The sequence below is a fragment of the Neorhizobium sp. T7_12 genome, from assembly GCF_002968535.1.
Taxonomy (GTDB): domain Bacteria; phylum Pseudomonadota; class Alphaproteobacteria; order Rhizobiales; family Rhizobiaceae; genus Neorhizobium; species Neorhizobium tomejilense.
On record NZ_PVBK01000006.1, the window covers coordinates 284,352 to 341,316 of the forward strand.

The following is a 56,965-nucleotide window of genomic DNA, read 5'->3' on the forward strand; positions in this document are numbered from 1 at the left end:
CAAAAGGAAATAAGGAAGCGGCCGAAGATCAGGCGATGACGCCCATGACGTCTGCTTCCTTCATGATCAACAGGTCTTCGCCATTGAACTTGATCTCGGTGCCGGACCACTTGCCGAACAGGATGCGATCGCCTGCCTTGACATCGAGGGGAACGATCTTGCCGCTCTCGTCGCGGGTGCCGGTGCCGACGGCGACGATCTCGCCTTCCTGCGGTTTTTCCTTGGCGGTGTCGGGAATGATGATGCCGCCCTTGGTCTTGGCTTCAGCCTCGATACGGCGCACGACGACACGGTCGTGCAACGGCCGAAAATTGGTATTGTTCATTTTGGGTTCCTTAGCGAGAGCGCAGCCCAATGGCGGGTTCCCGATCGGATATCCTTAGCACTCTTATGCCAGGAGTGCTAGCGCCATTCGTGCCTTGGTGGTGATCCGGCATCGGCGGCGACGCTGGCTCTCTTCGCCAGGGGACGGGCGGCCGACATCGAGACCGCCAGCGGGTCGCCGCCGCGTATTTAGCAAAAGCCGTTGAGCTTGAGGATCTTATGGGCGTCGATCGACGCCTGAAGCTGATCCTCCGAGTTGCGCTCTCCATGGTTCGCGTCCGGATGATGCATCTTGAGCCTTTGCTTGTAGCGGCTTCTGATCTCCTCCGGCGTTGCATCCGGTGAAAGGCCAAGCGTCTCGAAAGCCTTGGCTTCCAGTACCTTGAGCTTGCGTCGCTGAAGATCCACGTTTGCGGCCTGGCGTTGTGCAGCGCTTTTGCGTGCGTTCGTCGCCTTTGCGGAACCGGAGCGGGCCATGGAGGGGAGCGGCATCTCCGAGGCTTTTTTGATACCGGTGCCCCAGGTCGGGCGGCTGCCGCTTGCCGCTTCCCTCTGATAGCGCGCGATCAACGGGTCGGAGAGGTTTGGCGCAAAGTTATAACCTTTGCCATATTCCTTTACATGCTCAGGACAGAACAGCAGATAAAGCCCTTCGGCATCCCGCCCGACAGGAGCGCGATGAGTGCCACCCTTTTCGCATCCGTCCCACTGGCATTTCGGATGGTTGGGTTCGTGGTGCGGAGCCGGTTTTTTGCGGATCGACCGTAGGCCGACAAATATCTTTGAATCAGACGTCATCGCGCCTTATATGGCGGTCCTGCGCCAGCAGGCAAGGAGTATGGACAGGCCAACCACAGAGCAGTCCGTTGCTGCGGCAGTTCTGCGCCCAGCCGAGCGGGCTGAGGTCCACCTGTGAGAGCCCTTTTGCTGTGCCGGGACGCAAATTCACCGAGACGTCCAAACTAAAAGTTGACTCACGGGCAGATAGCCTCTATTTACGGTTTATCGATCTTTTGCTTGCTGAACTTTGGTTTCCGCGCGATTGGCACCGCGCCTGACGAACTTCCCTTTCAAAATCAATCGCTATCACTATCCGCAGGGCTTTGGCTCTGGGGTCACTCAATCTTGCTTTGAAAGGGTTCATCATCATGACCACAGGCACAGTTAAATGGTTCAATTCCACCAAGGGCTTCGGCTTCATTCAGCCTGACAACGGCGGCGCTGATGCGTTCGTACACATTTCTGCCGTCGAGCGCGCCGGAATGCGGGAAATCGTCGAGGGCCAGAAGATCGGCTACGAACTCGAACGCGACGCAAAGTCCGGCAAGATGTCGGCTTGCAACCTGCAGGCTGCCTAACCAAAAGCGGCTTCCGCTTTGACCACGGATGTACTGGCACCGCTGGAAGCTGATTTTTTAAGGGCCGGGCATCATGTCCGGCCTTTTTGTTTTCGATCCTGCATAGTTTGCAAACAGGAGCCGTCATGACGCACAGCAAGACCCGGCAGCAGGCCGAAATGGCCTTTGACCAGGTTCAATCGCAGTTCTTCGCGCGCGACCACGCGGTCGAAGAGCTGGATTATGTCGCGCAGGTACGGGAGGCGAAGACCCTGCGTCTTCGCGAAGCCCGCCTTGCCAGGGAGGAGCGCGATCGAAATGCAGCGCTCGCCATCGCGCTCGCGAAGCGCGCGAAACAGAGACAGGTGTGAGCAACGCCGTGACCGAGAGTCGCCCCGCCGAACATCCCGAATGGGGATTGGAGCAATTGCGCAGCGCAATCCATGCGGCGGGCGTGGCCCTATGGTCCTGGAACGTGGATACTGACCGCTTCGTTATGGACGGTCACGGCTTTACTCTCTGGAACGTCACGCACGATGTTGCCCTGACCTTCGAGCACCTGTCCGAGAAAATACATCCGGCCGACAGGGACCGGGTGAGGGCAGCCTTTGTCGCGACACGCGCTGTGATCGGCCCTTACGAGATCGACTTCCGCATCCTCGTGGGATCGGACGTGCGATGGGTATCGGCGCGGGGACAAGGCAGTGATGCGGGCATCAAGAACCGGGCGATGACGGGTATTTTTCTGGACGTCACGGGGCGAAAGCAGGCCGAAGAAAGCCATGAACTCCTTGCGGGCGAAATGAGCCACCGGGTCAAGAACCTGCTTGCCATCGCGTCGGGCCTCACTCTGATTACCTCACGATCCTCTGCATCCATCGAAGACATGACGAAGCAGCTGACCAACCGGCTGACCGCACTCGGCCGGGCGCACGATCTTGTTCGGCCGTTACCGAGCGGCCAGGGCGATGCCGCGCTTCTCGGGGACATCTTTACCGTTTTGCTCGCTCCCTATGACGACGATGGAGCTTTTGCCGGAAGAATCAGAGTAGCCGTTCCGCGTCTCGGCGTCGGCCAGGCGGCTGCGACGGGTCTGGCGCTCGTCGTCCACGAACTGGCAACCAACGCCTTGAAGTATGGCGCGCTATCGGTGTCGGAAGGCACGCTCGATGTCTCGGGTACGATGGTTGGGGATGACGTCGAAATTCGCTGGACGGAGAGAGGGGGGCCTGAAGTCAGCGCGCCTGAGGGGCCTGGCGGATATGGGAGTAAGCTTCTCCGCCGCACGCTGGCTGGCCATCTTGGCGGCGCCCTCGAGCACGTATGGTCTATGGAAGGGTTGCTCGTGACCCTGCGCATCGATGGCGTTCGACTGTCGCTCTAGCCTTCAATGAACGGAAACGCCTGCACTGCAGCGTCGGTGCCTTCTCATATTTGACCCTTTCATTGATGAACTGCGGAAACGCGGCGATTTGGCCGGCTGTCCAGAATATCCAACCAGCTGATAATCCTTGGGCCGTTTCTTTCGGGCCGCTTGAATACTATGCGGATAGATGCTGGCCATCATTGCCGAGGCGATATAGAAGCCAGGTTCAGCAACAGGCAGATCGCGATGGATGACTCGATCAAGATAGACAATCGCGGCGACTTCGGGCTCTGGGCCATCGAAGTGGCCAAGCAGATCGTCAGCGAACAGGGTTTCGACCTGGCCAACGCTTCGCGGAGCGGCACGGAGGACGAGCTACGCGTCGCCGGCAACGCGCTGGGGCAGGCCATCACCAATGCACTCATCGAGGTGTATGACGGTCTGCTCGAAGGCGTGCCTGAAGAATAGAGCCGCGCTTATCCCGAGACACACGTGTGTTCTACGGAAACGGGAAAGGCCGCCGGCTGGCCAGCGACCTTTCTTCGGCTGCGATAGAAACAGGCGATTATTCGGCAGGCTGGCCCGACGGTATCAATACCGCGTTTTCGGCGTCGGCGCCGCCTGCCATGGCGGCTGCAAACTGTGTCCGGTCCAGCTCGTTTTCCCAGCGCGCGACAACGACGGTCGCGACCGCATTGCCGATCAGGTTGGTGAGCGCCCGGCATTCCGACATGAAACGATCAATGCCGAGGATCAGCGCCATGCCGGCGACAGGCACGGAGGGAACGACCGAAAGGGTCGCCGCCAGGGTGATGAAGCCGGCGCCGGTAATGCCTGCAGCTCCTTTCGAGCTCAGCATCGCGACCAGCAGCAGCAGGACCTGGTCGCCGAGTGTGATCGGCGTGTCGGTCGCCTGGGCGATGAAGAGCGCGGCAAGCGTCATATAGATGTTGGTGCCGTCGAGATTGAAGGAATAGCCGGTCGGAATAACCAGCCCAACCACCGAGCGCGTGCAGCCGGCGCGTTCCATCTTGGCCATCAGGCCGGGCAATGCCGCTTCTGACGAGGAAGTGCCAAGCACAAGCAGCAGTTCTTCCTTGATGTAGCGGATAAGCGAGATGATCGAGAAGCCGTTGTATCGGGCGACGGCACCAAGGACGACCAGAACGAACAGGAGCGAGGTGAGATAGAAAGTGCCGATCAGCATGGCAAGATTGGCAATCGAACCGATGCCGTATTTGCCGATGGTAAAAGCCATGGCGCCGAAAGCGCCGATCGGGGCCGCCTTCATCAGGATGGTCACGAGACGGAAGATCGGCGCGGTCAATGCCTGCAGGAAATCGAGAACGGGACGGCCGCGGTCGCCGACCATGCCAAGTGCGATGCCGAACAGAACCGAGAAGAACAGCACCTGCAGGATATCGCCCTGTGCGAAGGCGCCGACGATCGTGTCCGGGATGATGTTCATCAGAAAGCCGGTGATCGTGGCGTCATGGGCCTTCGCCGTATAGGTCGCCACTGCCTTGGCGTCGAGCGTGGCCGGATCTATGTGCATGCCGGCGCCGGGCTGGACGACATTCGAGACGAGGAGGCCAACGGCGAGCGCAAGCGTCGAAAAGGCCAAAAAGTAGATCATCGCCTTGCCCGCGACACGCCCGACCTTCTGCAGGTCGGCCATGCCGGCGATACCGGTTGCCACCGTCAGGAAGATCACCGGCGGGATAATCATCTTCACCAGCTTGATGAAGGCATCGCCGAGCGGCTTCAGCGACGCGCCGACATCCGGGTAGAAATGACCGAGCAGGATGCCGGCGGCAATTGCCACGAGAACCTGAAAATAAAGGTGGCGGTAGAAAGGAAGTTTGTCGTGCGTTGGCACATCGGAGATCGTTGCGTTCATCATGTCCTCCATGGCGCCCCAACCAATTGGCCTCCCGGGGCGGCGGCGTTACTGTTGCTGCAGGTGTGCTGCTGGTTTTGCTGGAGCAACATGCGTGCCAGAGAGGTGGCTGACGCCTAACCCATTGATTTTCAATGTTAAGACTGAACGACGGAAGTGGTTCCTGAAGCCTGCCGTGCGGATTTCCGCCATTGGTCTTTGCTTTTTATGCGGATTTATGCACACATCCGGTGATGCTTGAGCAGCGCCGTCGAGAGAAATCGGTCAGGGATCCCGCCTTCGGGTGGACACCATGGCCTGCCTTTGCCTTCGCAGCTGCCGCGATCCTGATATCCGCTCTTTATGCCGCCGGTCTCTACGGCCGCAGTTCCGCAATCGGAGCGCTCCTCGACCAGGGCCGCGCCGATGCCAATCTCAAGGTTGCGCTGCTGCGTGCGGTGCTGGAAAGACCGCGAGCGCTTCCCCTGCTTCTGGCCGAGGATCAACAGGTGGTCGGCGCGCTGGCGTCGAGAAACGTACAGAGCGTCGGCGCCCTGGACCGAAAATTGGAAGGGCTGGTGGCCCGCACCCATGCCTCCGTTCTCTACGTCACCGGCAGGGATGGCATTGCGGTCGCATCCAGCAACTGGCGCGAACCCTTAAGCTTCATCGGCAACGACTATTCCTTCCGGGAATATTTCCAACGGGCGATGGAGAACGGAACGGCAGAGCATTTCGCCCTGGGCAGCGTCAGCAAGCGCCCTGGACTGTACATCTCGCGGCGGGCCGAAAATCAGGCCGGTGCGCTCGGCGTCGTTGTGGTGAAGATGGAATTCGACCAGCTGGAAGGCGATTGGCACGACGCCAACCGTCCCGTCTATGTCACCGACGCCGATGGTGTCGTCTTGATCGCCAGCATTCCGTCCTGGCGCTTCATGACCGCCGCGCCGCTGCCTGTGGAACGGCTTGGCGCCATCCGCCAAAGCCTGCAATTCGGCAACGCGCCATTGGCGCCTCTTCCGATCGTGCGGCAGGAATTGCTTTCGGAGGACGCATCGATCGTTTCGGCGGTTTTGCCCGGAACAAGCGCAGGTGAGTATCTTCGCCTTCTGACGCCGGTTCCGTCGACATCTTGGCGGCTTGAATATCTCGTGCCGACCGAGCCATCCGTCGCCGCTGCGGTCCGCGGGGCGCGGCTGCTTGCACTTGCGGTGCTCGTTCCGATCCTCGCACTGATCGCATTCCTTTTGAGGCGGCGGCAGATGATCACCATTCGCATCGCCGCGGAGAAAACCCTGCGCGTGGAACTGGAGCGCCGTGTCGCGGAACGGACCGTGGATTTAAGCCGTGCGAGGGACCTCCTGCAGGAAGAGATCGCCGACCATCGCAGCACCGAGTCGAAACTGCAGGTCGTACAGCAGGAGCTCGTGCAGGCAAATCGCCTTGCGATCCTTGGTCAGGTTGCGGCCGGGGTTGCCCATGAAATCAACCAGCCGGTCGCGACCATCCGCGCCTATGCCGACAATGCACGTGTCTTCCTGCAACGGAACCGGAAAGCCTCGGCGGAGGAAAATCTCGGCGAGATCGCCGCCCTGACCGAGCGGATCGGCATGATCACCGAGGAACTCAAGGCCTTCGGACGCAAGGGACGAACGCCGCCCGAAGCCGTCGATCTGCGGGGCGCTATCGAAGGCGCGGTGGTGCTTTTGAGAAGCCGCTTTGCCGGGCGGCTGGACATACTCCAGATCGGTCTGCCACCACCCGGCCTTGCCGTCACCGGCAATCGGGTCCGCCTCGAACAGGTGCTGATCAATCTGTTCCAGAATGCCTTGGAAGCGCTGGAGGGCAGAACCGAGGCAAGTGTCAATGTCTCGGTGGAGACACTGGCGGACGAGATCGTGATCCGGGTCTCCGACAATGGCCCCGGTATCGATCCATCGGTTAGAAGTTCGCTCTTTTCGCCCTTCAACACGTCCAAGGAAAAGGGCCTCGGCCTCGGTCTGGTCATCTCGAAGGATATCGTCACTGACTATGGTGGTCGCATCGAGGTGGAAAGCGGCGAAACCGGCACGACTTTCATTGTCTATCTGCGCAAGGCGGTATCATGAGCAATCCAACACCCGTCGTTCTGGTTGACGACGACGCCGACCTTCTCAAGGCGACCGCCCAGACGATCGAGCTTGCGGGCTTTGCGGTCTCCCGATTTTCGAAGGCGTCCGACGCGCTCGTCCGGATCGACGATGGTTTCGCGGGCGTCGTCGTTTCCGACATCCGGATGCCCGAGATCGACGGGCTGCAGCTCTTCGATCGCGTCCGCAAGCTCGATCCGGACCTTCCCGTCATCCTGATGACCGGCCATGGCGATATCCCGATGGCCGTCAAGGCGATGCAGGACGGAGCTTACGACTTCATCACCAAACCTTTCGCCGCGGACCGCCTGGTGCAGGCCATTCGCCGGGCTGCCGAAAAACGGCGGCTGATACTGGAGAACAGGACGCTCCGCGATGTGGCCGAACAGGCACGCGACGACCTGCCGCTCATCGGTCAGTCCGCGGCCATGGAGCGGCTGCGAAGAACGCTTCGCCAGATTGCCGATACGGACGTCGACGTTCTGGTGACCGGAGAGACCGGTAGCGGCAAGGAGGTCGTTGCCAATCTGATCCATCGATGGAGCCGGCGGTCGAAGGGCAGTTTCGTCGCGCTCAATTGCGGCGCGCTTCCCGAAACCATCATCGAAAGCGAATTGTTCGGCCACGAGCCCGGCGCCTTTACCGGCGCGCAGAAAAAGCGCGTCGGCAGGATCGAATATTCGAGTGGCGGCACCCTCTTCCTCGATGAAATCGAAAGCATGCCGCCCGCCACGCAGATCCATATGCTGCGCGTCCTGGAGGCGCGTGAGGTGGCACCTCTCGGCACCAACGAGACGCGGCCGATCGACCTGAGGGTCGTGGCGGCCGCCAAGGTCGATCTTGGCGATCCCTCGCAACGCGGCGCATTTCGCGAAGACCTCTACTACCGCCTCAACGTCGTCACCATCTCCATTCCGCCGCTGCGTGAACGGCGCGACGACATCCTCCTCCTCTTCGGATTCTTTTGCGAACGGGCCGCCAAGCGGTTCAACCGTCAAACGCCCGCTCTGTCATCTTCTGCCCGTCATCACCTCGAAACCCATCATTGGCCGGGAAACGTCCGCGAACTGTCCCACTTTGCAGAACGCTTCGTCCTCGGGCTTGCAGGGGAGGACGACGGGGCGATGGTGCCGCTGGAGGCAGCCACCCTGACGCTGCCCCAGCGTCTCAACCAGCATGAAGCGGAAATCCTCCGTGAGACGCTGGCCAGCAACGCAGGCGATGTCCGCCGTACGATCGAGGCGCTCGGAATTCCGCGAAAGACCTTTTACGACAAGCTCCAACGGCACGGGATAGAGCGTGCCTCTTTCGACCAGGGCGTCAAGCCGGCCAGATAGAGCCTCAAGGCCGCAGGCAGACTTTGTCGGCATGCATGTGATACCGAGGCGGAAAGCCCCAGAAAACGTCGGCCGCCATCGTCAACGCGTGGTTTCGGGATCTGCATGGTGGCAGGCCGTCAGCAACCCCGGGGCAGCCGTTCTTGCCGTCAGGCCAGGCTCCTGTTCGGCGCAGATCGAAGTGGCCTTCCAGCACCTCGTCCGAAATCGGCATCCGCTCGGCGGATTGGCAGGGCTTGGAAGATCGCCTTCCAGCACGATGCGCTTGCGATGTCCGCGAAGCCTTGGGTCCGGCGTCGGAACAGCCGACATCAGGGCCTGCGTATAGGGGTGTGCCGGCGCGCTGAAGATCGATTGCTTCGGCCCGGTCTCGATGATCTTGCCGAGATACATGACCATCACTCGATCCGAGACGTGCCGCACGACGGCAAGGTCGTGCGCGACGAAAAGCATCGCCAGATTGCGCTCGCGCCTCAGCCTGGCGAGCAGATTGACGACCTGGGCCTGAACCGAGACGTCGAGGGCGGAGACCGGTTCGTCGCAGACGAGGAGCGTCGGGTTGAGTGTCAGGGCGCGCGCGATTCCAAGCCGCTGCCGCTGGCCGCCTGAAAATTCCGAAGGATAGCGGTCCGCATGTTCCGCACGCAACCCCACGGATTCAAGCAGCTTGACCGTCTCTTCCCGCCAGCGGGCCTTTGGCACGGCGCCGGGATGCAGCGCCCACGGTTCGGAGATCAGCCGGTCGATCCGCATGCGCGGGTTCAGCGACTGGTAGGGGTCCTGGAAGACGACCTGCATCTTGCGGCGCAACTCATGCAGCTCCCGTCTGCTCGCTTTGGTGATTTCCACGCCATCGAGAACGGCGCTGCCGCTGGTCGCCGGCCCGAGCTTCAGGAGCGCCCTGACCAGGGAAGTCTTGCCGCAACCGCTTTCGCCGACAAGGCCGAGCGTCTCTCCGCGGGCGATCTCGAAGCTGACGTCGTCGACTGCGCGCACGGGCGTCGCGCCGCTGCCAAAGTGCCGGGAAAGGTTTTCGACTTTGAGAAGAGGCTGGTTCATGCTGGTGATACCGGGAAATGGCAGGCGGCCTGGCGGCCCGGCCCCACGGTTTCAAGGGGAGGGATGACCTCGGCGCAGAGCCCTTCGGCGCGCGGACAGCGCGTCCTGAACGCGCAGCCTGAAGGAAGGGCGACGGGATTGGGCGCCGAACCGGGGATCGGCACCAGTTCGTCGTCATCGGTATCCAGGCGCGGCTGCGAGGCAAGCAGGCCGACGCTGTAGGGATGTCGCGCATCTTCGAAAAGTTCGAAGACATTTGCGGTCTCGACGATCCGGCCGGCATACATGACGGCCACGCGGTCCGCGAGTTCGGCTACCACACCCAGATCGTGGGTGATGAAGATCATTCCGGCATCGCTGCGTTTACGGATTGTCGCCAGAAGATCAACCACCTGCGCCTGGATCGTGACGTCGAGCGCCGTCGTCGGCTCGTCGGCGATGATGACATCCGGTTCGAGTGCTACGGCCATGGCGATCATGATGCGCTGGCGCATGCCACCGGAAAATTCGTGCGGATATTGCCGCGCCCGACGTTCAGGATCGGGAATGCCGATTGCGGTCAGGAGGTCGATCACGGCCTTCTCGACGCCGCCTTCGGGGTTGCGGCCGTGGATGCGGTACATCTCCGCGATCTGCCAGCCGACGGGATAGACGGGATTGAGCGCCGCAAGCGCATCCTGGAAGATGAGGGCGATCCGGCTGCCGCACAGATCCCGCCGCTCTTTGCGCGAAAGCTGCAGCAGTTCCGCCCCGTCGAAGCGGATCGATCCCCGGTCGATCGCGCCCGGAGGATTGGGAACGAGGTCCATGATGGCAGATGCAGTCACGGACTTGCCGGAGCCGCTTTCGCCAAGAAGGGCCAGGACTTCACCGCGTTCCAGCGAGAAAGAGACGCCATTGAGTGCGAATATGCGGCCGGACGCCGTATCAAAACTGACTTGCAGATCCTCGACTTCGAGAAGAGCCATCAGCGCCTCCGGCTTACAAGGCGCCAGTGCTGCGACGGGTCGTTGACGATCCGGAACCAGTTGGCGAGAAGGTTGAAGGACATGGTGGTGAGCATGACCGCGAGGCCGGGGAAAAAGCCGAGCCACCAGGCAGACGACAGATAGCCCTGGCCCTGGGCGACCATCAGCCCCCAGCTTACCGAAGGCGGCTGGATGCCGAGGCCGAGATAGCTCAGCCCGGATTCGAACAACATGACCATGGCGAGATTGACCGAGGCGAGCGTCAGCATGGTGGGTGCGACGCTGGGGAGGATGTGGGTGCGCAGGATCCAGGTCGGTCCCCCGCCGAAGACGCGCGCGGCATCGACGAAAAGTCGTTCGCGGACCTCGAGCGTTTCTGCCCTTGCGACGCGGATATAGGCCGGCATGCGGGTGATGGCGAGCACGATCACGAGGTTGCTGACGCTCGGACCGAACAGGTAGAGGCCGAAGAGTGCCACCAGCAGGGTCGGGAAACCGAGGATGATATCGCAGATCCGCATGATGAGGTTTCCGACGATGCCGCCGAAATATCCGGCGATCACGCCCAGCAGCGTTCCGCCGATCAGGCTTGTCAGCACGGTCACCACGGCGATGCCGATCGTCGTCGAAGCCGCCTGGATGAGGCGAACGAGGAGCGGCCGTCCGAGTGCGTCGGCACCCAGCCATAAGGTCCAGGACTGGCCGAAGTCGAACGGCGGCAGGTTGCGTGCCTTCAGCGAAATGCGGTTGTCGCCCAGGAGCGACAGCGAATCGGTGAAGATGGCGAGCACGACGATCAGCAGCCAGATCGCCGCGGCGACGGCCATCGGGTCACCCGCGAGCGCACGCAGGAGCCAGAAGATGCGGGGGCTACGGCGCTCGCGGGCCGGGAGGAATTCGGCGGATGTGTCGGTCATTCGATCCTCACGCGCGGATCGATCGAGGCATAGAGCATGTCGACCAGAATGTTGATGACGAAGATCACGACCGCGACGGCAAAGATCGATGCCTGGACGATCGCGAAGTCGCGTTTCAGAATGCCGTCGATCAGGAGTTTGCCGATGCCGGGAAACCCGAAGACCACCTCGACGACGCCGCCACCGCCGGCGAACTGGGCGGCAAGGTCGCCGGTCACCGTGACTGCGGGAAGGAGAGCATTGCGGAGCGCGTGCACGAAGGTGACCCGTCCGTCACGCGCGCCCTTGGCCCGCGCCGTCCGGACGAAAGTCGCATTCAGCGCCTCAATCATCGAGCCGCGGACGATCTGCACCAGAGTTCCGAAAGGCCGGGCAAACAGGCAGGCGACGGGCAGCACCCAGTAAATCGGGCCGCCGAAGCCTGACGTCGGCAGAATGCGGAAGGTGACCGCAAACAGAAGCACGCCCATCAGGCCGAGCCAGAAATCCGGCACGCTTGCGGCTGCCTGCGACAGGACATTGACGCCCCGGTCGATCCAGCCGCCGGCATTCACGGCAGCAATGGATCCCATGACGATCGCGGCGGTGAAGGCCAGAGCCAAGGCGATGGCGCCAAGTGCCAGCGTGTTCGGCAGCGCCTCCAGCACCACGTCCATGGCCGGGCGATTGTGCCAGAGAGACATTCCGAAATCGAGGCTGAGAATATCCCAGGCCCAATCGAAGAACTGGGCCAGGAGCGAGCGATCGAGCCCAAGACGGATGCGCATGGCGTCGCGCGCCGCCTCCGAAGCGTCGACAGGCAAGTAGAGATTGACGGGATCGCCCGTCAAGCGCACGAGGAAGAAGGCGGATGTCATCAGTGCCGCAAGCGCGAGCGCCGCGAAGGCCGCACGTTTCAGGAAATAGGTGAAGGACATCCGCTCTCCTCAAGCGACATACAAGCCGTCGGCCGGGCAGATCAACGGTAGCTGATCGACTTCAGCTTGATCTCGTTGCCGGCCTGCACATCAGGCGTATAGTTCACATTCTTGGCGACACGGGCGATCGTGACCATGTGAAAGAGCGGTGCGATGTTGACCGCATCGACGGCGATGTACCTGAACGCCTGTTGGAACAGCTTCTTGCGCTCGTCGCCGGTTGCCTTCGAGCCGTCGGTAATCAGCTTGTCGAGGCCGGCGTCGGTGATGGTCGATTGGTTGCCATCGGTGGTAAAGCGGTTCGGCAGCGTGAACACGGCATCGCCCTCGGCATTGTCGATCTGCGTCTGCAGGATCGAGGGCGGGCGATCCTTGTTCCACGGTTTCAGCAGCCGCTTCAGCCACGGGCTTGTCTCGAGCATTTCAAGCCGGGCGTTGAAACCGGCATCCGCCAGCATGGCCTGAATGGCCTCCAGGCTTTCGGAGGAGTTCGGATAGATGCCGATGCGGCCGTAGATGACGATCTCCTTGTCGACCGGCACGCCATCCGCCTTGGCGGCTGCAAGCAGGGACTTCGCCTTTTCCGGATCGTAGGTCCAAACGGGAATGTCCGGATTGAAGCCGAAGACCGATGGTGGCACGACCTGCATCGCCTTTTGAGCGTCCTTGTGGAAGATCGTTCCGATGAGGCCATCCCTGTCGATCGCGAGGTTGAGGGCTTCGCGAACGCGCTTGTCGTTGAGGGGTGCGATCTGCGCATCGATCCTCAACAGCGAGGTTTCGGCGTTTGGGAAGGCGTGATCCTGTCCGGTGGTGCCGTCCTGGGGTGCAATTTCATAGGCGATCTGCGCTTCGCCGGTGTCGACCATCGCCGCCCGCACCGCGGACTCGGCGCGCCAGATGATCGTCGCGTTGGGAATTGCCGGCTTGTCGCCCCAATAGCCTTCATAGGCCACCAGACCGACGGACTGGCCGGGTGTCCACGCGACCAGCTTGTAAGGTCCGGTTCCAGCTGGGTTGCGCGTCTTGGTGTCACCCGGGGTTGCCGGCGAACCGATGTCCAGGGCGGACAGCTTGTTCGGCAGGATTGGCTCGACGACGTCCGTCCTTATGAGGAGGGTCGTCGGGTTCACGGCTTCTGCATTGAGTTTGAGGCCCTTCAGGGTGGCAAGTCCCACTTCGCAGGCGAGCGCCGGATCCTGGGCCCGCTTCAGAGCCGCGATAACCGCATTCGCATCGAACGCCTTGCCGTCGTGGAAGGTCACGCCTTGGCGCAGCTTGAACTCCCAGGTCAGGCTATCGACCTGCCGCCAGCTGGTGGCGAGGCTCGGGACGACAGAACCATCCTTGGGGCTGAGATTGACGAGCGCTTCGGTGATGTTGTTGTGCAGAATGCGTGAATTGCCCGAGAGGTCCGTGTCGCAAGGGTCGAGCGATTTCGGCTCGTCCGTCACCACGACCGTCAGCTTGTCCGGGGCCGCACGAGCGGGAATTGCGACGCCTGCCGCCAACGATATTGCAAGCCCCATGCTCAACGCATGGATACCCGTGATCTTCTTCATGAAAGCCCTCCTCCAAATCCAAACGAGCCGCATACGGCGCCTCGGTGATCTCTTCCTCAAAGTCATCCGGGTCCGCGGGGACAACCCGCGCTCAAATGGCTTTACTTCCTCCTGCAAGTGCGTAGTGTCAAATGTGACACTTGCGACGCCAACATGCTCGTTCAATCTCAAGAAGTCAAGGCAGTCAATCCGTATATGGAATTTGAAGTTCATGAGTGAACCAAAGCATGGGTCCCCGATGGTGGAAAAGACGGCGCATCTGCTTGAGGCGGTTGCGGATGCGCGGACCGGAATTTCGCTCGGCGCATTGGTCGATCAGCTCGGAGTGCCTCGTTCGACCGTCTATCGCATCCTCAATTCACTGACCGCACATGGGCTTGTGGCTCGGGTAAACGGCGGGGCCTCCTACGAGCTGGGGCCGAAATTCGTGCAGCTTGCGCGGCGTATTTCGCCCGGTGCGGATAGGGTGACGCTGATCGAGGCTGCGAGGCCTGTTCTGGCTGCCGCGGCCGACAGGATCTACGAATCCTTCAGGCTGGCGGCGCCCGAAGGCAATGAAATGATGACGATATTTGCGGCCCCCAGCCCCGGGGACTACGCCCTGTTCATCAAGGTCGGCGGTCGTTCGCGCAAGCATGTCGGTGCGGCCGGCAAACTTGCTCTGGCCTATTCCGACTACAACGAGATCGAGGTCTACTGCGCCGGCGGGCTGGAGGCTCGGACGCCATATACGATCACCGATCCTGAGACGTTGAAGGAAGCGCTCGCTGAAATTCGCCGCAGCGGAAGTGCGGAGGACAACCAGGAATCGAACCTTGGCCTGCGAGCTTTCGCAGCTCCCATATTCGATTCAGCAAGTCGTCTGGTCGCCACCGTCAGCGTGCCGTTCATCGGCGAGGCGACGCCGGAGCGCGCTCGATCAATCAGGCGCGAGGTCCTCGACGCCGCTGCCATGGTGATGAAGGCTATCAATGGCGCTCATCCAATGTCCAAATAAGAAGCAAGAAATTCTTTATTGAACTATCATGCCGTTATGCTAGACCTCGCAGCCGGACAAACGGAGGTTATCATGACGGCGTTGGACCCATCGGTTTACGTAAAGCTTTTGCGGACAAATTCGGCGACCCTGAGCAGCTTGCTGCTGAAACGTGGGCTCAGGAACACCGCGGTTCGCGGTGTGCGGCCGCTGGCCGCCGCCGAGAAACCTATGATCGGCCCGGCCGTCACCGTTCGCTACATTCCCGCCCGGGAGGATATCGACGGCTCGACCTACAGTTCCGATCCGTCCAATCAGCAGCGCAAGGCGATCGACACGATACCCGAGGGGCACGTCCTTGTGTTCGATTGCCGCTCGCTGGCGGAGATTGCCGGGATTGGCGCGATGCTGGCCCGGCGCCTTGTCTACCGCGGATGCGCTGGCCTTGTGCTGGATGGCGGCGTTCGAGATACGGCCGATATCGCCCAGCTCGGGCTCCCGACCTACTGCATGGGGCCGGCGGCTCCGGCCAATCTGGTTGCCCACCATGCTTCCGACATGAATCAGCCGATCGCCTGCGGTGGTGTTGCGGTTTATCCCGACGACATCATCTTCGGCGACAGCGAGGCTGTCATCGTCATCCCCCGGCAATATGTGAACGAGATCGCTGACGAGGCCGTCGCAATGGAGGAGCAGGAGGAGTTCCTGAAGCTGGAGATCGAGTCGGGCAAATCGACACTTGGCGTCTATCCGCCAAACACGGAAACGCTCGAGCGGTTCGAGGCCTGGCGCAGGGCTCGCATCGAGGCCGTTTGACGCCTGTCACCGCCAGCGTTCGGCGAGTTCGGCCCTGCAGCTCGCTTGGGCGTGGAATCTTCATCTACGGCGACGCGCTGTGGCCCCCAACGCGGCAACGGTTCGATTCCCGCGCCGCTCGAACCCGCCTACGATTGAAGTCAACGGCAATTCCAGCAACCTGAATCAACCGATTTTCGCGGCAGTGTTCTGAAGAACGGTGCGGCTCTCCGGGAGCTCCGGCGGAGCTCCTATGGATTGTCGTTTGATGAGTGTGGTCGCCAGCACCCGGCAGCGTGGCGCATCGCCGATGCCGGTAATGCGCCGGACGAGGATCCGCGCGCTTTCGAAGCCGAGGTCGTAGACCGGCTGGGCGATCACCGTAATCGGCGGGCTGGTCACGCTTGTCCAATCGGCATCGTGGAAAGCGATCAGCGACAGGTCTTGAGGGATGGACATGCCCAGTCTGCGCAGGGTCTTGAACACTTCAAGCGCCACCACGTTATCCGACGCGAGTATGGCAGTTGGCCTGTCGGCGCCCTGAAGCAATTCGGAAATGATCTTGTCACCCTCGCCGCGGCGGTTGGCACCGAGCCGGATGTAGCGCTCCGGATGCTCGATACCGGCAGACCGGCTCGCCGCGACAACGCCTTCTATTCTCTCCATCACCGTACTCAGATTGATCTGGTGCGGTCCCCGGTAGATCGGGTCGTCCGACTCCGTGGCTGAGATGTAGGCGATGCGGCGATGGCCGGCTTCGATCAGGGCTCGTGTGGCGGCCTCGGCCGCCTGTCGGTCGTCCGTAACGACGGCATCGACTGCAAGACCCGGAACGGTCCGGTCCAGAAGGACGAGGGGTCGACCGGATCGCTGGACCTCGTGCAGGTGCTGTGTCTCATATACCGAGGCCGGAGTAACGATCAATCCATCCACGCGCTTGCCCAGCAAGACGCGCACGGCCGCCTTTTCCTTGGCGGCATCCTCGCCGGAATTGGACAGGATGACATCGAATCCGGCTGCGTGCGCCGCATCGCTGATCCCGCGCACGGCCTGGCCGAAATACGGATTTTCGATATCGCCGACGATGACCCCGATCGTCTTCGACTTTCCGGTCGTCATGCTGCGCGCAAGCTCGTTGGCCTGATAGCCAAGCTTTCTTGCGGCTTCGCGAACCTTCTCCTTCACGACGGGGCTCGCTGTCCCGTAGCTGCCGAGAACGCGTGCGGCGGTCGCCTTGGATACACCTGCGCTCTGCGCAACGTCCGAGATGGTGACAAGCCGCTTTGACGTCGTTCTCTTCATCATGTTCCGTGACATAGGCTGAGAAAAAAACGGCGTCAAGAAAATCACACCATTGACATGTGAGACCGGTCTCAAATACGATTGATACCGGTCTCATTAGGAAATACGGGCGCTTTTACGCCTCGGATGGACGAAGCCCCCTACGATAATCCAGGACGAAGGAACATGCAGTTGACAACCTCTTCCTCCAGCCAGCGGATCGCCGTCATCGGTGGCGGTATTTTCGGTGTTTCCTCGGCGGTTCATCTGGCCCGGCTGGGCGCGCAGGTCATCCTAGTCACGGAAGGGGCGTTCGCCAGCGGCGCGTCCGGTCGGTCGCTGGCATGGCTCAATTCGGCACGTTTCCGTTCCGCCGAATATCACCGTCTTCGGGTCGCCGGCATCGATCGCTACCGGACACTGGCAAGCCGCAATGAAGGCGCTGCCTGGCTGCGCTTCGACGGTGGCTTGACATGGGATGCGGACGATGCGGCGAACCGGATTGCGGAAACCTTCGCTCACGAGCAATCGATCGGTTATGACTGCCAGCTTCTTGCCGCAACAGAAGTGGTGAAGGTCACGCCCGGTATCAATGTGGCTGCGGTTTCGCCTCAGGGCGCGATTTTCAATCCCGGTGAGGGCTGGGTGGACCTGCCTTCCCTGATCGATATCCTCCTTCAGGAATTCAAGGCGCTTGGCGGCCAGGCCGTCGCCCATGCCGGAAAGGCGAGCGTCGACATCAAGGGTGGTCGGCCAGCCGGGGTCTCGACTACAAATGGAACGTATGTAAAGGCGGACGCAGTTCTCGTCGCCACCGGCGCGGCCGTGCCTGACATGGCAAAACAGGCGGGCCATGCCATTGCCGATGGAACTCCGATCGCCCTTCTTGTCAAATCGAAGCCTTTCAGGCCTGCCGTCCGCGCCGTCCTCAATACACCGAACGTGGCGCTGCGCCCGACGCCGGATGGCGCGGTCGTCTGCGATTCCGCATGGTCGGAGGAAGAGCTCAATCGCCGCTCCGACGGAACCCATGACGTGAAGGAAGAGACGCTTCGTCGTCTCCTTCTGGAAGCCTCGAACGTGCTCGAGGGTAGCCCCGCGCTTGAACTGGAAAGCTATCACTGCGGGCCGAAGCCCGTGCCGGGTGACGGGGAACCGGTGATCGGCCCGCTCGAGGGCATTCCGGATTATTTCGTCGCCTTCAGCCATAGCGGCGCAACACTCGGGCTGATTGCCGGTGAGCTCATCGCGCGGGAAATCGTGACGGGGGAGGCGAGCCCTCTGCTTGCGAATTTCCGGCCGGCCCGTTTCGCCCGGAAAAGCCAGGCCTTGGCATCGTAAGCCGAGCTGCAGGGAGGAGATTGCAGATGACGGCGAAGGAGAAGAATTCGGAGATGGTCGATCTCGAAGTTGCCGTCGAATTGTCCGGCGTCGACAAATGGTTCTCCATCCTCCAGGTGCTGCACGACGTCAACCTTACCGTCAGGTGTGGTGAAAAGGTGGTCGTTTGCGGTCCCTCGGGTTCCGGCAAGTCCACCATGATCCGTTGCATCAATTACCTGGAAAAGCACCAGAAGGGCCGCATCGTCGTCAACGGTACGGAGCTGACGGACAACAGGAAGGTTATCGACCGCGTCCGGCAGGATGTCGGCATGGTGTTTCAGAACTTCAATCTCTATCCGCATCTCACCGTGCTCGAGAACTGCACGCTGGCTCCCCGCTGGGTAAAGGGGGTTGCGAGAAAGGATGCCGAGGCTGTAGCGCGCGCCTATCTGGAGCGGGTGCGGATTCCGGACAAAGCCGATTTCTATCCAAGCCAGTTGTCCGGCGGACAACAGCAGCGCGCGGCGATCGCCCGATCGCTCTGCATGAACCCGAAGATCATGCTGTTCGACGAACCGACCTCGGCTCTCGATCCGGAGCTCGTGCGCGAGGTGCTGGACACGATGGCGCAGCTGGCGAGCGACGGCATGACCATGGTGTGCGTCACACATGAAATGGGTTTCGCGCGGCAGGTGGCGGACAGGGTGGTGTTCATGGACGCGGGCAGGATCATCGAGACAGCGCCGCCCGAGGAGTTCTTCAGCAATCCGAGGGAAAGCCGGACAAAGGCATTTCTCAGCCAGATACTGCACTAGCGGGTCTGATTTTCTGCATCCGGACCGGTTGCGGCAAAAAGCATACGGACGGGCAAACGTTCGATGGCAAAACAATGAAACAAAGGGAACGACTGTCATGTACATATCCATCTGCATGCTTCGCCGCACGGCCGTAGCTTTCGGCGCGCTTGCCGTCCTTGCGTTTGCGCCGCTGCCCGCTTCGGCTCAGACCGTGCCTAAGGCGATCAAGGATGCCGGCGTGATCCGCATCGGCGTCAAATGCGACTCTCCTCCATTCGGGGCATCCGGCACCGACGGCAAGCCGGCCGGCATCGAGATCGAGATGGCGAAGCAAATCGGCATTGCCGCCTTCGGGGCAGCCGAAAAGGCGGAATTGAGTTGCGTGGCGACGGACGCCCGCATTCCCTCCCTGACGGGCGGAAAGATCGACCTGATCATTGCGACGCTCGGCAAGACGCCGTCGCGCGAACAGGTGATCGATTATTCCGATATCTACTACTGGGGCAGCAGCCGGGTGATCGTACCGAAGGACAGCAAGGTCCAGAAGCTGGCCGATCTCGACGGCAAGTCGATGCTCATCATCAAGGGCGGCTCGCAGCTGAAGTGGTTGAAGGAACGCATTCCGAGCCTGGAATTCGTCCAGCTCAACACCAATGCCGACAATCTGCAGGCCCTGCAGCAGGGTCGCGCCGACGGCTATGTGGGCGATGCGATCACGATCGCGACGCTTGCGGCCAATTATCCGGAATTCCGCACGCTGGAAGAGCCCGTCGATCTCGGCTTCAATGGCGTCGGCGTCCGCAAGGGTGAGGACGAACTCAAGGCTTTCGTCAATGGTGTGGTCAAGAAGCTGAAGAACGAGAAATTTTACTCAAAGACAGTGCCGACCTTCGTCAAGGATCCCGTCGTCGCGGCGGAAATGGTAAAATCCTTCGAAACGGATCCGCCGGCCGTAAAGTGAGCGAACCCGGTCCTGACGGTTTCGACCGCCAGGACCGCCCATGTTCACCGGTATTTTCGAGCAGGATGTCGCCCATGGACTTTGCCTATATTCTCGACGCCCTGCCGGACCTGATGACCGGCCTCAAAATGACGCTGATCGTCAGCTTTCTCGCGATCGTCCTGTCCTTCCTTATCGGCCTGCTGGGCGCGGTGTTGCGGACGGGCGGGATCAAGCCCCTGCAATATGCTGTCACGGCCTATGTCGAATTCATTCGCGGCACGCCCTACCTCGTGCAGATCTTCTTCATCTTTTATGGCCTTCCGAGCCTGGGGTTGCGCTTCAGCATCTTCTGGTCCGGGGTCATTGCTCTCACGGCCTGGGCAAGTGCCTTTCAGATCGAAAATTTCCGGGCAGGGCTCGCGGCAGTCGGCAGGGGAATGCACGACGCTTCGGCGTCGCTCGGTCTCAAGCGATGGCAACATTCGGTATTCGTCCTCCTGCCTCTGGCGACCCGCGCCGCTCTGCCGTCGGCGATGAATACGATCGTGGCGACGGTGAAAAATTCCGCATACCTGCAGGCGATCGGCCTGGTGGAACTGACTTTTGTCGCCGTTGACCGGATCGCCTACGATTTCCGGGCAATGGAGATGTTCGCCTCGATTTGCGTGATTTATCTGATCTGCGTCTTCACCATTTCTGGCTTCGGCTACATGGTTGAACGGCGTCTCAGCCGACCTTTCGGCGGGAGGTAGACGATGCTGCTTCTGGAATTTCAGTCCTTCCTGTTGGACGGCCTCCTGAATACCCTGTTTCTCTCGTCGGTCATGATCGCGGGCGGCACGTTCTTCGCGGTGATCTTCGCCGCCGGTCTTTCCGCCCAATCGGCTTGGTTGAGAGGACCTGTCTACGGTCTCGTCGAATGCCTTCGCGACATTCCATTGATGGTCACGGTGCTGATGGTGTATTTCGTGCTGCCGCATGCAGGCCTGTCGTTCAATCCGTTCTGGTCGAGCGCGCTCAGCGTGTCGGTCTGGGGTGGGGCGAACGGCGCGCATATTATTCGCGCCGGTCTGCTGTCCGTGCCGAGCGGCCAGCGGGAAGCTGCCCTGTCATCCGGCCTGCGCGGCTGGAAAGGGTTGTTCCTGGTCATCGTCCCGCAGGCGATGCCTGTCATTCTGCCCCCTTACGTCAGCCTCGTCACCAGCCTCACCCAGGCGAGCTCTCTCGGCGCGGTCCTCGGTGTCAACGAACTGCTGCGCTCGGCGCAGATCCTCATCGAGCAGACGACCATCGCGCGCGGAGGAAGCCCGGCCTATCTGGTCTACGGCTCCATTCTTGTGGTGTATTTCGCTCTCTGCTGGTCGATCTCTGCCTTGGGCGCAAAGCTCGAGCGGCATTTCGCGAAACCATACCAGCGGACGAACGGCAAGACCGGGCTTGCAAGGCCGGCGGTGGCCCTGCAGATCAGCACGACCTGAACTGGTATCCTGTCCTTGATATGGGGCAGCCGAAATCTTCGGCTCACCCCCAGAAAAGCGACTTGGGCCGCTCGCCGCCATAGCCTGTTCCATGGCCCTTTCAGAGGGTTTTGAGGTGTAGGATCAAGGTCCTAGAGCGGCGAACTGCGGTGAGGGCTGCGCCGAGCGCGATGATGCCGAGACCAATCATCAGGACCTGATTGTAGCCGCCCCACAACGGCTCAAGCATGGATATCAATCCTGCTGCGGTGATCGTTGCCATCCGGTGTTGCTTGGCCATCGGGCCGGAGAAATCACTCGGATTGCCGGTGGCCCGGCCGAGTTCCCTGACATAAGCCGTCAATACGGCAAAGGCACCAGCGGCCCAGCCGAGGCCGGGCATGCCGATCCCATATCCAACGCCCGCGAAGATCAGGAGATCGGCGATGCGGTCCGGGAATTCGTTCCAGAACGGGCCGTCCGGTTCTCCCTTTCCGCCTTCGACGGCGACCATGCCGTCGAACAGATTGCAAAGCAGCCGGCCCTGGCAGCAAAGCACGGCCAGCAGCAGACAGGCAATGCGGCACCAACCGACCGTCTGTCCCGCCATATAGAAGGCGCCACCGGCAAGGGCCGCGGCGACCATGCTGGCCTGGGATATCTGGTTGGGGGTGATGGTTTTCGATGCCATCCATCGCGCGATCGAGCCTGCCCAGCGGGTGTTGCGGCTTGCCAGCGGCCGCCTGTCGCCTGTCTCGGTCATGTCCCGGCACCTCGTCTTGCGGAGATCGAATAATTGTAGATCGCGGCGTAGCTCGTCGATACCAGAAGCGGAACCGCGACGGTCTTGAGGATTTCCGGTGTGCCGCTCGCCGCATGGATCGCGACGAGAACGGCGGTCGAGCCGAGGCAGGCAATGAGCGGCGGCGCCCATAACCGGGTCATGCCGTCAAAGCGCTTCGAAAGTCCGTCGATCACCGATTTCAGGAAAAGTGTCAGGCAGGCGGACATCACGCCCTGCACCAGACCGGAATAAAGCGGTCTTGGCATTGCATAGTCGCGATTGGCAAAGACAGCCCAGCCGCCCATGGCAAGAAACGCGAACAGCACATGCACCGTCCCGCTGCGTGCAAGCCGCTTCAGCGCATCCGGCATCACAGCGACCACCAGTAGCGCACGATATGGAAGAAGATCGGCGCCGAGAACACGACGGAATCCAGCCTGTCGATCAGGCCGCCATGACCTTCGATGAGATTGCCCCAGTCCTTGATGCCGCGGTCCCTTTTGATCGCCGACATCACCAGGCCGCCGAAGAAACCCATCAGCGTGATGATGAAGGCGAGCAGCCCTGCCTGAACAGGCGTGAACGGGGTGATCCACCAGAGGGCAGCACCGATCAGAGTGGCGCTGATGACGCCGCCGACAAAGCCCTCGACGGTCTTGGATGGCGACAGTTTCGGTGCGATCTTGGTGCGCCCGAACAGCTTGCCCCACACATATTGCAGCACGTCGCTCAACTGGACGACGATCACCAGGAAGGCGATCAGCAGTACGTTGCGGCCGTCGTAGCCCGGTATGTTCAAGGTCAGCAGCGCCGGGACGTGCGAGGCGCAGAAGACGCAGATCATCAATGCCCACTGCACCTCCGCAATACGGATCAGGAAACGCTCCGTATCGCCCCTGAGCACCGATATGATCGGCATCAGCAGGAACGCATAGACCGGAATGAAGATCGAGAAGATGCCGTATTGTTCCGCCCAGAGCAGATAGTATTGAACCGGCACCACGACGAAAAAGGCGGCCGCCAGTGCCCAGTGGTCGGCCCTGCGGGTGTTGATGAGGGTCACAAATTCCCTGAGCGCGGCAAAAGAGCAAAAACCGAATAGAACGAGAACCCCGATGCGGCCCGCCACGAAAGCGATGCCGATCAGGATAACCATGATCCACCAGGCCTTGATCCGGGCGTTGAGGTTTTCGATTGCCGCGTTCGAACCGTTTGGCGAGAGGCGCTGCTGCAGCACGTAACCAATGGCCGATGCAAGAATAAGCACGCCGAATATGCCGGCCACCAGCGTCAAGAGATCGGAACTCGCGGCACTCATTCACCACTCCCTGCAGGCTTGGGGGACAGAGCTAGAAGAGCCGTCTGCATGCGTTCAAGGAAAGTGTCCTTGGCCTCATCCTGTGCCAAGCGCAGGGCGCTGCCGAAGGTGACGGTGCAGATCAGCGGTATCGGGACGATCTCACCCTTTGGCATGACCCGGTTGAGATTGTTGATCCAGACCGGGACCAATTCTATGTCGGGGCGTGCCGCCGCCAGATGAAAAATGCCGCTCTTGAACGGAAGGAGAGGGGCATCGGACTGGTTGCGGGTGCCTTCCGGAAAGAGGATCAGCGACGAACCGGCGTCGATCGCCGCGGCCATTTGTGTGACGGGATCCTCAGTCCTCTGGTCTCGCTCCCTGGCGATCAGAACCGCATTGAAAACGTCACGGCCGATAAAACGGTTAAGCCGCGATTTCAGCCAGTATTCAGCGCCGGCAACCGGACGAGCCTGACGACGGAGCCTTGGCGGCAACACCGTCCAGACCAGAACGAAGTCACCGTGGCTGGAATGGTTGGCGAAATAAACGCAAGGGCGGGTGGGCAGGCCTTCCTCAGGCCAGATGGCGCGAACCGCCGTGACCGCGCGGGCAAATACGACGATCGCCGCCGCCGCGGCCTTTGTTATAAAAGCCTTCATTCGTCCCCCGGTCGACGTGAGCGATAGCGCTGATCGAACTCTAGCATTGTCACAATCGGAAGAAAGGGACTTTGGAACATTCCAGCGAAAAACAGCACCAATGCCGTCGCGCGCTTTACCTTTGAACAACCTCGGTGACCCGGCCACCGGAAATCACCCGGATTCGGCATCCGTCGGCGTGTAGAAGCGCAGGCCCGGCGCCCACGTTCGGCGGGAAGAACGGCGCTTAGATATGCGTCGTCTGCGCCGCGTTGATCGATGAGATGAAGCTCTTCGTGCGTTCCTGTTTCGGATCACCAAAGATCGCTTGCGCTCTGCCGGACTCGACCACTTTTCCGCTCTCGAGGAAAACCACGTGATTGGCAATCCGCGAGGCAAGCCGCAGATCGTGCGTCGCCATCACCATCGTCGTACCTTCAGCTGCGAGCCGTCCGAGCACATCGATGACCTCGGCGGAAAGTTCGGGATCGAGAGCCGAGGTCGGTTCGTCGCAGAGAAGAACCCGGGGCGAAGGTGCCAGCGCCCGGGCGATCGCAACCCTTTGCTGCTGCCCGCCGGAAAGCTCTGATGGCCAGGCGTCGGTCTTATGCGCCATTCCCACCTTGGTGAGCAGTTCGCTGGCGCGGCTATAGGCCTTTTCGCGCGGCCATTTGAGAACCGTCATCAGCCCTTCCATGACATTCTCGATCGCTGTGCGATGCGGAAAGAGCTGGAAGTTCTGGAAGACCATGCCGGTCTGGCGGCGGATTTTCTGGATCGACTTCCAGCCGATCTTCATGCCGGGCTCGAAGTCGAGCTTTTCATCGCCGATGCGGACTGAGCCGGCGGTCGGGATCTCCAGGAGGTTGATGCAGCGCAGCAGCGTGCTCTTGCCGCCGCCCGAGGGGCCGATGAGCGCAGTGACGCTTCCCTCGCGGATGCCGAGGCTGATGTCCTTCAGGATGATCGCGTCGCCAAACCGCTTTTCGATGTTGGAAAGCTCGATCATCGGTTTGACTCCATCATGCCGCCATAACGGGCGAAACGCTTTTCAAGCCTGTTCTGCAAAGACGACAGCACCGAGCTCAGGACGAGATAGATCAGGGCCGCCTCGATATAGAGGATCAGCGGTTCATAGGTCGTGGCGACGATCCGCTGGGCTGCCTGGAAAAGCTCCGGCACAGTGATCGCCGCGGCAAGCGAGGTATCCTTGACCAGCGAAATGAAGGTATTCGAAAGCGGCGGCACGGCGACGCGCGCGGCCTGCGGCAGGATGGTGCGGCTCATCGCCTGGCGCCACGACATGCCGATCGAATAGGCCGCTTCCCACTGCCCCTTCGGGACCGAGGAGATGACGGCGCGGATAATCTCGGAACTATAGGCGCCGACATTCAGGGTAAAGCCGATCAGCGCCGCCGGGAATGCATCGAGCAGGATGCCGATGCTCGGCAGGCCGTAGAAGATCACGAAAAGCTGCACAAGAAGCGGCGTGCCGCGGATCACCCAGACGTAAAACCGGGCGATCAGCGCAAGCGGTGCCGGGCCGAAGAGCCGCGTCACCGCCGTGATCAGGCCGAGGATGAGCCCGAACAGGAAGGACAGCAATGTCAGCGGAACCGTAAAGCGGATGCCCGCCCATAGGAGGGTCGGAAGTGAATCCGACATCAGTTGAAGCCAGTGCGGCACGATGTGATCCTCAAAATGAGGCGTCCGGCGCAGGCGCCGGACGCTGGATTCATGCATTCAGGAACGCCCTGGCAGCCTATTTCGAGACGTCCTGTCCGAAATACTTGTCCGAGATCTTCTGATAGGTGCCGTCGGCCTTGATGTCCGCCAGGGCCTTGTTGATCGCGCCAAGCAGTTCCGGTTCGCCCTTGCGGATGATGATGCCGGAATAATCGGCATTGTCCTGCTGCGCTGCGATCTTTACCGGCGCGTCGGGTTTCTGCTTCTTGAAATCCAGGAAGGAGAGGCTGTCATTGATCGTCGCGTCGGCGCGGCGTGTCAGCACAAGCTGGATCGACTGGTCGAAACCGTCCGTACCCACAAGCTCGGCGCCCGACTGCTGGGCGATCTTCCCGAAGTTGCTGGTCAGCGACTGGGCGGATTTCTTGCCCTTGAGATCGGCAAAGCCCTTGATGTCGCTATTGTCCTGGCGAACGATCAGCACTGCCTTGGAGGCGATGTAGGGCTCGGAGAAATCGTATTTCTGCTTGCGGGCTTCGGTGATGCCGACCTGGTTGATGACGGCATCGTAACGCTTGGCGTCGAGGCCGGCGATAAGGCCGTCCCACTTTCCTTCCAAAAACTCGACCTTGACGCCGATTTTCGCGGCAACGGCTTGCCCGATCTCCACGTCGAAACCGACGAGCTTGCCGCTTGGGTCATGGAAGGTGAATGGCGCGTAGGTCCCTTCCGTGCCGATCTTGACGACACCGGAGGATTTGATGGCAGCGAGATTTTCGCCGGCGAGGGACGGCGTAAGGGCCGCCGCGTGAATAAGGGCCGCCGCGATAATGGTTTTCAGCCGGAACATTTAGGTCATCCTTTCAGCAGTGCTTGCTGGCGACTAGATGACAGAAAATAGGACGCGGCGATTGAAAGAAAACCGCAAATAAAGCCGGCAAATGCGAATATTTTGCTCACATACGGGAGCGCCTCTATCCCTTCCCCAAGATAGCGACGGGTGGTAGCCAACCGACAGCCACGACTTCCGTCTTCGCACGTAGATGCACGTCACGGCTGTGGATTTACGCCACTCGACCGTGTCGATGCCTGTGGCGCACTGAATTCAACGCAAAAAATTCCAAACATCCTGAACCCCTTAGCGATGAACGTGCCGTTTTCGCGCGCGCTCGCCTCCGACGCGATTGACATAAATCAATGACGGCCAGATTATATTCAACATGGATACAATATATTCAAATAGAATACAAGAGGAAAGCGGCGGCGTCCGCCCACTCTCCACGGTCCTGAAGACCATGGCGGTGCTGGACGTGCTGGCATCGAGCGCCCGCGGCATGAAACTGCCCGAGATCGCGTCGGCCATGGCGTTGTCGCGACCAACCGCCTACCAGCGGCTGCTCACGTTGATCGAAGCCGGCTGGGTCGAGCAGGATCAGGAGATGCGCTACCGGCTTTCGATGCATGCCTGCCGGCTTGCCGCGGCGGCCATGGAGCAGGCGAATCTCGGAACGCGGGTTCAGCCGATCATCGAAATGCTGGTCCATCGAGTGAAGGAGACGGCTTCGCTGGCGGTGCTCGATCGCGGACTGCCTTGCATAGTCTCGCGTGTCGAATCCCAAAGCGTGCTGCGTGCGGAACAGAAGATCGGCACGACCATGTCACTCGAAGGTTCCGCATCCGGCCGCATCCTGACCGCTTTCGCGGACGAACTGACACTGGCCCGCCTGACGGAAAGCGGCGAGCCGCTCGCTTCGGAGGAGCTCCTGGGCGAAGCGCGCGCGAACGGTTACGCCTTGTCGAGCGGCTATACCCATAGCGGCGTCGTCGCCATCGCCGCGCCGATCTTCGATCTCCACGGCAAGTGCACGTCGACGATCTCGCTGGTCATGCCGGAAATGCGCTTCGACCTCGAAAGCTTCCGAGAGCCGCTTCTCGAAACCGCCCGCACCATTACGAAAATGCAGCAGGGAGAACGTTGACGGTCATGACCGCGACTTCCGAACAGGTGGCAACGCCCCGACCGCGCCCGAGCCATGAGGTGATGAAGACCTCACGGCTGGCGGCAATCCAGCCGAGCCGGCTCAGCGGCACCCGCGCCTTCATGAACAAGATGATCCGCGAGCGCTGGGACATCTCCAACGTCCTTTTCAACGTGGATGGAAACGCCGAAGGAACCGTCGTTTACTCCATCAAGGCGCCTGACCAGGAATTCTCCTTCATCGGCTTTTCCCGTCCGCCGAGCCGCACGGCTCGTACCGGCCGTATCATCGGCCAGGCCTGGGACATGATGGGCGCACTGATCGAAGGGCCGGCGACCGAAGTCGAGATCGAAACGGCGCGGCGGGAAATCCCCAAGCTCTATACCGGCCGGGCGACCGCAGGAACGCTCATCTGGTGCCGCTCGAACCGCTCGATGCGGGTCTTCGACCAGACGCTCGAAGCGCTTGCCGAAGGCCGTCAGCCCTCCGTCGCCGATCTTTCCAAGGTCTGTTACCTGATGCGCAATACCGGCCTCGACGGCAACGGCACGTTCGGAACGCGCTCCTTTCCGTCGCTCGGTGCCCGTCATGCGCTCGGTAATGTCCTGCAGGCCCAGTTGCTGACCGCCTACCTGATGCGGGAATTCTCCTGCGACCTCGTCGAGCATCTGGCGGCCAAGAAATCGGAGACCGCCGTGCGTCTCGACCCGCAGCTTCGCCGCTATATCGGCGTCGGCAATGGTTCGGCGCTCGGCCTTATCTTCTTCGTCCACAAACATCCGCGCCTGATCGACGGGCTTCTGTCCGCGCGCGAAGCCGCGATTGCGATGGCCCGCGCGCTGAAGCTCGATGGGTCGGATCTCCGCATCGCCAGGCTGCTCGGACTTCTCCGCCAGGCAATCCTGTTCCGCAAACAGGACCGGATGGTCTACGAGACATTTGCTTCCAGCGCCGAAGTGGCGTCCGACCTCGAAAAGGTCGTGGCAGCACTCGAAGAATTCCGCCGCAGCGGAACGGTGTTTGGCCGTGCCACGGATTTCCCGCTTGACGTGTTTGCCGCCGAATTCGAAGCCCACCTCATTCCGGAAGCCTTCGAGACTTTCCTGTCGTTGCTGATCGAACTGGTGCCGGAACAAGCCGACCGGCTGTTGTCAGCCATCGATGCTCCCGACGAATTCAGCATCTCACCGGCCGAGACGGTCGAACAACTGATGGCGCTTGTCGGGGATGAATATCGGTGGGCGCTCGACACCGACATGGCTGGCCCCGAGGCCTATAAATATGTCTGGTACAAGTCGGAGACGGCGGAGGAACCGCGCCGCGGCGCCCGGGAGGAGGTTCCCGATGCGCTCGACCTCGGCCTCGATGTCTGCGGCGGCATCCAATCCCTTTTTGCCGATCTCGGCAGCGCCGATGGTTCGCTCAGCACCGCCCGTTTCCTGATGAAACATCCCGAACACCGCTACATGGTGGCGCGCATTCAGAGCCTGCGCGGGCGGGACTATCACACGCCCCGCGCCAACATTAACGCGGAGGCTTTTGTGCCGATCGATCTCGTGCGGCTGATGAATGTCGGCATCCACGGCATCGACAAGACCCGTGACTTCCTGAACCGCAACCTGCGCGGCGTGCTCTATCACGGCGCACCGACCCCCGACGATCTGCGCGCCGGCTATACCGGCACTTGGTATTACCCGGCGGAGCCTGTTCTATGACATCCTCGCATTCATCTCCCTCCATGCGCGTCATGCCTCGCGAAATGCGGCTGATGTCGGAGAGGATCCTTTCGCTGAGCAGCCTGCCCAAAGGCTTCTTCCTGACAGTCGGCGACATTCCGATGTATTCGCAAAAGCTCGGCCTTGGCGGTTTCAAACTGCTCGAGCAGCGGTTCGAGAGCTTCAAGTCGGCGGCTCCCGCCCGTATCGCGATTGCTTCCGAAGCCGGCAACCGCATGACGCTCGATGCTTGCGGCGAACACGCATGGTTCGTGCTGCCGACGGCGATCGATCTTCTCGGTGAGCTGACAACCCGGTTCGGGTCGGTGGAGCTGACCGTCACAGGGGCCACGGATGCCGAGGAACTTGCGCTTGCCGCGCGTTTCGGCGGGCGGTCGGGGCTTTCGATCTCCGTGACCGGCAATGGCCTGAAGGCTGTTCCGGCAGCTGTCACCGGCGACGTTCGCAACGACGATCCTCTTCTCTGGTCGCTTCTGGAAAACGGCGCCGAGATCGAGAGCGACCTCTGGTGGCGCATCTATCACTTGGCGAAGCAGGCGCTTGCGACCGACAGCATCGTCTCGCGCCGCCATGCCGGGCCGATGATCGTCAACGAGGACGGCACCGTCATCGGCCGCAAGGACAATGACGACGAGACGGATGTCTCCTTCCTGTCGTCCAGCATTTCCGAACGTATGAAAGAGGGCGCGAGATCATGATCATCGACGGTTTGCAATGCGGGCATTTCGATCGCGCCGCCTTTGAATCCCTGAGGGCAGGGAATGTCGGCGGGGTCGTCAATACCTGCGGCTTCTGGGAGGGCACCGTCGATTCGATGGACTCGATCGGCCGCTGGCGCGACCTGGTGCGCGAAAACTCCGACATTGCCGAGATCGCCCTTACCGCAGGCGACATCACGCGCGTTTCCAGCGCGGCCAAGGTCGCGGTCATCATGGGTTTCCAGAACGCCAATCTCTTCGAAGGGCGGATCCGCTTCGTGGAGATGTTTGCCGAACTCGGCGTGCGCGTCGTGCAACTCACCTACAACAACCAGAACGAACTCGGCGGCTCCTGCTACGAGGCAGAGGATTCGGGCCTTGCCCGCTTCGGCAAGGAAGTGGTGCGCGAGATGAATGCCGCCGGCATTCTGGTCGACTGCAGCCATGTCGGCGACCGCACGACGCTCGATGCGATCAAGGTTTCCGAAAAGCCGATCGCCGTCACCCACGCCAACGCCCAGTCGCTGTTCTTCCACAAGCGCAACAAGTCGGACGACGTCATCCGGGCGCTGAAGGATACCGGCGGCGTGATCGGCTGCGCTGCCTATCGCAACATCACCGGCGACGACTTCTGCGCTTCGATCGAAGCCTGGTGCACGATGGTTGCCCGCACGGTGGATCTTGCCGGCATCGAGTCCGTCGCGATCGGCACCGACAAGAGCCACAATTTCACCGCTCCCGATTATGCGTGGATGCGCAAGGGGCGCTGGACCCGTGGCGAGGACTATGGCGCCAGCGCCCCCGGCAAGCCGCTCAAGGCCGCGCCGCCGGAATGGTTCCAGAAGGTCGAGGACATCAGGGTAATCCCGGACGGCCTGCGCGCCGTGGGCTTCTCGAAAGAAGAGGTCGCGAAGATCACCCACCAGAACTGGCTGCGGCTCTACGAAGCCACCTTCAGAAAATCATAAAGAGGAGAACTGCAATGACTGGAATGAAGACATTTCTCATGCCTGACCGCCGCCGTTTCCTGAAGACGGCCGGCGCTGCGGTCACCGCCTCGCTTGCCGCTCCCTATCTCGCTCGCGCGCAGGAAAAGATCCTCTACGTGAACACCTGGGGCGGTCCCTGGGAGGCTGCGGCAAAGGCGCATCTCATCGATCCCTTCACCGCAGAAACCGGCATTCAGGTCAAGACGGTTTCCCCGGTCTCGTTCGCCAAGCTCGCCCAGCAGGTGAAGACCGGCACCTACGAATTCGACGTCACCACGCTCGGCGGCGGCGAACTGGTGCGCGCCAACCAGGCCGGCATCATCGAAGAGCTGAAGGAACCCTACAAAGGCGGCCTCTTCGAAAACGGCGTCGCGTCACATGCGTTCGCCACCGTCATGGCCTGGCGCAAGGACAAATATAAGGACACTCCGAAGACCTGGGCCGATTTCTGGAACGTCGAGAAATTCCCCGGCGGGCGGTCGCTGCAGCGTTATGCGTCGCGCGTCATCCCGATCGCGCTTCTCGCCGACGGCGTCGCAGTCAAGGACCTCTATCCGCTCGATGTGGACCGGGCCTTCAAGTCGCTTGACAGGATCAAGCCGCATATCCGCGTCTGGTGGACTGCCGGCGCCCAATCGACGCAGATCCTGCGCGACGGAGAGATCGACATGATCGGCATCTGGCACGGCCGTTATTTCGAGGCCGAGAAGGCCAGCGCTCCGGTTGCCATGACCTGGAACCAGGGCGAGATCGAGCGCGCCTATTGGGTTGTCGCCAAGAAGACACCGAACCTCGAGAACGCCAGGAAATTCGTGGAGTTCGCAACCAGTGCCAAGCCGCTCGCCGGCTTCTCCAAGGCTGCGGACTACGGCGCGCTGAACCCGGCCTCCAACCAGTTCGTGGATCCGGCGGATGCCAAGCGCATGCCGACCTCGCCGGACAACTACAAGCTGACCTTCGAGCAGGACATGGCGAATCTGGGCATAGACCCGGCGGAGCTCGCCGAACGTTTCGAGGAGTGGGTCGCGAGCTGATCCGCTCTCCTGGATCAACTTGACCTGCTAGCCGGCATCGCGCGGAGCGACCGCGCGATGCCGCAACGACCCTGCCTGCCATGAAAAGGGAACGGCAATGGGCATCAGCCTTTCAAAACTGACGGAAAAGACGAACATCTGGCCCTGGCTGCTGCTGGCGCCGCTCGGCATCTACATGCTCGTCTTCTTCGCCGTGCCGCTTGCCGAAGTGGCGATCATGAGCTTCACCGAGCCGAAGGTCTCGCTTGCGAACTACCAGAAGGTCGTCACCGGCGCGCTTTACCAGCGCGTCTTCCTGAACACGTTCGTGACGGCCGCCTTCGTCACGCTCTGCTGCCTTCTGGTCGGTTATCCGCTGGCCTATCTGATGGCGCATTCAAAGCCGCGCACGGCAATGCTGATCTTGCTGCTCGTCACCATGAGCTTCTGGACCAGTTTCCTCGTCCGTACCTATTCGTGGATGGTTCTGCTCGGCAATAACGGTCCGCTGATCGCCTTCCTGCAGATGATCGGGGTCGACAAACCGCCGCAGCTTCTCTTCACCCGTTTTTCCTCGACGCTCGCCATGGTGCATATCCTGGCGCCCTACATGATCATGAACATCTATTCGGTGATGAAGAAGATCGACCCGGCGCTGATCCGCTCGGCGGAAAGCCTCGGCGCCAAGGGCTGGTCGCTGTTTAGGCATGTCTACCTGCCGCTGACGGCACCTGGTATCGCCAATGGTTCCGTCCTGGTCTTCGTCATCTGCCTCGGTTTCTACGTGACGCCGGTTCTGCTCGGCAGCCCGCGCGAGCAGATGGTCGCCGGTCTGATCGGCCACCAGATCGAGGAGTTCCTCGCCTTCGGTCTGGGCTCCGCCATGGCGATGATCCTGCTCGTGGTGACACTCATCATCCTCACCATTTATCACCGCCGTTTCGGCCTCGACAAACTCTGGGGGTGACCGAACATGAACACGTTCATGCGCTGGGCCGGTTTCATCGTCGTGCTCTTCATTGCCGCACCGCTCGTCATCGTCGTGCCGATGTCGTTTTCGAACGCGAGCTCGCTGCAATTCCCGCCGCCGGGTTACTGGCTTGGATATTACCGGGCTTATTTCACCAGCATGGATTGGCTGATACCGACCTGGAACAGCATCGTGATCGCGACTGCGACGACCATCCTCACCATGGCCCTGGTCGTGCCTGCAACCTTCGCCCTGGTGCGCCACAAGTTTCGCGGCAAGGGGTTTGCCGACCTGATGATGCTGATGCCGATGGCAGTGCCCCATATCGTCATGGCGGTCGGCTACTATTCCTATTTCGGCGATCTCGGGCTGGTGCACAGCCATCTCGGCGTCATCCTGGCGCATACCTGCCTGTCGGTCCCGATCGCCTTCCTCGTCCTTTCGGCCAATCTCAAGGGTTTCGACCGAAACCTTGAACGCGCCGCGCAGAGCCTCGGCGCCAGTCCGGCAAAGACCTTCCTGCACGTCACCCTGCCGATCCTGCGGCCGGGGCTGGTCATCAGCTCGCTCTTCGCCTTCATCCAGTCCTTCGACGAGACCGTGGTGGCGATCTTCATTTCGGGCCGCGACGCCGAGACCCTGCCGCGCAAGATGTTCGACAGCATCCGCCAGGAGGCCGATCCGGTGATCGCCGTCATCTCGACGCTGCTGTTCTTCGTCGTCCTGCTCGGCATAGCGGCTCCCTATTTCGCCAGCGCGCTGCGCAGCCGCGCTCCCAAGCCGAGCCGGCCCGCCGGCGCACATTGATCCTCGCAAGGACTTCCCCAAGGACTTTCCATGACGAACTATCTGCAACTCTCCAACATCACCAAGACCTACGGACACTTCACGGCGCTCGACGATGTGAGCCTGTCGGTCGACAAGGGGGAGTTCGTGACCTTCCTGGGACCGAGCGGTTCGGGCAAGACGACGACCTTGATGATCATTGCCGGTTTCGAGAAGGCGAGTGGCGGCACTGTGGAAGTCGGTGGCCGGTCGATCTCCGAGCTTGCGCCGCACGAGCGCAATATCGGTATCGTGTTCCAGAACTACGCCCTGTTTCCGCACAAGACGGCGGTCGAAAACGTCTATTTCCCGCTGCAGATGCGCGGTGTCAGCCGTGTGCGGGGCCTGAGGCAGGCAGAGGACATGCTGTCGCTCGTCGGGCTCAAGGGTTTTGGCCATCGCCATCCCAAGGAATTGTCCGGCGGCCAGCAGCAGCGCGTCGCGCTGGCTCGCGCCCTGGTTTTCGAGCCTTCGCTGCTTCTGCTCGACGAGCCGCTCGGCGCGCTCGACAAGAACCTGCGTGAGCAGATGCAGATCGAGATCAAGCGTATCCAGCGCAGCCTCGGCGTGACGACCATTTTCGTGACTCATGACCAGTCGGAAGCCATGTCGATGTCCGATCGCATCGTGGTGTTCGAGAAGGGGCGTATCGAGCAGGTCGCAGCACCCCTGGATATCTACCATCGCCCGCAGACCTCGTTCGTCGCCGCCTTCATCGGCGAGAGCAACCTGATCCCGGCAATCATTACCAGCGGGGCCGGCAAAACGGCCGAAAACCCGACGCTTGGAGCCTTCCAATACGCTGGCGACGATGCTCTTGCCGACGGCCAGAAGGTGACGCTGCTGATCCGCCCGGAGCATATCAAGCTGTCACGCAGCCCGATCGAGGGCCGCAAGAACGCCCGCATGATCGTCGAGACGATCGTCAACTACGGCGACAACGCACTCGTGATCGGACGGGCAGGGGATATCCCCATGCGCGTCAGGGTGCTCGGCGCCGATGTAGTGATCATCAAGGAAGGCGAGGAATGCTGTATCAGCTGGGCGCCTGACGTGGTCTTCGTGATCACCAAATAGGGTTGCACTCGAAGCGTGTCGTAAACTTGGCGACACCTTAGGTCAGAAAACCCTACAGCAGCTCGTATTTTTTCAGGATCTCTCTTATTTTCTCGTCTTGAGTGTCGTCCGGAAGCAGGGCAGGCTGCCTGCTCGCGCCGACTGATTTGTCCTGGAGGTAAAGCGAGCGCTTGACCATGGCGGGCGCAAAGCCCAGCGCATAAAGCTCCGTGCGAAAGGCGGTATAGATCGCCTGCTGACGCTCCGCTTCCGCGATGTCGCCGGAGTTGAAGGCCGCAAGGATGCCGGCGAGCACGTGCGGCAGGGCGTTTCCGAGGCCTGATATGCAGCCAGCAGCGCCGTTCTGCAGCGACCACAGGACAAGATGGTCAGGACCGGAATAAACCTCGAATCCCGGGTTTTCTTTCGAGACCTGGAGGTAGGCTGCCAGAGTTTCCTGAGCGCCGCCGGATTCCTTGATGCCGGCGATATTGCCGTGCCCGGCAAGCTTTGCGGCCGTCGCCGGCTCGATATGGTTCTGGGTCCGGGCCGGGATGTCATAAAGATAGACCGGCGTCTTGACCGTATCCGCGACCGTCGAGAAGTGGCGGACCAGTCCATCCTGGGTGCAGGCGATAAAGAAGGGGGTGATGACGGCGATGCCGTCGACGCCGATCCGGTCGAACTCTTTGGCCAGCTGCACCGTTTCGAATGTGGCCGGCATCCCGGCATTGACGATGATTTTGGCGCGACCCGCGACCTCGTCGACCACGTGTTCCGTCAGCCGGATCTTCTCTTCGTGGGTGAGAGCGGTGAAGTCACCATTGGTGCCGGCGCACATGATGTTGTTGCCCGCCGCCACCTGCCGGCGCACCTGGGCGCGGGTCGCCTCGAAATTGATCGTCTCGTCTTCGTTGAAGCAGGTCACGAGTGCGACAAAGGCATTTCTGGTCATTCAATCAACTCCGCTTATCCGCCGCTCGGCGGTGTGTCATGCACGTTTGAGACGGGCTGCCCGGTGTTCGGCCTGAACATCCGGGTCCGGATCGAGGCTCGCCGCCAGGAGCGCTTGTGTATAGGCTTCACGGGGCGTCTCGAAGATCTCCCGGACCGTTCCCAATTCCACCACTTCGCCCTTCTGCATGACCATGACGTAGTCCGCGAAGTCGCGAACGACGGGCAGGTCGTGGGCGATGAAGATGAAGGAGATGCCCATGTCCCGGCGCAGCTTGTCGAGAAGCGCGATGACCTGGGCCTGCACCGATACGTCGAGCGCCGACACCGCCTCGTCGCAGACGATCAGCTGCGGCTCGAGCGCAAGCGCACGGGCGATTGCAATCCTCTGCCGCTGGCCGCCGGAGAACTGGTGCGGGTAACGGCTCATGTGTTCGACTGAGAGGCCCACCTGCACGAGTAGTTCCGCGACCCGTTCCCGCCATTGGCGCTTCGGCAGAATGTCGGGATGGATGGCCCATGCTTCCGATACGAGCTGGAACACCGTCATGCGCGGATTGAGCGACTGGGTGGGATCCTGAAACACCATCTGAAGGTCGCGCCGGAGCTTGTAGAGTTCCGATGGCGAGAGCTGAAAAAGATCGCGCCCCTTCCAGTGTGCCGTACCGGTATCCGGCTCGTCCAGCCTCAAAAGAACGCGGGCAAGCGTCGATTTGCCCGAGCCGCTTTCGCCGACGATCGCCATGGTCTCGCCGGCTCTCAGATCGAACGAGACACCCTTCAGCGCATCGAAGGAGCCGTAGCGTTTGCGTATGTCCCGGACGCTGAGCAGCGGCTCACCCGACAGCTGCGCGATGTGCATCTCGCCCTTTCCCGGGGCGGCGCCGATCAGCTTTTTGGTATAGGGATGCGTCGGGTTCTTGTAGACGTCGCGTACCGTACCGGTCTCGACCAACTCGCCTTTTTCCATGACGACGACGCGATCGGCGATTTCGGCCACCACGCCGAGATCGTGGGTGATGATCAGCACGCCCATGCCGGTTTCCCGCTGCAGCTCCTTCAATAGCGCCAGCACCTCGGCCTGGACGGTCACGTCGAGTGCGGTGGTCGGCTCATCGGCGATCAGCAGGTCGGGGCGCAGTGCAAGCGCCATCGCAATCATCACCCGCTGACGCTGGCCGCCGGAAAATTCGTGCGGATATTTGCCCATGGCGCCTTCCGGATCGGGAATGCCGACCCGCGTCAACAGGCGCACCGCTTCGCTCCTGGCCTGTTCGGCGGGCATGCCATGGGTCGTCATCGCCTCGCGGATCTGCCATCCGACGGTATAGACCGGGTTCAGATGGCTGAGCGGATCCTGAAAGATCATCGCGATCCGCCGGCCGTTTGCCTCGCGGCGCGCCTGGGGCGGCATGGTCAGCAGGTCCTTGCCGTCCAGCAGGATCTGCCCGGCACTGATCCGGCCGGGCGGCATGTCGATGAGGTTCATGATCGCCGCTGACGAAACCGACTTGCCCGATCCGCTCTCGCCCAGGATCGCCAGCGTTTCGCCGCGGTCGAGATGATAGGAGATGTTTCGCACGGCATGCACGACGCCGGCCGCCGTGTGGAATTCGACCGAGAGGTTGCGGACTTCCAGCAGGTGCTCAGCCATTCTTTCGGCCTTTCATTTCCAGGCGCCAGCGCTGAACCGGGTCGAGCGCGATGCGCAGCCAGTTCGACAAAAGGTTGAGCGACAAGGTCGTCATGATGATCGCCAGCCCGGGCCAGAACGAGAGCCACCACGCATTGGTCAGGTACTGGCGCCCCTGGGAAATCATCAGCCCCCAGGTGATCGCGGGAGGCTGAATACCGATGCCAAGGAAGGACAACGCGCTTTCGGCAAGCATGACATAGGCGAAGTCGAGCGTCGCGAGCGTCGTGAGCGTCGGGAAAACCACCGGCAGGATGTGACGGAACAGGATGCGGTTCTGCGAAGCGCCCATCACCCGCGCCGCCTGCACGAACATCCGCTCGCGGATCTCCAGCACCTCGGCGCGGGTGGTGCGCAGGTAAACGGGGATGCGGGTGATCGACAGGACGGCGACCAGGTTCACGATCGACGAGCCCAGGAGATAAAGGACGATCACCGCGATCAGCAGCGAGGGAAAGGACATGATCACGTCTGCCAGGCGCATGATCACCTGCCCGACGCGCGGCGATGAAAAGCCGGCGACGAGGCCGAGCAGCGTGCCGGCGACCGATGACAGGATCACCGCTCCTGCGGCGACCATGATCGTATTCTGGGTCGCGACGATGATGCGCGCGAGCAGCGGCCGGCCGAGAGCGTCGGCCCCCATCCACCATACCCATTCACGGCTCCAGTCGAACGGCGCGAGGTTGCGGCCGCGCAGGTTCTGCTTGGTGGCGAGTTCGCCGAGCCAGGACGGCCCGATCAGGGCAAGCACGATGATGACGAGCAGGAAGATTACCGCGCAGAGCGCGAATTTGTCGGCCCAGAGCATCCGCGCCATGCGGACCGCGAAGGGGGGCTCGTGGATGATCGTCGTATCGGAGGTGGAAACACTCATCGTTGCGCTCCTCAATGACGGATGCGCGGATCGAGAAGCGCATAGGCGAGATCGATCAGCAGGTTCATGAGGAAGATCGCCAGCGCGGTCACCAGGATCGCGGCCAGGACGACGTTGAAGTCCCGCTGCAGGATCGAGTCGATCATCAGCTTGCCGACACCGGGGAAGCCGAAGATCGTCTCGACCACCACGGCGCCGTTCAGGAGGCTTGCCGCCTGGTCTCCGATGACGGTGATGACCGGCAGCATGGCGTTGCGTAGGGCGTGGATGAAGATGATCGGCCCGGCCTTGACGCCTTTTGCGCGCGCCGTCTTCACATAGGCGGAGGATAGCGCGCCGATCATCGAGCCGCGCACCACCTGGACGATGATCCCGAAGGGACGGACGAACAGCACGGCGATCGGCAGGATCCAGTGCAGGATCGAGCCGGTACCGGAGGTCGGCAGCCATGCGAGGTTAACGGAGAAGACGACGATCGCGACGATGGCCAGCCAGAAATCCGGGACCGACGCGCCAACGAGTGAGATGATCGAGGAGAGCCGGTCGAAGAAGCCGCCGGAACGAAAGGCGGCGAGCGAGCCGACGACGATGGCGGCCGCCGTGACGAGCGACATGGTGATCACGGCGAGCCAGAGCGTCCACACGAAGGCTTCCGTCACCACACCCAGCGCCGGCCGTGCCTTGCGGAGCGATTCACCGAGATCGCCGGTTACCACGTCGCCGACATAGCGCCCGAACTGCACCATCAGCGGGTCGTTCAACCCGTGAAGCTCGCGGAACTGCTGCTTCATTTCGGCCGAAGCCTCGACGGGCAGGAAGAGAGCGGCCGGATCGCCGGTCAGGCGGGACAGGAAGAACACCAGCACAAGCAGCCCGACCAGTGAAATCAAGCTCGCCACGGAGCGCTTACGAATGAAACTGAGCATGTCGCCCTCGACTATTATGGCGGCGGATGGGTACCCGCCGCCTTTGGGTCGTGATTGGAAATCCGGTAGCCGGTTTCCGCTGACTATTTGATGCCGATCTCGGACAATTGCAGCATCGAATTTGTAGCGATGGTCGGTTTGAAGTCGATACGCGGTGAAACGCGCGAGAAGCCGACCATGTGGAAGAGAAGGCCGTCTGCAACCACGTCGTCATGCAGGTAGGCGATCAACTGCGACCAGAGCTTCGCACGTTCGTCGCCGACTGCCGCCGAGGCGCGCTTGATCAGGTCGTCGACCTTGGGGTCGGAAAAGCCCGACTGCGTACCCTGCGAGGCATATTTGAAGAACATGGTGAAGGACGGATCACCCTTGGAGTTGTCGTGCATGGCGGCGACGATGATCGGGCCACGACCTTCCTTGAAGGGCTTGGAATAGTAGCTCTCGTGTTCGGCCACTTCCACGAACTTCAGGTCGACCTTGAAGCCGACTTCCTGGAGTTGCGACTGAACCGCTTCCATGATTTCGGTGACGTTCGGGAAGTTTGCCGTGCGGGCGATCAGCGTGATTGGCGTATCGACCTTCACGCCGGCGGCCTTGGCCTCCGCGAGAAGCTTCTTGGCGCCTGCCGGATCATAGGGGAACACCTTGACGTCCGGGTTCCAGCCCTGGGTGGTCGGCGGAACCAGCGCCGTGGCGAGCACGGCGCCATCCGGCACCAGCGTGCCGATGAAAGCCTGACGATCGATGGCCAGATTGAGCGCCCTGCGAACCCGCACGTCGTTCAGCGGCTGAATGTTGTGGTCGAGACGCAGATAGACCGTCTCGCTGTCGAGATAGGAGAAGTCGGTCTTCGGATCGGTTGCATCCAGCTGCGAGATCGACGGAGAAAGATCCGCCTCACCAGCCTTCACCATCGCCGCACGCACGGACGGATCGGAGCGGAACAGATAGGTCGCCTCGGTCACCTGCGGCTTGGCGCCCCAGTAGTCGCTGCGGGCGGCCAGCACGATCTGCTGACCCGGCGTCCAGTTCTTCAGCGCATAGGGGCCGGTTCCGACCGGCTCGCGAATGAATGCCAGCGGAGTTTCTTCCGGGACGATCGTCACCAACGACATCAGCAAAGGCAGGATCGGCTGGGCCGGGTCGGCCTTGAAATCGATCGTGTTGGGATCGACGACATTGGCGCTGATCTTCATGCCGCCGAAATAGCGGCGGGATTCGCAGGCGTTCTTGTCGCTCATCACGCGGTCGAAGCTGTGCTTCACGTCCTTGGCGTCGAACGTCGTCCCGTTGGAGAACTTGACGCCCTGGCGGAGATGGAACCGCCAGCTGCCGTCCTGGGTCTGCTCCCATTTTTCGGCAAGGCGTGGCATGACGCCCTTCTTGCCGCGTACATCGAGCTCGGTCAGGGTTTCGCTGACATTCTCCATGATGATACGACCGATGTTGGAACGGGTCGCCATGCAAGGCTCCAGCAGATCGGCTTCTTCGGGCAGCACGATCTTGATAGGACCGGACCCCGCGTAAGCCGGCGCAAGCGCAGATCCAAGGATCAGCGCGGTCATCAGCATCTTCTTCATGTGGTTCACCTCCCAAGTGAATATAAATTGATCGGACACCGTTCCGATCGACCTGCCGTGGCCCGGTGGATGAACGGCTGATTTGGTGATTGGCGAGCCGACCCGTGAAGGAAGACCGATGGCGATTTAGAGGCTCTATCGTGGGGCGTTCGGGTCTTGGACCGAAAATTTCTCCCGACGGCAGGGCCATATATTTCGCTGCACCGCGATCGCCTACTCCTCCTGTGCTATTCTCCTCCAAACCATGTTCTGTCCTGCACACTTTGTCAAATTGTTTTGCGACGTAATTTTTTGAGAAAAATTCATTCGAAAAAATACCATTATTTTCCATATTGTTATGATTACAACTGCACCTGAGATCTGCAGCTGGTGCGTATTATAAAACTTGACAACTTTGTGTTTCTGGCAATTCTCAGCGCCGAGAGGAGAGCTTTATGAGCCCTGATGAAATAGCGGCAGCAATGACCGGCAAGGTACGGATGACCGCCGACAGGCACGAAGCCTTCCTGCCTTCCCCCATGGTGCAGAACCATGCAAGCTTCCTGCATCTCCTGGCTGACGGCGCGTTGATCTGCGCCTGGTTCGGTGGCTCGCTGGAAGGCAAGTCCGACATATCCATTTTCGCGTCCGTTCTCATGTCGTCTTCGGACCTCTGGGGGCTGCCGCAGAGGCTGAGCTTCGATGACGCGCATTCCGAGCAGAACCCGGTTCTGTTTACCGCGCCCGATGGCCGGCTTTGGCTTTTCCACACGTCGCAGCCTTCCGGCAACCAGGACGAATGCCGTATCCGCATGGCCGAGATCCGGCGTGATCAAAGCGACCCGACAAGGCTGACAGCGGAGGCGGGCGGTTATCTCGACCTGCCGAAAGGATGTTTTATCCGGGCTCCACTGACGGTGCGGGATGACGGCGCATGGCTTCTGCCGATCTTCCGCTGCGTTCAGCGGCCGGGCCAGAAGTGGAATGGAAGCCATGACACGGCGGCAATCGGGATATCGACAGATGCCGGGAAAACCTGGCGCCTCGAAGAATTGCCGCGTTCGACCGGCTGCGTCCACATGAGTCCCGTCGCCTTGCCGGCAGGCGGTCATGCGGCTTTTTTCCGCCGGAGGCAGGCGGATTTCGTCTACCGGAGCGAAAGCGCCGATGGCGGCCGATCCTGGTCGGTGCCCGAGGCAACGGATGTGCCGAACAACAATTCCTCGATTGCGGTTATCCGGTTGAAGGACGGTCGGCTTGCGATGATCTGCAATCCGGCAAGCGCGGCTCAGTCCGGCGATCGCCGTGCTTCGCTTTACGATGAACTCGGCGAGAGTGACGAAAGACCGGATGCCGATCCTACGGGCGGCTGCGTGCCCGTCTGGGGCGTGCCGCGCGCGCCGGTCTGTGTCTGTATTTCGAATGATGGCGGGCTAAGCTTCCCAGTCCGTATTCTGATCGAAGACGGACCGGGCACCTGCCTGTCCAACGATTCCACCGATGGCCGGAACAAGGAAATGTCCTATCCGTGGCTGCTGGAAGCGCCGGACGGGACCCTGCACATCGCCTATACCTATCACAGGCGGGCAATCAAATACGTGAGCCTGGCTTCGGGCTGGGCAGACGCGACTGACGGGAGAATTTGATGAGCAATATCATTGGTATCACCATGGGAGACCCCTGTGGCGTCGGTCCGGAAGTAACAGTCAAGGCGCTGGCCGAGATGTCGGACGCCGATCGCTCCGCAACGCGGGTCTACGGCAATCTTGCGACGCTGGAGGCGGCCCGCGACGCGGTCGGGGTCACGCTCGACCTCACGCCTTACGTGGTCGATCTTCCGGTGGAGGGAGCGCCTCTGCCCTGGGGGCAGTTGTCGGCGGTCGCCGGCGATGCGGCGTTCCGCTTCATCGAGCGCGCCGTACGCGATGCCGAGGCCGGCTCGATCGGCTGCATCGTCACCGCGCCGATCAACAAGGAAGCGCTCAACCTTGCGGGTCATCACTACGATGGCCACACGGGCATGTTGCGCAGCCTCACCGGCTCGGCAGCGGCATACATGCTGCTGGCCTCCGACCGCCTGAAGGTGATCCATGTCTCCACGCATGTTTCCCTGCAGGAGGCCATCCGGCGCGCCACGACGGAGCGGGTTCTGGCGACGATCCGCGCCGGTGACGCGCATCTGAAGCGCATCGGTTATGAACGTCCGCGCATTGCGGTTGCCGGCATCAATCCCCATTGCGGCGAAAACGGCCTCTTCGGCACGGAGGACGACGATCAGATTGCGCCGGCCGTCGCTGCCGCCCGCGCCGAAGGCATCGAGGTTCACGGGCCGATTTCCGCCGATACGGTTTTCCACCGGGCCTATTCCGGCGGCTTCGATCTGGTCGTCGCGCAGTATCACGATCAGGGCCATATCCCGATCAAGCTCGTTGCCTTCGACACGGCCGTCAACGTTTCTGTCGATCTGCCGATCGACCGCACCTCCGTCGATCACGGCACCGCGTTTGATATCGCCGGCAAGGGGATCGCCAATCACGGCAACATGAATTCTGCCATCGCCTACGCGCGCAAGCTCGTGGCGGGGGTCCGGTAAGGAAAGCGTCATGGCCATTGCACCCATCACACTCCACCAGCCGCTGCGCCTCGCCGTCGGGGCCGGCACGATCAGCCAGGTTGGCGTCTGGGCTGGCGACGTCGCCTCGACCCTGGTCATTGCGACGCCGATCACGGCTGGTTTTGCCGACCGTCTGCAGTTGCCCGGCCGATTTTCGATATTCGACGCCATTCCGGGCGAGCCGGATACCTTGACGCTGGATGCTGCGCTGGCGGCTGCCCGCGAGGCTCGTCCGCAACTGATCGTCGGCCTCGGCGGTGGATCCGTGCTGGACGTCGCCAAGCTTGTTGCGGTGCTGTGGGATTCCGAGCAGAACCTCGAAGACGTTGCCGGTCCCAATCGCGTCGCCGGTCGAGGCACGCGGCTTGCGCAGATCGCGACCACGGCGGGTACCGGCTCGGAGGCGGGCATCCGTTCGCTCATCACCGATCCGGTCAAGCGGACCAAGATCGCGGTCGAAAGCCCGCATATGATCGCGGATTTCGCCGTGCTCGATCCTGAGCTGACCTATTCGGTGCCTCCGGCCGTGACCGCCGCGACGGGTGTCGATGCCATGGCGCATTGCGTCGAAGCCTTCACCAACCGCCGCGCCCATCCGATGATCGATGGCTTTGCCCGCATGGGATTCGGGCTCGTCGGCCGGTATCTGGCGCGGGCGGTGAAGGACGGGCAGGATACGGAGGCGCGCGAAGGGTTGATGCTCGCTTCCTATTACGGTGGGATTTGCCTTGGCCCGGTCAATACGGCGGCCGGCCATGCGATCGCCTATCCACTGGGGACGCGGCTCAACCTGCCGCACGGTCTGGCGAATGCCATCGTTTTCCCGCATGTGCTGGCTTTCAACCAGTCTGTCGCCGCCGCGAAGACCGCGGAAGTGGCCGCGGCACTCGGTCTCGGTGACAATCTCTCCTCGGACGAATTGCGATCGTCGGCATGCGATTTCTGCGGAGCGCTTGGCATTCAAATGTCGCTGGCGGCTCACGGCGCCAGGCAGGATGAGCTTTCCCTCTACGCTTCTGAGGCGCATGCGATCCGTCGGCTGATGGATAACAACCCGGCCGAAATGAGTATCGACGATGTGCTGGGAATCTACGAGGCGGCATTTTGAAGTGATAGCCATCCGGCGGTAGGCTGCCGGATGGCCGTTATTTCCGGATGACGCATTCGGGTTTCATTGGTGCGACGATTGGAACAGCCGCGCGCGTGAACCCTTCAAGTGGTCCAGCATCAACTGCCGCGCCGCTTCCTGGTCACCACGAGTGATTGCATCGGCAATCGCCTCGTGCTCGCCGAACACTTTCGCCAGCCCGGTTGCCTCTCTCTTCACGGAGGCTCCGTGGAATTTCATCCCCACTGCAATGTGATCTTTCAGGGCCTCCATCGCCGTCGAGAAGTAGTTGTTCTGAGCCGCTCGCGCGATAGCCAGATGGAACTGGTAGTCGGCGTCTTCGCGATGGGCCTGGCGGTTCGTGGCATCGCGCAGCAATTCCAGGGCCCGCGTTATGGCTGCCAGGCTTTCCTTGTCGTGACGCACTGCCGCTGCTGCCGCCGCCGCAGGTTCAAGCGTCATGCGAAACTCATAACAGTTGAGGAGATCGGCAACGTTTTCCAGCTGGCCGAATCCGAGCGGTTCACGCAGGCCGAGCGCACGCACGAAGCTGCCGGCACCGCGTCTCGAATAGATCAGTCCCTGCTCGCGCAACCGTCTCAGCGCTTCCCGGATGATCGGCCGCGACACTTCGAATTCGTTGGCTAGCTCATGTTCGGTCGGCAACCGCTCGTCCGGCCTGTATGCCCCCGACTTGATCGCGCGCAACATCCGCTCAAAGACGATATCAGGAAGGCCCTTGCGGGCAGTGCCGCTCTCAAGCCCCATCGTTCAACCCTTCTCGTCCATGGCTATTCTTGCTATCTCGCACAATGTGCCCGGCGTGCCGAATCCGCCGGATTTGGCGATGATGCATTGGCCATCGATATAAGCCAAGCCAAGGCCTGGCAGACATTCGCCGAGAAGCTGGAATCGCGAGACATTCATTGCCTTCAGGACAGCCTCGGCAGTCGCGCCGCCCGACAGAAGCAGAGTGGCGACCGGTGCCGTCATGTCCGGGACTATGCTTGCCGCCAACCGGTCCGATACCAGAAGCGGCAGATCGTCCTTTCCATCCGGCGTGGCCTGAACCAGCGTCACGGAATGCTGCGGCGGTGCGATCCTCTCCGGGTGCCCGTTCGGCGCGGCAATATAGTCAGGCACGACCGCCCGCCGCAATTCCTCGACTTGCGCCAGCGTGATCGGATCTCGCGAGCCGATGACGAAAAGGGCAGGGCCGGGTTCAGGGAGAGCCAGTTCGGCGACCTGACGGCCGGTCATGTGACAGGCCAGCGCCTCGGCGAGACCCCTGGCGCCGACAAGAAGATCTGCCCCGGCCTCGCGGCCAATTGCCAGAGCCGCAGACATGTCTTCCTGTGAAAGCGTATCGGGAATGATGGCGCGTTCGGCATGAACGCCAAGCGCGTCGGCGACCTTCAACGGCTTGTCCAGGCCGAAACCTTCGACATGTCCCGTTCGGACATTCCGTCCGAAGTCAGGTATCGCAGGCGCGACGAGTGCCAGATGAAAAGGCGTCGCGTCGAGCTCGGCGGCGATATTGCCCTTGAGGCGGGAATCGATCTTCTTGAACAGGACGATGTCCGACGGCAGGCAGGACAGGGCCGCCGCAGTCGACTGCCGCGCAGCCTCCGACTCGACTTCCCGAGATCCGAGGTTGACTGAAAGAACCGCGGGCCTCAGTTGCAACGCCGCTCCGATAGCCTCGGTGCTCAACGCGATTTCAGTATGCAGACCTCTGCCGGCAAACGGCGCCGCGCAATCAAGCGCGCCAGTCAGGTCGTCGGCAAGAATAACCAGCATAATGGGCCACATAATCTGTTGTTATCTTTTTGAGCGAAATTTGCTCATATTGTCAATTGTATAACAGCAGTATTTGACAAATTGTGTCGTCGCGTGGGCGCCGGATGGATTGGCCAGGCCGTATTTTTGCGGGCCTTCACTTGCTGTAATTTGGCGTCCCTTTGCAGAGCGAAATCTGCTCGTTTGACGCGGGAGGCGGAGCGCGCCCGGCCTGTAGTCTTTTTGAAATCCTGCGCTAGATTAAATGGCACTCTAAGGCAGGGGGCTTCGGTGAGCAGACAGGGCAATGACGTTCAGCGCAGTGGCATGGATTCGGATGACCTTTCCGACGTAGATGTGGCGGTGATGGCGGACGAAGACGCCCGCGCCCTGCTTGAAGCTCTCCTGGCGATGAGACGGGGAGACTTTTCGGTCCGGATGCGGTCCGATATGACCGGCGTCACCGGAAAAATTGCAGATACATTGAACGACATCATCGCGGCCAACCAGAAAATGGCGGCGCAGCTCGAAAATGTCGGTCAGGTTGTCGGGCGGGATGGCCGCACCAGCACCCGGGTCAGATTTGGCCTCTCCGATGGAGCCTGGGCGGACATGGAAGGGTCGATCAACACCCTGATCGACGATTTGCTGTGGCCGACGACGGCGGTTACCCGGACGATCACGGCGGTCGCCAAGGGTGACCTGCTGCAAACGGTTCCGCTTGACGTCGATGGGCGTCCGCTGAAAGGGGAGTTCCTGCGTTCGGCCGAGATCGTCAACACGATGATCAAGCAACTGAGCGTGTTCACGTCCGAAGTGACGCGCGTCGCCCGCGAGGTTGGCACGGATGGCAAGCTGGGTGGGCAGGCTCAGGTTCCGGAAGTGACCGGCGTTTGGAAGGACCTGACCGAGAGCGTCAATTCGATGGCTTCGAACCTGACCGCTCAGGTCCGCAATATCGCAGACGTCACGATTGCGGTCGCCAACGGCGATCTTTCCAAAAAGATCACCGTCGATGTCCGCGGCGAAATCCTGCAGCTGAAGGAGGCCATCAACACGATGGTCGACCAGCTCCGCTCCTTTGCATCGGAAGTGACGCGCGTTGCCCGGGAGGTCGGCACGGAAGGAAAGCTGGGGGGCCAGGCGCTCGTACCGGGGGTAGCCGGCACGTGGAAGGATTTGACCGACTCGGTCAACGCAATGTGCGGCAACCTGACGGCGCAGGTGCGAAACATCGCCCAGGTCACGACCGCCGTCGCCCGCGGCGACCTTTCGAGAAAGATCACCGTCGACGTGTCCGGCGAAATCCTTGAATTGAAGGAAACCATCAATACGATGGTGGACCAGCTCAACGGCTTTGCCGGCGAGGTGACGCGTGTCGCCCGCGAAGTCGGCACCGAAGGCCGCCTAGGTGGTCAGGCTCAGGTGCCGGGCGTGGCCGGAACCTGGAAAGACCTCACCGACAACGTCAACTCCATGGCGTCCAATCTGACGGCCCAGGTGCGAAACATCGCCGAAGTGTCGACGGCAATCGCCAATGGCGACTTGTCAAAAAAGATCACGGTCACGGTTTCGGGTGAAATCCTGGAACTCAAGGAAACCATCAACACGATGGTGGATCAGCTCAACGCGTTTGCATCGGAAGTCACGCGTGTCGCCCGCGAAGTCGGCACGGAAGGGCGGCTCGGCGGCCAGGCCAACGTCCGCGGCGTCGCCGGCACCTGGAAGGACCTGACGGAGAACGTCAACTCCATGGCCGGGAACCTCACGGCACAGGTCCGCAACATCGCTGAGGTCTCGACGGCAATCGCCAATGGGGACTTGTCGAAGAAGATCACCGTCGACGTGAAGGGTGAAATCCTGGAGCTGAAGGAGACCATCAACACCATGGTCGACCAGCTCAACGCGTTTGCATCGGAAGTCACGCGTGTCGCGCGCGAAGTGGGGACCGAAGGCCGGCTCGGCGGCCAGGCCAACGTGCGCGGCGTCGCGGGAACCTGGAAGGACCTGACGGACTCGGTCAATTCCATGGCCTCCAACCTGACCGGTCAGGTGCGAAACATCGCCGAAGTTGCGACCGCCGTCGCCCAGGGCGACCTGTCGAAGAAGATTACCGTGACGGTGTCCGGCGAAATTCTCGAACTCAAGGAAACCATCAATACGATGGTGGACCAGCTCAACGGCTTTGCCGGGGAGGTGACGCGTGTCGCCCGAGAGGTCGGGACGGAGGGACGTCTTGGGGGCCAGGCGAACGTTCTGGGTGTCGCCGGCACCTGGAAGGATCTGACGGATTCGGTGAACTCGATGGCGGGCAACCTGACGGCCCAGGTCCGCAACATCGCCGAGGTCTCGACGGCGATCGCCAACGGCGACCTGTCACGCAAGATCACCGTCGACGTGAAGGGTGAAATCCTTCAGCTGAAGGAGACGCTCAACACGATGGTGGACCAGCTCAACCGGTTCGCCTCGGAAGTGACGCGTGTGGCGCGCGAAGTGGGTACCGAAGGCAAGCTCGGCGGCCAGGCTCAGGTGCCCGGCGTTGCCGGCACCTGGAAGGATCTGACCGAGAACGTCAACTCGATGGCCTCCAACCTGACAGGTCAGGTGCGAAACATCGCCGAAGTGACGACCGCGGTCGCGCGAGGAGACCTGTCGCGCAAGATCACTGTCGACGTGAAGGGTGAAATCCTCGAACTGAAGAACACCATCAACACGATGGTGGACCAGCTCAACGCCTTCGCCGGCGAAGTAACGCGCGTTGCACGCGAGGTTGGCACCGAAGGCAAGCTCGGCGGCCAGGCGCAGGTGTCGGGTGTCGCCGGCACCTGGAAGGACCTGACCGACAGCGTCAACTCGATGGCCGGCAACCTGACGGCCCAGGTCCGCAATATCGCCGAGGTCGCCACCGCGATCGCCAATGGCGACTTGTCACGCAAGATCACCGTCGACGTTCGTGGCGAAATCCTGCTGCTGAAGGACACGCTCAACACCATGGTTGACCAGCTGCGGTCGTTCGCGGGCGAAGTGACGCGCGTGGCGCGCGAGGTCGGCACCGACGGCCGCCTTGGCGGCCAGGCCGTCGTGCCGGGCGTCGCGGGAACCTGGAAGGATCTGACTGACAACGTCAACCTGCTTGCCGCCAATCTCACCACGCAGGTCCGCAACATCGCCGAAGTCACGACCGCCGTTGCGCGAGGCGACCTGTCGCGCAAGATCACGGTGGATGTGAAGGGCGAAATCCTGGAACTCAAAAACACCATCAACACGATGGTGGATCAGCTGAACGCCTTTGCGGGCGAAGTCACCCGCGTGGCGCGCGAGGTCGGCACCGAGGGCAAGCTCGGCGGCCAGGCGCAGGTGCCCGGCGTCGCGGGGACGTGGAAGGACTTGACCGACACGGTCAACGTCATGGCCGCCAACCTGACCGAACAGGTGCGCGGCATCGTCAAGGTGGTGACGGCGGTTGCCAACGGCGACCTCAAGCAAAACCTCACCGTCGCATCCAAGGGCGAGGTCGCAGCGCTTGCCGAAACCATCAACAACATGACCAATACGCTCGCGACCTTCGCCGACCAGGTCACCACGGTGGCTCGCGAAGTGGGCGTCGAAGGCCGTCTTGGCGGCCAGGCGAACGTGCCGGGCACTGCCGGTACATGGAAAGACCTGACGGGTAACGTCAACCTGCTGGCCGCAAACCTCACCACCCAGGTCCGGGCTATCGCCGAGGTGGCAACCGCCGTCACCAAAGGCGACCTGACGCGGTCGATCCAGGTGGAAGCGCGCGGAGAAGTCGCCGAGCTCAAGGACAACATCAATACGATGATCGGCAATCTGCGCCTGACGACGGAGCAGAATACCGAACAGGACTGGCTGAAGACGAACCTGGCGAGATTCACCAACATGCTCCAGGGGCAGCGCGACCTGACGCTGGTCGGGAAAATGCTGCTGTCGGAACTGGCGCCTCTCGTCGGAGCACATCAAGGCGTGATCTATCAGGTGGACGCCGAGGATCGCCAACCAACCCTGTCTCTGCTGTCCAGTTACGCGGACGGGGTCGGTGCGGCACATCCGCGGCGCCTGGAATTCGGCCAGGGCCTGGTGGGGCAGTGCGCCATCGATGCCCGTCGCATCCTCGTCACCAATCTTCCCGACAATGTCGTTCCCATCAGCTCGGGGGTTTTCTCGACCCTTCCCAAGAGCGCCATCGTTCTGCCGGTTCACTTCGAAGGACAGGTCAAGGCGGTGATCGAGCTTGCTTCGGCCGGCGAATTCACCGAGCTGCAGCTTTCCTTCCTCGACCAGCTGACAACCTCGATCGGCATCGTACTCAACTCGATCGAGGCGACGATGCAGACGGAAGGTCTGCTCAAGCAATCCCAGCAGCTTGCGACCGAACTTCAGACGCAGCAGCGGGAGTTGCAGCAGACCAACGAGCAGCTTGAGCAAAAGGCGCAGCAGCTCGAAGAACGAAACGTCGAGGTCGAGGCGAAGAACCAGGAAATCGAGCAGGCCCGCCGTGCGCTGGAAGAAAAGGCGACCGAGCTTGCACTCACATCGAAATACAAGTCCGAGTTCCTCGCCAACATGTCGCACGAGCTGCGCACGCCGCTCAACTCGATCCTGATCCTCGGCCAGCAGCTGGGAGAAAACCCCGACGGCAATCTTTCCGGCAAGCAGGTGGAGTTTGCAAAGACGATCCATGGCGCGGGCACCGATCTCCTCAACCTGATCAGCGATATTCTCGACCTCTCCAAGATCGAGTCTGGGACCGTTTCGGTCGATGCCGAAGAGATATTCATCACCAACCTGCTGGAGATGATGTCGAGGCCGTTCCGGCATGAGGCGGAAAACCGCGATCTCAGCTATATGGTCGAGATCGGCGAAGAGGTGCCGAGAAGCATCATTACCGACTCCAAGCGGTTGCAGCAGATCCTCAAGAACCTGTTGTCCAACGCCTTCAAGTTCACCGCGCAGGGCGGCGTCACGCTGAAAGTCGCTCCGGTGACGGAAGGCTGGTCCCTGGATCATCCTTCTCTCAAACATGCCCCGTCGGTGATCGCCTTCGAAGTCTCCGATACCGGTATCGGCATCCCGCCCGAAAAGCAGCGGATCATATTCGAGGCATTCCAACAGGCGGATGCCTCGACCAGCCGGAAATACGGGGGCACCGGGCTAGGTCTTGCGATCAGCCGCGAACTGGCGAGCTTGCTTGGGGGCGAAATCCAGCTGCGCAGCACCCCCGGCGTCGGCAGCACGTTCGTACTCTACCTGCCGCTGACCTATGTCGGCGCTTCCCCCGTGCCAAAATACCTGCCGGCGCAAAGCAACGTGGTTCAGCTCGCGGAAGCGGCCGCGGCACGGCGTGCCGACAAAACCACGGAACAGATCGACGACGATCGCGGCGAAATAAACCCCGGGGACGCGGTTCTGTTGATCGTCGAGGATGATCCCCACTACGCCCGGGTGCTTGTCGATCTGGCCCGTGACAGCGGGTTCAAGGTCCTGGTGGCCACGCGCGGCAGCGAAGCGTTGAATTTCGCGCAGGAATTCAAACCCGCCGCGATATCCCTCGACATCTTCCTGCCGGACATGCTCGGCTGGACGGTGCTGAGCCAGCTCAAGCAGAGCGCGGCGACGCGGCATATTCCGGTCCAGATCATCAGCCTTGACGAGGACCGTCAGCATGGCCTCACGCGCGGCGCTTTCGCCTTCATGAGCAAGCCCACAACCACCGACAGCCTCGGAAAGGCATTCCTGCGGCTGAAGAATTATGCCGAACCGCGTCGCAAGCGGCTTCTGCTCGTTGAAGACAGCGAGGCGGAGCGGCTGAGCGTGACTGCTCTGCTCAGCCATGATGACATCGACATCGAAAGTGTAGGCTCGGGTGCCGAAGCGCTGGCCGCGCTGAAGCAGGATCCGGCCGACTGCGTCGTTCTCGATCTTACCCTGCCTGACATGTCGGGCTTCGAAGTTCTCGAAAAGATCCGCGACGACAGTGACATTGCCGAGGTTCCGGTCGTGGTGTTCACGGGCCGCGAGCTTTCGCCGGAGGAGGACGCCCAGCTACACACGATGGCGCGCAGCGTCGTCGTCAAGGGTGTGGAGTCGCCCGAGCGTCTCCTGGATGAGACGGCACTGTTCCTCCACAGGGTGGTGGCCGATATGCCGGCCGCCAAGCAAGCGATGCTTGAGGAACTTCACAGTTCCGATGAGGATCTGATCGGGGAAACCGTTCTGCTGGTGGACGACGACGCCCGCAATATCTTCGCTCTCAGCAGCGTTCTCGAGCGCCGCGGAATGCGGGTCCTGACAGCGACGACCGGCAGCGAGGCCATCGACGTCATTCACAGGGAGCCGGCTGTCGCGATCGTCCTGATGGACATCATGATGCCTGGAATGGACGGCTACGAAACAATGCAGGTGATCCGCTCAGACCACCGGTTCCGGCGCCTGCCCATCCTTGCGCTGACCGCAAAGGCAATGAAGGGAGACCGCGAAAAGTGCCTGGAGGCGGGTGCGTCGGATTATCTGGCAAAGCCGGTCAATACGGAGCAATTGCTTTCCGCTCTCCGCATGTGGCTGCATCGCTAGGGATATGGCCATGAACCCCGTCAATATCCTTCTCGTGGATGATCAGCCGGCAAAGCTCCTGAGCTATGAAGTCGTGCTGCAGGAGCTTGGCGAAAACCTGATCAAGGCCCAGTCGGGCAGGGAAGCCCTGGAGCATCTCCTGCGCAACGATATCGCGGTCATTCTCGTGGATGTCTGCATGCCGGAGCAGGACGGCTTCGAGCTCGTCAGGATGATCAGGGAGCACCCCCGATACCAGCATACGGCGATCATTTTTGTGTCGGCCGTCATGATGGCGGAACCGGACCGGCTGCGGGGTTATGCGGCGGGTGCCGTCGACTATGTCTCGGTACCCATCGTTCCGGAAGTTCTGCGGGCCAAGGTCCGGGTATTCGCCGACCTGTACCGGAAGACGAGGGAACTGGAGCGGTTGAATGCCGACCTCGAGGACAGGGTTCGGGAACGCACCGCCGAACTCGAAGCGTCCTCGAACCAGCTCCGTCAGCTCAATGAAGACCTTGAGGAACGGATCGACCAGAGGACGCGCGAGCGCGAAGAAGCGCTTGCGCAATTGTTTGAGGCGCAAAAGCTGGACACGATCGGCCAGCTGACCGGCGGCGTCGCCCACGATTTCAACAACCTGCTGATGGCGGTGCTGGGTAGCTTGAACCTCCTGAAGAAGCGGCTTCCAATCGACGAGAAGAGCGAGCGGCTGATCGCCAATGCGATACAGGCGGCCGAGCGCGGCGCGGCTTTGACCCAACGGCTGCTGGCCTTCGCGCGCCGCCAGGAATTGAAGCCGCACGCGGTCGATTTCGCCGAACTCTTCGAAAACATTCAGGACCTCTTGAGCAAGGCGCTGGGGCCTGGGGTCGATATCAGAAAAGATATTCCGCCACGGCTTCCGCAGTTGTTGGTCGATAGCAACCAGCTTGAACTTGCCCTCCTCAATCTGTTCGTGAACGCGCGCGACGCGATGATCGGGGGCGGTACGATCATGGTGTCCGCAGAGCAGAAAGATGTCTCGAGGCACGGCCGCCTGGCCGCCGGTCGATACGTGCGGATTTCGGTGTCCGATACCGGCGAAGGCATGGACGAAGCGACGGTGATCCGCGCAGCCGAGCCCTTTTTCACGACGAAAGGGCCTGGAAAGGGGACGGGTCTCGGCCTTTCCATGGTGCACGGCCTGGCGGCTCAATCGGGTGGCATCCTGGACCTGTCGAGCGTCAAGGGAGAGGGGACGACGGTGTCTTTGTGGTTGCCGGTCGCCGAAAATATTGCGGTGGCGGCGTCGTCAGCGGAGGCCGCATCGCAGGACGCTGCTCCCAATGTGCCGCATCCACTGACGGTGCTTGTGGTCGACGACGATTCGCTCGTCAGCATGGGAACGTCGGCAATGCTGGAAGACCTTGGCCATGTCGCCACGGAGGCATCCTCGGCCGCCGCCGCACTCGAGATCCTCGGCTCCGACCAGAAGTTCGACCTCGTGATCACGGACCACGCCATGCCGGGCATGACCGGCGCGGAACTGGCACGCCGGATCCTCGCCTCCTATCCGGGCTTGCCGGTGATCCTCGCCTCCGGATATGTTGAACTGCACGAAGATCACGGGCTTTCAGATCTCCCGAGGATGATGAAGCCGTTCACTCAAGAGCAGCTTCAGACGGCAGTGCATCGCGCGGTGGCTGAGCGGGCGACGGCCGCCTGAGCGCCCCTTTCGGGCTCCGCGATATCTGTCCTGTTCAGACCGGCAGCCAGCCCGCGGCGAGGGGGTGATCTGCGGAAAGCGGCAGGCGTACGATCTGGCCTTCCCTTGCCGACGCGTAGATTGCCGTCACAAGCTCGATCGAGTGATAACTTTCCTGAAGCGACGGCAGGTAAAGGTCAGGTTCGCCGGTGAGACGTGCATGGACATCTGCGAATAGTCCCGGAAATCGCGGAAGGACATCGGGTATGTCTCGCGTTGCCGCATCGACCTCGGGCTGTCGCGAGGGGTCGGTTGCTTCGAACTTCCACGGTCCTGCCCCTATCTGATAGGGTTCCGTGCCCGACGTGACCGTGACATGCTCGAAACACATCCTCAGCCGCGAACTGTTTCCGGCCGCACCCAAGGTGACTGAGGAGGTGATCAGCGCGCCCGCTGCGGTGCGCATCGAAAGCACGGCGCAATCCTCGGTCTCGATGGGATTGACGCGCGTATCGAGGAAGGCGGCAACCTCCACGACATCTCCCGCGAGATGGGTCGTCAGGTTGTGGATATGGCACGCATGACTGACGAGCACGCCGCCGAGCTCGCCTTTCCAGGTGCCCCGCCAGCGCTCTGCGTAATAATCGGAGCCGCGTTGCCAGTGTGTCTCCAGTGCCACCACGTAAGGCCGGCCCAGCAGCCCCCGGACCTTCAATTCATGTGCAGCTCGGTAGCCGGCGCCATAACGATACTGGAATACGGGAAAGACCTGCCGCCCCGCTCGTGCGGCAAGCTCAGTGATCCGGCGCACCTCGGTTATTGAACCGGCAAGCGGCTTTTCGCAGACCACGTGCTTGCCTGCCTCCAGTGCGGCAAGCGTCATCGGCGCGTGCATCTGTGGCGGCAGGCAGATGTCGACCAGATCCACGCAGGGGTCGGCGAAGACCTCGCTGATGTCGGCAACGACCCGGCTGCCGGGAGCCTGTTGCGCCGCGTCCTCGGCGCGAGGCAGGTTGAGGTCACAGACGTAGCGGACGTCGAAAAGATCGGCCAATTGCGCATAAGCGGCGATATGGGCCTTGCCTATACCCGCGCCGATGACGGCGACACGGATGCGCTTCGTCATCGGTCTGTTTTCTCTTCCGCGACAAGTTGCGCCTGCAGCCCCAATCGGGTCGCAAGCAACGCATGGGACTGGGTCATGGCTGTCTCGGTGCGCCTTTCCAGATCGGTAACCAGGCGGGCGAAGAATGGCTTTCCGGCGCCTTTCGCCTCGAAACGCTGGACGCCCGACTTGTCGACCAGAAAAACGTGGTCCTGACCGTCGTGACCGGCAATATCGATGTATTTGCGCAGCTCGATATACCCTTCCGTCCCGAGAATGGTCATCCTGCCGTCGCCCCAGACGGGAAGACCGTCGGGCGTCAGCCAATCGACCCGGGCATAACCCCGGCCGCCATTGCCCTCCAGCAGAACCTCGCCGAAATCCTGAAATCCGGGCCGATCCGGATTTGCGACATTGGTCACATGGGCGGAAACGACGCGTGCCTCGGCCGAGCCGGTATAATGCAGGAACTGGTCGAACTGATGGGCACAGATATCGGCAAGAATCCCGCCGCAGCGGGTCCTGTCCCAGAACCAATCCGGCCTGAGATGCGCATTCAAGCGATGCGGTCCAAGACCGACCGTCTGGACGACCTTGCCGATCCGGCCTTCGGCGACCAGCTGATCCGCCAGGGTGGCGCTCTCGACGGAGACGCGTTCGGAAAAGGATACGACCCAGCGCCGCCCGGTCTCCGAGACGGTACGCTGGATGTCTGCCAGCTGTTCCAGGCTGGTGCAGCCGGGTTTGTCGACCAGAACGTCCTTGCCGTGCACCATCGCCGCCACTGCGATATCGGCGCGGTCGCTGTTGATTGCAGACGACAGGACAAGGACAATGCTCTTGTCATCGAGGATGGCCTGCATCGGCCGGGCGGGCAGATCCGGATAGGTTTCCTGGAATGTCTTGCGGACCGCCTCCGGCGTCTCGTCGCCCGTTGTCCATGCAACGAGCGTGGCGCCGGCGTCCAGCATGCCGTTGATCATGCCGTAGATATGGCCGTGGTCTATGCCGATGACGCCGATGCGAAGGTTAAAAGCCATGGGAACTACCTG

The 56,965-nt window shown here is 61.5% G+C and carries 52 protein-coding genes (1 of these 52 running past the window's edge); 26 read left to right on the forward strand and 26 right to left on the reverse strand.

Annotated elements, in window-relative coordinates; genetic code table 11:
- Nucleotides 1-28 precede the first annotated feature (28 nt).
- Entirely contained in the window at nt 29-325 is a 297-nt protein-coding gene (groES, locus tag C5J26_RS16500; protein WP_037079031.1) for a co-chaperone GroES, read from the reverse strand.
- 188 nt (nt 326-513) lie between these two features.
- Nucleotides 514-1,122, reverse strand: a complete 609-nt coding sequence (locus C5J26_RS16505) for a J domain-containing protein (RefSeq protein WP_105402737.1) — start codon at nt 1,120-1,122, stop codon at nt 514-516.
- 350 nt (nt 1,123-1,472) lie between these two features.
- Here C5J26_RS16505 and C5J26_RS16510 point away from each other — a divergent pair, with 350 nt between their 5' ends.
- From C5J26_RS16510 to C5J26_RS16525, 4 genes are all read left to right on the forward strand, one after another.
- On the forward strand, nt 1,473-1,682 hold the full coding sequence (locus C5J26_RS16510) for a cold-shock protein (protein WP_046632143.1): 210 nt from the start codon (nt 1,473-1,475) through the stop codon (nt 1,680-1,682).
- Nucleotides 1,683-1,807: 125 nt separating this feature from the next.
- Nucleotides 1,808-2,032: a hypothetical protein gene (locus C5J26_RS16515; protein WP_105402738.1), complete on the forward strand. Its 225-nt coding sequence runs from the start codon at nt 1,808-1,810 to the stop codon at nt 2,030-2,032.
- The gene (locus tag C5J26_RS16520; RefSeq protein ID WP_245441187.1) at nt 2,029-3,045 is read left to right on the forward strand and encodes a sensor histidine kinase; all 1,017 of its coding nucleotides are present in this window, start codon (nt 2,029-2,031) and stop codon (nt 3,043-3,045) included. Before C5J26_RS16515 ends, C5J26_RS16520 begins: the two co-directional genes overlap by 4 nt.
- Nucleotides 3,046-3,273: 228 nt before the next feature.
- Nucleotides 3,274-3,495 (forward strand): hypothetical protein, encoded by a 222-nt coding sequence (locus C5J26_RS16525; RefSeq protein WP_046605889.1) that lies wholly within the window; start codon nt 3,274-3,276, stop codon nt 3,493-3,495.
- A gap of 97 nt (nt 3,496-3,592) precedes the next feature.
- Here C5J26_RS16525 and C5J26_RS16530 read toward each other — a convergent pair whose 3' ends face one another.
- Nucleotides 3,593-4,939 (reverse strand): dicarboxylate/amino acid:cation symporter, encoded by a 1,347-nt coding sequence (locus C5J26_RS16530; RefSeq protein ID WP_371681924.1) that lies wholly within the window; start codon nt 4,937-4,939, stop codon nt 3,593-3,595.
- Between the two features lie 221 nt (nt 4,940-5,160).
- On the opposite strand from C5J26_RS16530, the gene C5J26_RS16535 reads away from it, so the two are divergent.
- Complete coding sequence (locus C5J26_RS16535) at nt 5,161-7,014, forward strand: ATP-binding protein (protein WP_105402805.1); 1,854 nt, start codon at nt 5,161-5,163, stop codon at nt 7,012-7,014.
- Entirely contained in the window at nt 7,011-8,372 is a 1,362-nt protein-coding gene (locus C5J26_RS16540; protein WP_105402739.1) for a sigma-54 dependent transcriptional regulator, read from the forward strand. Before C5J26_RS16535 ends, C5J26_RS16540 begins: the two co-directional genes overlap by 4 nt.
- Before the next feature lie 81 nt (nt 8,373-8,453).
- Here C5J26_RS16540 and C5J26_RS16545 read toward each other — a convergent pair whose 3' ends face one another.
- From C5J26_RS16545 to C5J26_RS16565, 5 genes are read right to left on the reverse strand one after another with little or no spacing between them, the layout of a single operon-like run.
- Nucleotides 8,454-9,431: an ABC transporter ATP-binding protein gene (locus tag C5J26_RS16545; RefSeq protein WP_105402740.1), complete on the reverse strand. Its 978-nt coding sequence runs from the start codon at nt 9,429-9,431 to the stop codon at nt 8,454-8,456.
- Nucleotides 9,428-10,399: an ABC transporter ATP-binding protein gene (locus C5J26_RS16550; protein WP_105402741.1), complete on the reverse strand. Its 972-nt coding sequence runs from the start codon at nt 10,397-10,399 to the stop codon at nt 9,428-9,430. Before C5J26_RS16550 ends, C5J26_RS16545 begins: the two co-directional genes overlap by 4 nt.
- Entirely contained in the window at nt 10,399-11,316 is a 918-nt protein-coding gene (locus C5J26_RS16555) for an ABC transporter permease (protein ID WP_105402742.1), read from the reverse strand. The genes C5J26_RS16550 and C5J26_RS16555 overlap by 1 nt, the downstream gene beginning before the upstream one ends.
- A complete protein-coding gene (locus C5J26_RS16560; RefSeq protein WP_105402743.1) occupies nt 11,313-12,233 on the reverse strand; it encodes an ABC transporter permease in 921 nt (306 codons plus the stop codon). Before C5J26_RS16560 ends, C5J26_RS16555 begins: the two co-directional genes overlap by 4 nt.
- A 41-nt stretch (nt 12,234-12,274) precedes the next feature.
- Nucleotides 12,275-13,795 carry an ABC transporter substrate-binding protein gene (locus C5J26_RS16565; RefSeq protein WP_105402744.1) on the reverse strand — a complete coding sequence of 507 codons (1,521 nt, stop codon included), beginning with the start codon at nt 13,793-13,795 and terminating at the stop codon, nt 12,275-12,277.
- 211 nt (nt 13,796-14,006) lie between these two features.
- Between C5J26_RS16565 and C5J26_RS16570 the strand changes: the two genes are divergently transcribed.
- Together C5J26_RS16570 and C5J26_RS16575 are read left to right on the forward strand one after the other, a co-directional pair.
- The gene (locus tag C5J26_RS16570) at nt 14,007-14,792 is read left to right on the forward strand and encodes an IclR family transcriptional regulator (RefSeq protein WP_105402745.1); all 786 of its coding nucleotides are present in this window, start codon (nt 14,007-14,009) and stop codon (nt 14,790-14,792) included.
- A gap of 72 nt (nt 14,793-14,864) precedes the next feature.
- Nucleotides 14,865-15,587, forward strand: coding sequence for a ribonuclease activity regulator RraA (locus C5J26_RS16575; RefSeq protein ID WP_105402746.1), 723 nt, complete (start codon nt 14,865-14,867; stop codon nt 15,585-15,587).
- 165 nt (nt 15,588-15,752) lie between these two features.
- Here the strand turns inward: C5J26_RS16575 and C5J26_RS16580 are convergent, their stop codons facing one another.
- Nucleotides 15,753-16,871, reverse strand: a complete 1,119-nt coding sequence (locus C5J26_RS16580) for a LacI family DNA-binding transcriptional regulator (RefSeq protein ID WP_105402747.1) — start codon at nt 16,869-16,871, stop codon at nt 15,753-15,755.
- Nucleotides 16,872-17,039: 168 nt separating this feature from the next.
- On the opposite strand from C5J26_RS16580, the gene C5J26_RS16585 reads away from it, so the two are divergent.
- The 5 genes from C5J26_RS16585 to C5J26_RS16605 all read left to right on the forward strand — a co-directional run bounded on the left by C5J26_RS16585 (nt 17,040) and on the right by C5J26_RS16605 (nt 21,388).
- Nucleotides 17,040-18,188 carry an NAD(P)/FAD-dependent oxidoreductase gene (locus C5J26_RS16585; protein WP_371681927.1) on the forward strand — a complete coding sequence of 383 codons (1,149 nt, stop codon included), beginning with the start codon at nt 17,040-17,042 and terminating at the stop codon, nt 18,186-18,188.
- 26 nt (nt 18,189-18,214) lie between these two features.
- Complete coding sequence (locus tag C5J26_RS16590) at nt 18,215-18,985, forward strand: amino acid ABC transporter ATP-binding protein (protein WP_105402749.1); 771 nt, start codon at nt 18,215-18,217, stop codon at nt 18,983-18,985.
- Between the two features lie 97 nt (nt 18,986-19,082).
- Nucleotides 19,083-19,928 carry a transporter substrate-binding domain-containing protein gene (locus tag C5J26_RS16595; protein ID WP_105402750.1) on the forward strand — a complete coding sequence of 282 codons (846 nt, stop codon included), beginning with the start codon at nt 19,083-19,085 and terminating at the stop codon, nt 19,926-19,928.
- 74 nt (nt 19,929-20,002) lie between these two features.
- On the forward strand, nt 20,003-20,662 hold the full coding sequence (locus tag C5J26_RS16600; protein ID WP_206051194.1) for an amino acid ABC transporter permease: 660 nt from the start codon (nt 20,003-20,005) through the stop codon (nt 20,660-20,662).
- 3 nt (nt 20,663-20,665) lie between these two features.
- Nucleotides 20,666-21,388, forward strand: a complete 723-nt coding sequence (locus C5J26_RS16605; protein ID WP_105402752.1) for an amino acid ABC transporter permease — start codon at nt 20,666-20,668, stop codon at nt 21,386-21,388.
- 100 nt (nt 21,389-21,488) lie between these two features.
- On the opposite strand, the gene C5J26_RS16610 is transcribed toward C5J26_RS16605, so the two are convergent.
- The 7 genes from C5J26_RS16610 to C5J26_RS16640 all read right to left on the reverse strand — a co-directional run bounded on the left by C5J26_RS16610 (nt 21,489) and on the right by C5J26_RS16640 (nt 26,625).
- Nucleotides 21,489-22,130: a CDP-alcohol phosphatidyltransferase family protein gene (locus tag C5J26_RS16610; protein WP_105402753.1), complete on the reverse strand. Its 642-nt coding sequence runs from the start codon at nt 22,128-22,130 to the stop codon at nt 21,489-21,491.
- Nucleotides 22,127-22,522, reverse strand: coding sequence for a hypothetical protein (locus C5J26_RS16615; protein ID WP_105402754.1), 396 nt, complete (start codon nt 22,520-22,522; stop codon nt 22,127-22,129). The genes C5J26_RS16610 and C5J26_RS16615 overlap by 4 nt, the downstream gene beginning before the upstream one ends.
- Nucleotides 22,522-23,469 (reverse strand): phosphatidate cytidylyltransferase, encoded by a 948-nt coding sequence (locus tag C5J26_RS16620; RefSeq protein WP_046632174.1) that lies wholly within the window; start codon nt 23,467-23,469, stop codon nt 22,522-22,524. The genes C5J26_RS16615 and C5J26_RS16620 overlap by 1 nt, the downstream gene beginning before the upstream one ends.
- Entirely contained in the window at nt 23,466-24,110 is a 645-nt protein-coding gene (locus tag C5J26_RS16625) for a lysophospholipid acyltransferase family protein (RefSeq protein ID WP_105402755.1), read from the reverse strand. Before C5J26_RS16625 ends, C5J26_RS16620 begins: the two co-directional genes overlap by 4 nt.
- 226 nt (nt 24,111-24,336) lie before the next feature.
- Nucleotides 24,337-25,098 carry an amino acid ABC transporter ATP-binding protein gene (locus C5J26_RS16630; protein ID WP_105402756.1) on the reverse strand — a complete coding sequence of 254 codons (762 nt, stop codon included), beginning with the start codon at nt 25,096-25,098 and terminating at the stop codon, nt 24,337-24,339.
- Complete coding sequence (locus tag C5J26_RS16635; protein ID WP_105402806.1) at nt 25,095-25,775, reverse strand: amino acid ABC transporter permease; 681 nt, start codon at nt 25,773-25,775, stop codon at nt 25,095-25,097. Before C5J26_RS16635 ends, C5J26_RS16630 begins: the two co-directional genes overlap by 4 nt.
- A gap of 76 nt (nt 25,776-25,851) precedes the next feature.
- Nucleotides 25,852-26,625, reverse strand: a complete 774-nt coding sequence (locus C5J26_RS16640) for an amino acid ABC transporter substrate-binding protein (protein ID WP_105402757.1) — start codon at nt 26,623-26,625, stop codon at nt 25,852-25,854.
- Between the two features lie 370 nt (nt 26,626-26,995).
- Between C5J26_RS16640 and C5J26_RS16645 the strand changes: the two genes are divergently transcribed.
- The 8 genes from C5J26_RS16645 (at nt 26,996) to C5J26_RS16680 (ending at nt 35,062) form a co-directional block, all read left to right on the forward strand.
- The gene (locus C5J26_RS16645; RefSeq protein ID WP_245441188.1) at nt 26,996-27,754 is read left to right on the forward strand and encodes an IclR family transcriptional regulator; all 759 of its coding nucleotides are present in this window, start codon (nt 26,996-26,998) and stop codon (nt 27,752-27,754) included.
- Between the two features lie 5 nt (nt 27,755-27,759).
- Entirely contained in the window at nt 27,760-29,469 is a 1,710-nt protein-coding gene (locus tag C5J26_RS16650) for a hypothetical protein (protein WP_245441189.1), read from the forward strand.
- A complete protein-coding gene (locus tag C5J26_RS16655) occupies nt 29,466-30,188 on the forward strand; it encodes a hypothetical protein (protein ID WP_105402759.1) in 723 nt (240 codons plus the stop codon). Before C5J26_RS16650 ends, C5J26_RS16655 begins: the two co-directional genes overlap by 4 nt.
- On the forward strand, nt 30,185-31,156 hold the full coding sequence (locus C5J26_RS16660) for a dipeptidase (protein ID WP_105402760.1): 972 nt from the start codon (nt 30,185-30,187) through the stop codon (nt 31,154-31,156). The genes C5J26_RS16655 and C5J26_RS16660 overlap by 4 nt, the downstream gene beginning before the upstream one ends.
- Nucleotides 31,157-31,170: 14 nt before the next feature.
- Complete coding sequence (locus C5J26_RS16665) at nt 31,171-32,211, forward strand: ABC transporter substrate-binding protein (RefSeq protein WP_105402761.1); 1,041 nt, start codon at nt 31,171-31,173, stop codon at nt 32,209-32,211.
- 97 nt (nt 32,212-32,308) lie between these two features.
- Nucleotides 32,309-33,157 carry an ABC transporter permease gene (locus C5J26_RS16670; RefSeq protein ID WP_105402762.1) on the forward strand — a complete coding sequence of 283 codons (849 nt, stop codon included), beginning with the start codon at nt 32,309-32,311 and terminating at the stop codon, nt 33,155-33,157.
- A gap of 6 nt (nt 33,158-33,163) precedes the next feature.
- Nucleotides 33,164-33,967, forward strand: a complete 804-nt coding sequence (locus C5J26_RS16675) for an ABC transporter permease (RefSeq protein ID WP_105402763.1) — start codon at nt 33,164-33,166, stop codon at nt 33,965-33,967.
- 30 nt (nt 33,968-33,997) lie between these two features.
- On the forward strand, nt 33,998-35,062 hold the full coding sequence (locus C5J26_RS16680) for an ABC transporter ATP-binding protein (RefSeq protein WP_105402764.1): 1,065 nt from the start codon (nt 33,998-34,000) through the stop codon (nt 35,060-35,062).
- Between the two features lie 52 nt (nt 35,063-35,114).
- Here C5J26_RS16680 and C5J26_RS16685 read toward each other — a convergent pair whose 3' ends face one another.
- The 5 genes from C5J26_RS16685 to C5J26_RS16705 form a co-directional block, all read right to left on the reverse strand.
- On the reverse strand, nt 35,115-35,996 hold the full coding sequence (locus tag C5J26_RS16685; protein WP_105402765.1) for a dihydrodipicolinate synthase family protein: 882 nt from the start codon (nt 35,994-35,996) through the stop codon (nt 35,115-35,117).
- Nucleotides 35,997-36,032: 36 nt separating this feature from the next.
- On the reverse strand, nt 36,033-37,649 hold the full coding sequence (locus tag C5J26_RS16690; protein WP_105402766.1) for an ABC transporter ATP-binding protein: 1,617 nt from the start codon (nt 37,647-37,649) through the stop codon (nt 36,033-36,035).
- A complete protein-coding gene (locus tag C5J26_RS16695) occupies nt 37,642-38,565 on the reverse strand; it encodes an ABC transporter permease (RefSeq protein WP_105402767.1) in 924 nt (307 codons plus the stop codon). The genes C5J26_RS16690 and C5J26_RS16695 overlap by 8 nt, the downstream gene beginning before the upstream one ends.
- An 11-nt stretch (nt 38,566-38,576) precedes the next feature.
- Nucleotides 38,577-39,491, reverse strand: a complete 915-nt coding sequence (locus C5J26_RS16700; RefSeq protein ID WP_105402768.1) for an ABC transporter permease — start codon at nt 39,489-39,491, stop codon at nt 38,577-38,579.
- Between the two features lie 83 nt (nt 39,492-39,574).
- Entirely contained in the window at nt 39,575-41,071 is a 1,497-nt protein-coding gene (locus C5J26_RS16705; protein WP_105402769.1) for an ABC transporter substrate-binding protein, read from the reverse strand.
- 434 nt (nt 41,072-41,505) lie between these two features.
- On the opposite strand from C5J26_RS16705, the gene C5J26_RS16710 reads away from it, so the two are divergent.
- The 3 genes from C5J26_RS16710 to C5J26_RS16720 are packed head-to-tail and all read left to right on the forward strand — an operon-like array spanning nt 41,506 to nt 44,772.
- Nucleotides 41,506-42,696 (forward strand): exo-alpha-sialidase, encoded by a 1,191-nt coding sequence (locus C5J26_RS16710; RefSeq protein WP_105402770.1) that lies wholly within the window; start codon nt 41,506-41,508, stop codon nt 42,694-42,696.
- Nucleotides 42,696-43,643, forward strand: coding sequence for a 4-hydroxythreonine-4-phosphate dehydrogenase PdxA (gene pdxA / locus C5J26_RS16715; RefSeq protein ID WP_105402771.1), 948 nt, complete (start codon nt 42,696-42,698; stop codon nt 43,641-43,643). The genes C5J26_RS16710 and pdxA overlap by 1 nt, the downstream gene beginning before the upstream one ends.
- Nucleotides 43,644-43,653: 10 nt before the next feature.
- A complete protein-coding gene (locus C5J26_RS16720) occupies nt 43,654-44,772 on the forward strand; it encodes an iron-containing alcohol dehydrogenase (protein WP_105402772.1) in 1,119 nt (372 codons plus the stop codon).
- Nucleotides 44,773-44,835: 63 nt separating this feature from the next.
- Here C5J26_RS16720 and C5J26_RS16725 read toward each other — a convergent pair whose 3' ends face one another.
- Complete coding sequence (locus C5J26_RS16725; RefSeq protein ID WP_105402773.1) at nt 44,836-45,540, reverse strand: FadR/GntR family transcriptional regulator; 705 nt, start codon at nt 45,538-45,540, stop codon at nt 44,836-44,838.
- 3 nt (nt 45,541-45,543) lie between these two features.
- Entirely contained in the window at nt 45,544-46,572 is a 1,029-nt protein-coding gene (locus tag C5J26_RS16730; protein WP_105402774.1) for a four-carbon acid sugar kinase family protein, read from the reverse strand.
- Nucleotides 46,573-46,878: 306 nt separating this feature from the next.
- Between C5J26_RS16730 and C5J26_RS16735 the strand changes: the two genes are divergently transcribed.
- Nucleotides 46,879-53,142, forward strand: coding sequence for a HAMP domain-containing protein (locus tag C5J26_RS16735; RefSeq protein WP_105402775.1), 6,264 nt, complete (start codon nt 46,879-46,881; stop codon nt 53,140-53,142).
- Between the two features lie 10 nt (nt 53,143-53,152).
- Entirely contained in the window at nt 53,153-54,829 is a 1,677-nt protein-coding gene (locus C5J26_RS16740) for a response regulator (RefSeq protein WP_105402776.1), read from the forward strand.
- A 34-nt stretch (nt 54,830-54,863) separates the two neighbouring features.
- Here the strand turns inward: C5J26_RS16740 and C5J26_RS16745 are convergent, their stop codons facing one another.
- The 3 genes in view from C5J26_RS16745 to C5J26_RS16755 are tightly spaced (at most 5 nt apart) and all read right to left on the reverse strand, a layout consistent with a single transcriptional unit that may run on beyond the window.
- Complete coding sequence (locus C5J26_RS16745; protein ID WP_105402777.1) at nt 54,864-55,934, reverse strand: Gfo/Idh/MocA family protein; 1,071 nt, start codon at nt 55,932-55,934, stop codon at nt 54,864-54,866.
- Nucleotides 55,931-56,953: a Gfo/Idh/MocA family protein gene (locus tag C5J26_RS16750; protein ID WP_105402778.1), complete on the reverse strand. Its 1,023-nt coding sequence runs from the start codon at nt 56,951-56,953 to the stop codon at nt 55,931-55,933. The genes C5J26_RS16745 and C5J26_RS16750 overlap by 4 nt, the downstream gene beginning before the upstream one ends.
- 5 nt (nt 56,954-56,958) lie before the next feature.
- Nucleotides 56,959-56,965: the 3' portion of a Gfo/Idh/MocA family protein gene (locus C5J26_RS16755; protein WP_245441190.1), read on the reverse strand. It continues 1,250 nt past the right edge of the window; 7 of the gene's 1,257 nt are visible here — the last part of the coding sequence; its start codon lies off the right edge, out of view — the gene reads right to left on this strand; its stop codon occupies nt 56,959-56,961.

Excerpts from the sequence above, each read along its gene's own strand:
- C5J26_RS16730 (WP_105402774.1), bottom strand. The coding sequence starts at position 46,572 with ATGCTGGTTATTCTTGCCGACGACCTGACTGGCGCGCTTGATTGCGCG.
- C5J26_RS16615 (WP_105402754.1), bottom strand. The coding sequence starts at position 22,522 with ATGCCGGATGCGCTGAAGCGGCTTGCACGCAGCGGGACGGTGCATGTG.
- C5J26_RS16670 (WP_105402762.1), top strand. The coding sequence starts at position 32,309 with ATGGGCATCAGCCTTTCAAAACTGACGGAAAAGACGAACATCTGGCCC.
- pdxA (WP_105402771.1), top strand. The coding sequence starts at position 42,696 with ATGAGCAATATCATTGGTATCACCATGGGAGACCCCTGTGGCGTCGGT.
- C5J26_RS16710 (WP_105402770.1), top strand. The coding sequence starts at position 41,506 with ATGAGCCCTGATGAAATAGCGGCAGCAATGACCGGCAAGGTACGGATG.
- C5J26_RS16720 (WP_105402772.1), top strand. The coding sequence starts at position 43,654 with ATGGCCATTGCACCCATCACACTCCACCAGCCGCTGCGCCTCGCCGTC.
- C5J26_RS16550 (WP_105402741.1), bottom strand. The coding sequence starts at position 10,399 with ATGGCTCTTCTCGAAGTCGAGGATCTGCAAGTCAGTTTTGATACGGCG.
- C5J26_RS16685 (WP_105402765.1), bottom strand. The coding sequence starts at position 35,996 with ATGACCAGAAATGCCTTTGTCGCACTCGTGACCTGCTTCAACGAAGAC.
- C5J26_RS16555 (WP_105402742.1), bottom strand. The coding sequence starts at position 11,316 with ATGACCGACACATCCGCCGAATTCCTCCCGGCCCGCGAGCGCCGTAGC.
- C5J26_RS16705 (WP_105402769.1), bottom strand. The coding sequence starts at position 41,071 with ATGAAGAAGATGCTGATGACCGCGCTGATCCTTGGATCTGCGCTTGCG.
- C5J26_RS16575 (WP_105402746.1), top strand. The coding sequence starts at position 14,865 with ATGACGGCGTTGGACCCATCGGTTTACGTAAAGCTTTTGCGGACAAAT.
- C5J26_RS16510 (WP_046632143.1), top strand. The coding sequence starts at position 1,473 with ATGACCACAGGCACAGTTAAATGGTTCAATTCCACCAAGGGCTTCGGC.
- C5J26_RS16605 (WP_105402752.1), top strand. The coding sequence starts at position 20,666 with ATGCTGCTTCTGGAATTTCAGTCCTTCCTGTTGGACGGCCTCCTGAAT.
- C5J26_RS16535 (WP_105402805.1), top strand. The coding sequence starts at position 5,161 with ATGCTTGAGCAGCGCCGTCGAGAGAAATCGGTCAGGGATCCCGCCTTC.
- C5J26_RS16565 (WP_105402744.1), bottom strand. The coding sequence starts at position 13,795 with ATGAAGAAGATCACGGGTATCCATGCGTTGAGCATGGGGCTTGCAATA.
- C5J26_RS16665 (WP_105402761.1), top strand. The coding sequence starts at position 31,171 with ATGACTGGAATGAAGACATTTCTCATGCCTGACCGCCGCCGTTTCCTG.
- C5J26_RS16750 (WP_105402778.1), bottom strand. The coding sequence starts at position 56,953 with ATGGCTTTTAACCTTCGCATCGGCGTCATCGGCATAGACCACGGCCAT.
- C5J26_RS16690 (WP_105402766.1), bottom strand. The coding sequence starts at position 37,649 with ATGGCTGAGCACCTGCTGGAAGTCCGCAACCTCTCGGTCGAATTCCAC.
- C5J26_RS16695 (WP_105402767.1), bottom strand. The coding sequence starts at position 38,565 with ATGAGTGTTTCCACCTCCGATACGACGATCATCCACGAGCCCCCCTTC.
- C5J26_RS16735 (WP_105402775.1), top strand. The coding sequence starts at position 46,879 with ATGGATTCGGATGACCTTTCCGACGTAGATGTGGCGGTGATGGCGGAC.
- C5J26_RS16545 (WP_105402740.1), bottom strand. The coding sequence starts at position 9,431 with ATGAACCAGCCTCTTCTCAAAGTCGAAAACCTTTCCCGGCACTTTGGC.
- C5J26_RS16655 (WP_105402759.1), top strand. The coding sequence starts at position 29,466 with ATGACATCCTCGCATTCATCTCCCTCCATGCGCGTCATGCCTCGCGAA.
- C5J26_RS16595 (WP_105402750.1), top strand. The coding sequence starts at position 19,083 with ATGTACATATCCATCTGCATGCTTCGCCGCACGGCCGTAGCTTTCGGC.
- C5J26_RS16580 (WP_105402747.1), bottom strand. The coding sequence starts at position 16,871 with ATGATGAAGAGAACGACGTCAAAGCGGCTTGTCACCATCTCGGACGTT.
- C5J26_RS16630 (WP_105402756.1), bottom strand. The coding sequence starts at position 25,098 with ATGATCGAGCTTTCCAACATCGAAAAGCGGTTTGGCGACGCGATCATC.
- C5J26_RS16700 (WP_105402768.1), bottom strand. The coding sequence starts at position 39,491 with ATGCTCAGTTTCATTCGTAAGCGCTCCGTGGCGAGCTTGATTTCACTG.
- C5J26_RS16530 (WP_371681924.1), bottom strand. The coding sequence starts at position 4,939 with ATGGAGGACATGATGAACGCAACGATCTCCGATGTGCCAACGCACGAC.
- C5J26_RS16590 (WP_105402749.1), top strand. The coding sequence starts at position 18,215 with ATGACGGCGAAGGAGAAGAATTCGGAGATGGTCGATCTCGAAGTTGCC.
- C5J26_RS16540 (WP_105402739.1), top strand. The coding sequence starts at position 7,011 with ATGAGCAATCCAACACCCGTCGTTCTGGTTGACGACGACGCCGACCTT.
- C5J26_RS16560 (WP_105402743.1), bottom strand. The coding sequence starts at position 12,233 with ATGTCCTTCACCTATTTCCTGAAACGTGCGGCCTTCGCGGCGCTCGCG.
- groES (WP_037079031.1), bottom strand. The coding sequence starts at position 325 with ATGAACAATACCAATTTTCGGCCGTTGCACGACCGTGTCGTCGTGCGC.
- C5J26_RS16745 (WP_105402777.1), bottom strand. The coding sequence starts at position 55,934 with ATGACGAAGCGCATCCGTGTCGCCGTCATCGGCGCGGGTATAGGCAAG.
- C5J26_RS16740 (WP_105402776.1), top strand. The coding sequence starts at position 53,153 with ATGAACCCCGTCAATATCCTTCTCGTGGATGATCAGCCGGCAAAGCTC.
- C5J26_RS16645 (WP_245441188.1), top strand. The coding sequence starts at position 26,996 with ATGGATACAATATATTCAAATAGAATACAAGAGGAAAGCGGCGGCGTC.
- C5J26_RS16620 (WP_046632174.1), bottom strand. The coding sequence starts at position 23,469 with ATGAGTGCCGCGAGTTCCGATCTCTTGACGCTGGTGGCCGGCATATTC.
- C5J26_RS16675 (WP_105402763.1), top strand. The coding sequence starts at position 33,164 with ATGAACACGTTCATGCGCTGGGCCGGTTTCATCGTCGTGCTCTTCATT.
- C5J26_RS16570 (WP_105402745.1), top strand. The coding sequence starts at position 14,007 with ATGAGTGAACCAAAGCATGGGTCCCCGATGGTGGAAAAGACGGCGCAT.
- C5J26_RS16680 (WP_105402764.1), top strand. The coding sequence starts at position 33,998 with ATGACGAACTATCTGCAACTCTCCAACATCACCAAGACCTACGGACAC.
- C5J26_RS16725 (WP_105402773.1), bottom strand. The coding sequence starts at position 45,540 with ATGGGGCTTGAGAGCGGCACTGCCCGCAAGGGCCTTCCTGATATCGTC.
- C5J26_RS16640 (WP_105402757.1), bottom strand. The coding sequence starts at position 26,625 with ATGTTCCGGCTGAAAACCATTATCGCGGCGGCCCTTATTCACGCGGCG.
- C5J26_RS16600 (WP_206051194.1), top strand. The coding sequence starts at position 20,003 with ATGGACTTTGCCTATATTCTCGACGCCCTGCCGGACCTGATGACCGGC.
- C5J26_RS16650 (WP_245441189.1), top strand. The coding sequence starts at position 27,760 with ATGACCGCGACTTCCGAACAGGTGGCAACGCCCCGACCGCGCCCGAGC.
- C5J26_RS16515 (WP_105402738.1), top strand. The coding sequence starts at position 1,808 with ATGACGCACAGCAAGACCCGGCAGCAGGCCGAAATGGCCTTTGACCAG.
- C5J26_RS16610 (WP_105402753.1), bottom strand. The coding sequence starts at position 22,130 with ATGACCGAGACAGGCGACAGGCGGCCGCTGGCAAGCCGCAACACCCGC.
- C5J26_RS16625 (WP_105402755.1), bottom strand. The coding sequence starts at position 24,110 with ATGAAGGCTTTTATAACAAAGGCCGCGGCGGCGGCGATCGTCGTATTT.
- C5J26_RS16505 (WP_105402737.1), bottom strand. The coding sequence starts at position 1,122 with ATGACGTCTGATTCAAAGATATTTGTCGGCCTACGGTCGATCCGCAAA.
- C5J26_RS16525 (WP_046605889.1), top strand. The coding sequence starts at position 3,274 with ATGGATGACTCGATCAAGATAGACAATCGCGGCGACTTCGGGCTCTGG.
- C5J26_RS16660 (WP_105402760.1), top strand. The coding sequence starts at position 30,185 with ATGATCATCGACGGTTTGCAATGCGGGCATTTCGATCGCGCCGCCTTT.